The 57671-nt window shown below is 46.9% G+C and carries 40 protein-coding genes and 3 pseudogenes; 17 read left to right on the forward strand and 26 right to left on the reverse strand.

Features of this window, described 5'->3' with window-relative positions:
* Positions 1–207 (forward strand): hypothetical protein (locus QUA56_RS15745; protein WP_333359138.1); only part of this gene is annotated, 207 nt, incomplete at its 5' end.
* Between the two features lie 255 nt (positions 208–462).
* On the opposite strand, the gene QUA56_RS15750 is transcribed toward QUA56_RS15745, so the two are convergent.
* The 3 genes from QUA56_RS15750 to lysA form a co-directional block, all read right to left on the reverse strand.
* Positions 463–1209: an isoprenyl transferase gene (locus QUA56_RS15750; protein ID WP_333359140.1), complete on the reverse strand. Its 747-nt coding sequence runs from the start codon at positions 1207–1209 to the stop codon at positions 463–465.
* 20 nt (positions 1210–1229) lie between these two features.
* On the reverse strand, positions 1230–2123 hold the full coding sequence (gene cdaA / locus QUA56_RS15755; RefSeq protein ID WP_333359142.1) for a diadenylate cyclase CdaA: 894 nt from the start codon (positions 2121–2123) through the stop codon (positions 1230–1232).
* Between the two features lie 201 nt (positions 2124–2324).
* The gene (gene lysA / locus QUA56_RS15760) at positions 2325–3758 is read right to left on the reverse strand and encodes a diaminopimelate decarboxylase (RefSeq protein WP_333359144.1); all 1434 of its coding nucleotides are present in this window, start codon (positions 3756–3758) and stop codon (positions 2325–2327) included.
* A 184-nt stretch (positions 3759–3942) separates the two neighbouring features.
* Here lysA and rimI point away from each other — a divergent pair, with 184 nt between their 5' ends.
* Positions 3943–4617 carry a ribosomal protein S18-alanine N-acetyltransferase gene (rimI, locus tag QUA56_RS15765; RefSeq protein ID WP_333359146.1) on the forward strand — a complete coding sequence of 225 codons (675 nt, stop codon included), beginning with the start codon at positions 3943–3945 and terminating at the stop codon, positions 4615–4617.
* A gap of 70 nt (positions 4618–4687) precedes the next feature.
* Here rimI and QUA56_RS15770 read toward each other — a convergent pair whose 3' ends face one another.
* From QUA56_RS15770 to QUA56_RS15780, 3 genes are all read right to left on the reverse strand, one after another.
* Positions 4688–6166 (reverse strand): mechanosensitive ion channel family protein, encoded by a 1479-nt coding sequence (locus QUA56_RS15770; protein ID WP_333359148.1) that lies wholly within the window; start codon positions 6164–6166, stop codon positions 4688–4690.
* Complete coding sequence (locus tag QUA56_RS15775) at positions 6159–8309, reverse strand: adenylate/guanylate cyclase domain-containing protein (protein ID WP_333359150.1); 2151 nt, start codon at positions 8307–8309, stop codon at positions 6159–6161. Before QUA56_RS15775 ends, QUA56_RS15770 begins: the two co-directional genes overlap by 8 nt.
* 311 nt (positions 8310–8620) lie before the next feature.
* Positions 8621–9421 carry a hypothetical protein gene (locus tag QUA56_RS15780; RefSeq protein WP_333359152.1) on the reverse strand — a complete coding sequence of 267 codons (801 nt, stop codon included), beginning with the start codon at positions 9419–9421 and terminating at the stop codon, positions 8621–8623.
* A gap of 14 nt (positions 9422–9435) precedes the next feature.
* Here QUA56_RS15780 and QUA56_RS15785 point away from each other — a divergent pair, with 14 nt between their 5' ends.
* Positions 9436–9588, forward strand: a complete 153-nt coding sequence (locus QUA56_RS15785) for a hypothetical protein (protein WP_333359154.1) — start codon at positions 9436–9438, stop codon at positions 9586–9588.
* A 310-nt stretch (positions 9589–9898) separates the two neighbouring features.
* Here the strand turns inward: QUA56_RS15785 and QUA56_RS15790 are convergent, their stop codons facing one another.
* From QUA56_RS15790 to QUA56_RS15810, 5 genes are all read right to left on the reverse strand, one after another.
* Positions 9899–11818, reverse strand: coding sequence for a globin domain-containing protein (locus QUA56_RS15790; RefSeq protein ID WP_333359156.1), 1920 nt, complete (start codon positions 11816–11818; stop codon positions 9899–9901).
* A 133-nt stretch (positions 11819–11951) separates the two neighbouring features.
* On the reverse strand, positions 11952–12380 hold the full coding sequence (locus QUA56_RS15795; RefSeq protein WP_333359158.1) for a hypothetical protein: 429 nt from the start codon (positions 12378–12380) through the stop codon (positions 11952–11954).
* A gap of 304 nt (positions 12381–12684) precedes the next feature.
* Positions 12685–12885 (reverse strand): hypothetical protein, encoded by a 201-nt coding sequence (locus QUA56_RS15800; protein ID WP_333359160.1) that lies wholly within the window; start codon positions 12883–12885, stop codon positions 12685–12687.
* Positions 12886–13186: 301 nt separating this feature from the next.
* The gene (locus QUA56_RS15805; protein ID WP_333359162.1) at positions 13187–15160 is read right to left on the reverse strand and encodes a CASTOR/POLLUX-related putative ion channel; all 1974 of its coding nucleotides are present in this window, start codon (positions 15158–15160) and stop codon (positions 13187–13189) included.
* Between the two features lie 823 nt (positions 15161–15983).
* A complete protein-coding gene (locus QUA56_RS15810; RefSeq protein ID WP_333359164.1) occupies positions 15984–17606 on the reverse strand; it encodes a mechanosensitive ion channel family protein in 1623 nt (540 codons plus the stop codon).
* Between the two features lie 230 nt (positions 17607–17836).
* On the opposite strand from QUA56_RS15810, the gene QUA56_RS15815 reads away from it, so the two are divergent.
* Together QUA56_RS15815 and QUA56_RS15820 are read left to right on the forward strand one after the other, a co-directional pair.
* Positions 17837–18784: a DMT family transporter gene (locus QUA56_RS15815; protein ID WP_333359167.1), complete on the forward strand. Its 948-nt coding sequence runs from the start codon at positions 17837–17839 to the stop codon at positions 18782–18784.
* A gap of 225 nt (positions 18785–19009) precedes the next feature.
* Positions 19010–19975 carry a DMT family transporter gene (locus QUA56_RS15820; protein WP_333359169.1) on the forward strand — a complete coding sequence of 322 codons (966 nt, stop codon included), beginning with the start codon at positions 19010–19012 and terminating at the stop codon, positions 19973–19975.
* Positions 19976–20003: 28 nt separating this feature from the next.
* Here QUA56_RS15820 and QUA56_RS15825 read toward each other — a convergent pair whose 3' ends face one another.
* The 5 genes from QUA56_RS15825 to QUA56_RS15845 form a co-directional block, all read right to left on the reverse strand.
* Positions 20004–22406, reverse strand: coding sequence for an EF-hand domain-containing protein (locus QUA56_RS15825; protein ID WP_445242915.1), 2403 nt, complete (start codon positions 22404–22406; stop codon positions 20004–20006).
* Positions 22407–22834: 428 nt separating this feature from the next.
* Complete coding sequence (locus QUA56_RS15830) at positions 22835–23380, reverse strand: 5'-nucleotidase C-terminal domain-containing protein (protein WP_333359170.1); 546 nt, start codon at positions 23378–23380, stop codon at positions 22835–22837.
* A gap of 591 nt (positions 23381–23971) precedes the next feature.
* Positions 23972–26089, reverse strand: coding sequence for a mechanosensitive ion channel domain-containing protein (locus tag QUA56_RS15835; protein ID WP_333359173.1), 2118 nt, complete (start codon positions 26087–26089; stop codon positions 23972–23974).
* A 182-nt stretch (positions 26090–26271) separates the two neighbouring features.
* A complete protein-coding gene (locus QUA56_RS15840) occupies positions 26272–28356 on the reverse strand; it encodes a histidine phosphatase family protein (RefSeq protein WP_333359175.1) in 2085 nt (694 codons plus the stop codon).
* A gap of 875 nt (positions 28357–29231) precedes the next feature.
* A complete protein-coding gene (locus tag QUA56_RS15845) occupies positions 29232–30317 on the reverse strand; it encodes an RNA-guided endonuclease TnpB family protein (protein ID WP_333359177.1) in 1086 nt (361 codons plus the stop codon).
* A 160-nt stretch (positions 30318–30477) separates the two neighbouring features.
* On the opposite strand from QUA56_RS15845, the gene QUA56_RS15850 reads away from it, so the two are divergent.
* A complete protein-coding gene (locus QUA56_RS15850) occupies positions 30478–30663 on the forward strand; it encodes a hypothetical protein (RefSeq protein ID WP_333359179.1) in 186 nt (61 codons plus the stop codon).
* Between the two features lie 3 nt (positions 30664–30666).
* Here the strand turns inward: QUA56_RS15850 and QUA56_RS15855 are convergent, their stop codons facing one another.
* Positions 30667–31638: an AraC family transcriptional regulator gene (locus tag QUA56_RS15855; RefSeq protein ID WP_333359181.1), complete on the reverse strand. Its 972-nt coding sequence runs from the start codon at positions 31636–31638 to the stop codon at positions 30667–30669.
* A 288-nt stretch (positions 31639–31926) separates the two neighbouring features.
* On the opposite strand from QUA56_RS15855, the gene QUA56_RS15860 reads away from it, so the two are divergent.
* The 11 genes from QUA56_RS15860 (at position 31927) to QUA56_RS15910 (ending at position 44246) form a co-directional block, all read left to right on the forward strand.
* On the forward strand, positions 31927–32058 hold the full coding sequence (locus tag QUA56_RS15860; protein WP_333359183.1) for a hypothetical protein: 132 nt from the start codon (positions 31927–31929) through the stop codon (positions 32056–32058).
* A 283-nt stretch (positions 32059–32341) separates the two neighbouring features.
* Complete coding sequence (locus QUA56_RS15865; protein ID WP_333359185.1) at positions 32342–33157, forward strand: macrolide 2'-phosphotransferase; 816 nt, start codon at positions 32342–32344, stop codon at positions 33155–33157.
* A gap of 162 nt (positions 33158–33319) precedes the next feature.
* Positions 33320–34165: a 2Fe-2S iron-sulfur cluster-binding protein gene (locus QUA56_RS15870; protein ID WP_333359187.1), complete on the forward strand. Its 846-nt coding sequence runs from the start codon at positions 33320–33322 to the stop codon at positions 34163–34165.
* Positions 34152–35144: a xanthine dehydrogenase family protein subunit M gene (locus tag QUA56_RS15875; RefSeq protein ID WP_333359189.1), complete on the forward strand. Its 993-nt coding sequence runs from the start codon at positions 34152–34154 to the stop codon at positions 35142–35144. Before QUA56_RS15870 ends, QUA56_RS15875 begins: the two co-directional genes overlap by 14 nt.
* Before the next feature lie 20 nt (positions 35145–35164).
* Positions 35165–37372, forward strand: coding sequence for a xanthine dehydrogenase family protein molybdopterin-binding subunit (locus QUA56_RS15880; protein ID WP_333359191.1), 2208 nt, complete (start codon positions 35165–35167; stop codon positions 37370–37372).
* 52 nt (positions 37373–37424) lie between these two features.
* Positions 37425–38621 carry an XdhC family protein gene (locus tag QUA56_RS15885; protein ID WP_333359193.1) on the forward strand — a complete coding sequence of 399 codons (1197 nt, stop codon included), beginning with the start codon at positions 37425–37427 and terminating at the stop codon, positions 38619–38621.
* A complete protein-coding gene (locus QUA56_RS15890; protein ID WP_333359195.1) occupies positions 38581–39132 on the forward strand; it encodes a nucleotidyltransferase family protein in 552 nt (183 codons plus the stop codon). Before QUA56_RS15885 ends, QUA56_RS15890 begins: the two co-directional genes overlap by 41 nt.
* A 758-nt stretch (positions 39133–39890) precedes the next feature.
* Positions 39891–40415, forward strand: coding sequence for a cyclophilin-like fold protein (locus QUA56_RS15895; protein ID WP_333359197.1), 525 nt, complete (start codon positions 39891–39893; stop codon positions 40413–40415).
* Positions 40416–40486: 71 nt separating this feature from the next.
* The gene (locus tag QUA56_RS15900) at positions 40487–41263 is read left to right on the forward strand and encodes an SDR family oxidoreductase (protein ID WP_333359199.1); all 777 of its coding nucleotides are present in this window, start codon (positions 40487–40489) and stop codon (positions 41261–41263) included.
* A 149-nt stretch (positions 41264–41412) separates the two neighbouring features.
* Positions 41413–42468 (forward strand): NAD(P)-dependent alcohol dehydrogenase, encoded by a 1056-nt coding sequence (locus QUA56_RS15905; protein ID WP_333359201.1) that lies wholly within the window; start codon positions 41413–41415, stop codon positions 42466–42468.
* 509 nt (positions 42469–42977) lie between these two features.
* The gene (locus QUA56_RS15910; RefSeq protein ID WP_333359203.1) at positions 42978–44246 is read left to right on the forward strand and encodes a transposase; all 1269 of its coding nucleotides are present in this window, start codon (positions 42978–42980) and stop codon (positions 44244–44246) included.
* A 190-nt stretch (positions 44247–44436) separates the two neighbouring features.
* Here QUA56_RS15910 and QUA56_RS15915 read toward each other — a convergent pair.
* The 9 genes and pseudogenes from QUA56_RS15915 to QUA56_RS15955 all read right to left on the reverse strand — a co-directional run bounded on the left by QUA56_RS15915 (position 44437) and on the right by QUA56_RS15955 (position 57435).
* A pseudogene (locus QUA56_RS15915) lies at positions 44437–45471 on the reverse strand (IS701 family transposase).
* A 370-nt stretch (positions 45472–45841) separates the two neighbouring features.
* A pseudogene (locus QUA56_RS15920) lies at positions 45842–46331 on the reverse strand (IS1 family transposase); the annotation flags it as partial.
* A gap of 79 nt (positions 46332–46410) precedes the next feature.
* Complete coding sequence (locus QUA56_RS15925; RefSeq protein ID WP_333359205.1) at positions 46411–49242, reverse strand: PAS domain S-box protein; 2832 nt, start codon at positions 49240–49242, stop codon at positions 46411–46413.
* Positions 49243–49283: 41 nt separating this feature from the next.
* Entirely contained in the window at positions 49284–50288 is a 1005-nt protein-coding gene (locus QUA56_RS15930) for a BMP family protein (RefSeq protein WP_333359207.1), read from the reverse strand.
* Positions 50289–50621: 333 nt separating this feature from the next.
* Entirely contained in the window at positions 50622–52796 is a 2175-nt protein-coding gene (locus QUA56_RS15935; RefSeq protein WP_333359209.1) for a glutamine synthetase III, read from the reverse strand.
* A gap of 898 nt (positions 52797–53694) precedes the next feature.
* Complete coding sequence (locus QUA56_RS15940; RefSeq protein WP_333359211.1) at positions 53695–54945, reverse strand: alpha/beta hydrolase; 1251 nt, start codon at positions 54943–54945, stop codon at positions 53695–53697.
* Between the two features lie 358 nt (positions 54946–55303).
* Positions 55304–55622: pseudogene (locus QUA56_RS15945) on the reverse strand (ISAs1 family transposase); the annotation flags it as partial.
* Positions 55623–55832: 210 nt separating this feature from the next.
* Complete coding sequence (locus tag QUA56_RS15950) at positions 55833–55973, reverse strand: hypothetical protein (protein ID WP_333359265.1); 141 nt, start codon at positions 55971–55973, stop codon at positions 55833–55835.
* A 460-nt stretch (positions 55974–56433) separates the two neighbouring features.
* Entirely contained in the window at positions 56434–57435 is a 1002-nt protein-coding gene (locus tag QUA56_RS15955; protein ID WP_333359213.1) for an aldo/keto reductase, read from the reverse strand.
* Positions 57436–57671: the final 236 nt, after the last annotated feature.

Genomic DNA, 57671 nt, shown 5'->3' on the forward strand with positions numbered 1-57671 from the left:
AGGAGCGGAATGATGGGAAACTATCACGTTCCGTTTTGGAGAGCAGTGGAGGAGGCGACTCCTTCACTGACTTTAATTATCCTAAGAAAAGCAATCCCAAATGCGTTTAGCAATGGGATAGAGAGCTGCGTAGTTCAGCCGAGGCGGGTCAATCCGCTCAAAGTAAAAGTGAAAGGGGAGGGACTTGACGCCTCCCACGTCATGTAAGTAATGACTATACTTTTGCCAGCTATGAGATTTTAGATTGGGAATTAAGGTGAGAATCAAGAGGATCGAGCGTGCAAGCATATACACGGGAGTGCGAGCGTCCCGCTCGGTGTATTGTTCTGTGCGTCCCGCTCGCAGGTCGTAAAAACCCTTTTTACTTTCATGGAGATGCTCCCTCAGAATCGATACGTACTTGTTAGAAACTGAAACATCAACCCCAAAAATCTAAAATCCAAAATCCAAAATCCAAAATCGTTACACTTTGCCAAATCGGCGGCTGCGCTTCTGATAATCAGACAAAGCGCGGTGAAACTCCGATCGATCAAAATCCGGCCACAGCGTCTCAGTAATGTAAATTTCCGAATAAGCCATTTGCCATAGCAGAAAATTGCTCAACCGCATTTCCCCGCTCGTCCGGATCAGCAAATCCGGGTCACAAACATCAGCAGTATATAAATAACGTTTAAATAAAACCTCATCAATCTCATCTGGCTGCAACTTGCCCTCCTGCACCTGAGTGGCGATCGCCCGACAAGCTTGCACGATCTCCTGACGCCCCCCGTAATTCGTCGCCACCGTAAACAGAATCCCCTGATTTTTCTGAGTTGCCACCACAGAACGCTCGATTTCCCCCTGCAAAGACTTCGGCAAAGCCTGCAAATTCCCCATAAATTGAATTTGCACGTCCTCGTCCACCATCTCCCGCAATTCTTGCCGCAACTTTCCCTCGAACAGACTCATCAAAAAATCCACCTCCCCAGCCGGCCGCCCCCAATTCTCCGTCGAAAAAGCATAGGCTGTTAAAGCTGGAATCCCCCAATCTTTGCAGCAGCGCAGCAGTTCCTTCAAAGTGCTAGCTCCTCGGCGGTGCCCGGCAATCCGCGGCAACCCCTTATTCTTAGCCCAGCGCCCGTTCCCGTCCATAATCACTGCTATGTGCTTAGGCAGTAGTTCTTGTTGCAGATCCTTCGGCAACTTTTCCAAGCAAATTCCTTGACTCATGGTTTCTCCCGATTACCCGACTAACGGCGCAGTATCCGTTTTAACAGCGTCACTCCCTTCAATCCTATCTGGCGTCCGAGATTGCCGATCGGAATTGGAGCCACAGCTCTTTCTCCCTCCGACGGAAACAGCTTTGCTTCCAGCAATTCCTTAAGTTTGCTGCTAGTCAAAGGTCGATTTAAAGTTCCCATCTGCGCCAGAGAAATAGAACCCGTTTCCTCGGATACCACCACGCACACGCAAGCTTGCACCCGTTCCGTAATCCCCATCGCCGCCCGGTGACGGGTTCCCAACTGCCGCGACGCGCTGCGATCGGACAAAGGCAAAATTACCCCCGCCGACACGATCCGCGAACCTCGAATCAAAACAGCTCCGTCGTGCAGCAAAGTTTGCGGCTGAAAGATAGTCTGCAACAATTCCTTAGAAACTTCAGCATTTAGCTTTAATCCCGGCACCGAAAAATCTCGATCGTCGATCGGAGAATCTGTTTCTACAATTAGTAAAGCGCCCGTGCGGTTTTGTGAAAGTTCTTTTACAGCGTCCACAATTTCATCTATTACGCTGTCGGGTTCGGGATTTGGTCGGCGATCTCGTCCAAATAATTGCCGAATTTCCCCCCGACCCAATTGTTCCAGAAATCGGCGAAACTCCGACTGCAATATTACCGCCATTGCCACAGCCGAACCCGTCACCAAGCTGTTGAGGGCAACGTGCAACAGCCTCAATCCAGCCCAGTTGCTCACCGCCGCCGCCAGCATTAAAATGATAAATCCCCGTACCATCCACAGCGTTCTGCGCTCCCCGACAATGACGAGCACCAAATACGCAAGGGCAAAAACCAGTCCAATATCGATCCCTTGAATCAATAAGGACTGAACGAGGCTCAAGTCATAGCCAGATTGTTGATTGTTCATGGTTCATCGAACGCTACCGCCTGTGAACCGCGAACCGTGATGCACTCGAACCCGTGAACCATGAACAGTTGTTATAAGGAATATGCTGAAAATCCCCGTGTTTTTAGACCGGGGAGTGTCAATCCAATCGCGTGACTGAACAAGGCAAAAGTTAAAAGTGGAAAAGCAATCATCACTAAGTAAACATGGATTGTCTTTCTTTTAACTTTTAACTTTTAACTTTTGAGCTCCGAGTCGTTCAGGAAGGCGGTCAAGCCTCAGCAAATCCTGGTAAGTTTCCCGCTGTATAATCGTGTTAACTTCCCCATTTCTCACCAAAACCGCTGCCGGTCTGGGTACTCGGTTGTAGTTAGAAGCCATGCTGTAATTGTATGCCCCTGTAGCTGTAACGACGAGGACATCTCCGGCATGACACTTTGGCAACTTAGCATCTTTTATCAGAATATCGCCTGATTCGCAGTGTTTGCCAGCAACTGTCACTGTTTCCGTTAAGGGAGCAGACATTTTACCGGCTGCGAGGACTCGATAAACTGATTGATAGGTAATAGGACGCGGATTGTCGGACATCCCTCCATCTACAGCTAAATACGTCCGCATTCCCGGAATGACTTTTTGAGAGCCAACGGTATAAGCAGTGACGCAGGCTGTACCGACGAGCGATCGACCCGGTTCGCAAAGCAATTTTGGTAATGGCAATTGCTGCCGCTCGCAAGCTGCTACCACTGCGGAGCAAATTGTACGAGCCCAATCTTCAATGCTGGGAGGATCGTCCGCTTCAGTATAGCGAATGCCCAACCCGCCGCCAATATTAATTTCTGTCGCTGGCAAACCATAACTAAGTGCTTTTGTCAATGCCTGAACTATGACTTCGGCTAAATCGTCATGGGGTTGCAGTTCAAAAATCTGAGAGCCGATGTGAGCGTGCACTCCTACGCAAAATAAGGACGGCTGTTGGCTGATGAAAGTAAATACTCGATCGAGCGAGTTGGGATCGAAGCCAAATTTACTGTCGATTTGACCCGTCTGAATGTACTCGTGGGTGTGACACTCAATTCCAGGAGTAAACCGCACCATAACTCGTGTCGGCCCACCTGTGAGGCTGCTGACACCCAATTCTCCCAACTCTGCTAAAGTCTCTAAATCCCGCCAATTGTCGGCTACGGTAATGCAGCCGCTTTCGACAGCTAGCTGGAGTTCCTCGCGGGACTTGTTGTTACCGTGGAAGTAAATTTTGTCGGGATTCACACCAGCTTTTAGTGCTGTGTGGATTTCTCCGGCGGATACGACATCTATGCCTAAACCTTCCGAAGCTGCGATCGCGCAAACTGCCAAACAACTCCAAGCTTTAGAAGCATAGAGCACTTGAGATGCGCCCGGATAGTAACGCCCGAAAGCATCCCGGTACTGGACGCAAGCCGCCCGCAGCGTTTCTTCGTCTAAAATGTACAACGGCGAGCCAAATTGCTCCACCAAGGCTGTCACCTCGCAGCCTCCGATTTCCAACCGATCGCTGCTGTTAACACTGGCTGTCAGCGGTAACAGTTCTTGATTTGGCGATCGATTTTGCAGGGCTTGTTGAGACTCAGACAGATACTTAAGTCCCGATTCCACCCCGAAAGATTGAGTTGATACCATCGCGCAATAACTATCCTAGGTTATTAGTCAGCAGTCATTAATCAGCAGTCATTAATCAGCAGTCATTAATCAGCAGTCATTGGTCGTTGGCAGTAGACTAATGTCTGGAGACTTTTGAATTATGACTCAGGACTAGCAACAAACAGCTAATCTTACTGTGTTTTCCAGTGTACAATTTACAGCCGTGCGTTTTCTACAAATTAAACATCTCGCCGCCGAACACCTCAACAGTGCAGTCGAACTCGATCGGCTCTGTTTTGGCGGACTGTGGACGATCGAAGGCTACAGACGCGAGTTAGACAGTCCTAACAGTGATTTACTGGGTTTGTGGGCATCGGAAACCGAGGTCGGCAAATCAGAAATATTCGACAGCGAATTCGAGTCGATCGAACCCAACACCATTTTCAACTCAAAACCGCTCAGTGTTGAGAGTTCCTCGCCAGTACCTCTCAACTCAATTACCCCAACTCTCATCGGTTTGGGTTGTCTGTGGGCAATTTTAGAAGAAGCTCACATTACAATTTTGGCAATTCAGCCTCGCTTTCAAGGTCAGGGTTTAGGACAAGCTCTGCTTTGGGCTTTACTAAAAAAGGCTCACTACAGACAATTAGAACGGGCAACCTTAGAAGTGCGGGAATCTAATTTAGCCGCCGTGTCTCTGTACAAAAAATTTGGTTTTAAAGAGGCAGGACGGCGGAAACGTTACTACGAAGATACCGGAGAAGATGCTCTGGTAATGTGGCGCAGCGGTCTGGAAAAACCAGAATTTCAGCAATATTTGGCGGTTGAGAAAGTGCAGATGCGCGATCGGCTGCATCAGAAAAACTGGCATTTGGCGATCGATAGTTTTGAGTTTTGAATGTAATTTATTGCGCGTTTAAGTTGTATTGACGAATAATTTTACTCCATATCAATTTAGTTCAAAATCCTCATAGCGAATCAACCTCAGCTTTTGACGAAACATCTGCCTGCCGGGCCATACTTACCGCTTTGCTTCGCGCTTCGATAATTTGACCGATCTCGCGCCCCAAGCTTGGTTGACGTTCAATCATCGTATTTACAGCATCTGAGTAAATAACAAGAACTTGCAAATCGTCAGCGGCGACAACCGATACCGGACTCGGTTCCCCACTAAACAGTGCCATCTCGCCAAAAAACTCACCGCTCAAGATAGTCATTACCTCCAACTCCATGCCAAACTTGTTTGTGACTGTGACCTTAGCCTGACCCGCAATGATAATGTACAAAGCATTACCAGGCTCGCCCTGCCGGATGACTTTCTCACCCGCACCAAATTTCTGCAAAATAGTTCCCTTAGTTAAGTCATCTAAATTTTTCGCCTCTCTAGCTAAAGGCATAAATCCGGGAATTGAGTGCAGGCTTTGGGCTAACTTACTTGAAGCGCTATCTGCCTTATCAGCAGCTTCCACAGCATACTCGTATCGGTAGCGATATAGCGTCAGGTTGTTTCGCTGCGCTGCGTACCACACTCGTGTCATAAATCGATCGAGTATCTGCTCCACATCCTCAAAGTTTTCGATAAAAAACTCCACCTCATAGATAATTGCAGTCTCATCATAGGATGTGGTTTTGCTCCCTGGTTCTGGTTCCGCTAATATCCCCTGTGTAGCCAAAGCTGTACTTTGTAGTACCTGCTTCACGAGGTTAGGGGGGCTATCGTAGGAAAAGCCAATATTGATACGTTGGTTGTAAATGCGTTCTGGTTGGCTGTAATTATGGATGATTTCTTTTCCAATGAACTGATGGGGAACGATAATCACCTCGCGCTGGAGAGTTAGCAGGCGAACAGAGCGCCAATTGATATCAACTACCTGACCTTCAAGTTCTCCAATTCGCAACCAATCACCCACACTGAAGGGGCGTTCCAGAAGCAGCGCAATGCCAGACATGATACTGCCCAATGTGTCCTGAAGCGCCAAACCAATCACGATCGAGCTAACGCCCAATCCGGTAGCAAGACCCGCCAAATCTGCACCCCACACCACCGCCAGTACGATCGCGCTTCCTACAAGCACCAAAAACAACCTAGAAAGATCGACCAGCAGTTTGGGCATCCGTCCCCGCCATGTATTTGCCTCAGCTTCTTCAAATAAAATCACATTAAACAGCGAAAGAGAGGCGTAGATAACAGATATCCAGAACAGCGTTTCGACGAGCTTTGGAAAATTACCGTTAACGTCAAGCTTCAGGACATTCCTGATTAAAACCATCAGTATTAAGACGGGCAGGACGAGGTTTTTCACAACCCGCAACGTAGCTGCCAGGGGTCTACCGCGCCTTTGTAGATGATAGATAACCTCTCCTAGTAAAACGACTAGGAGTGGGAACCCTAATCCTACAATTACCGCCCAGGTGTACCAGTCGTTTGAAAAGCTTAAATTACTCATAGACCTCTTCCTCTCGACGAAGACTTACTGATTGTTGGGAACTTTTGATTTGCCAAGCCACTAGCTTTTCTTTTCCAGGTTCTTGAATTTCACCAACCCGCTCAAAATCGTAGAGATCGTGCAGGCGATCGCAGATGTTTTGAGAAACTAAGATTGCTCCTACAGGACAAGCAGATTTCATCCTATTGGCAATATTAACGGTATCGCCCCAAACGTCGTAGAGCAATTTATTTTTGCCAATCACGCCGGCAACCACATCTCCTGAATTGATGCCGAGCCGCAGGTCTAGATGCAAGCCTTTTTCATAATTAAATCGGCGGACAAATGACAGCATTTCCAAAGCAAAATCTACCGTGCGTTTGTCATGATCCAGACGCGGCACACTAAGCCCGCATACAGCCATGTAACCGTCACCAATAGTTTTAATCTTCTCCAAACCGTATTTATCTGTCATTTCATCGAACCCAGTTACCAGTTCATTGAGCAGGGCAACAACTTCTTGAGGGGACATTGATTGAGAAAGCTTGGTGAATCGATGGAGGTCGGAAAACAAGACCGAGACATTAGAAATCTGATCGGCAATTTCTCTATCGCCCCGTTTAAGGCGTTTGGCTATTGCCACACTAAATATACTTAAGACTAATGATTCATTTTCGCGATTTTTCTGTTCGATTAGTTGAGTTTCGGCGCGAATGCTGTCTATCGTTTTGTTAAATGATTCAGCTAACTCTCCAAATTCATCTTGCGAACCAGATTTGACAACGGCATCAATTTCTCCAGCCCCCACCTCGTGAGCGCTTTTGATTAAAGTATTGATGGGTCTGACAAAGATTGCACTCAGCCACATGGCAACAAGCGTGATTAGCGTGATGATTAAAGTAGCCCCAATCAAAACTGTTTTTTCAAACGAGTGAATTGAGGCATAGGCTTCAGAAACATCTATCTCCGCCAAGATAACCCACCTCAATCCATCAATCTCTAGTGGAGCATAAGAACTCAAAACCGGAATATTACGATAATCTTTGATAACCTGCGTTCCCTGTTTTCCAAACAACGCTTCCTTCACTGCTTTTGTTTGCACTTCCTGTAGGAGGATTGTAGTATTAAATTCTTGGATTTTCTTGATGGTCTTTTCATCAGTACCGATCGAGCGTAGAGTTTTTGCATGACCTTCTAGGTCTTCAATCTGGAAACGAGACGCAGAGCGCATTAGATAATCCGACCCAACCAGATAAGTTTCTCCTGAATCGCCCAGACCATTTTGTTTCCAATTTTTGTTACCAGTCATCACATTGTTAATTTTGTCAACGGGAAGCTGGAACGCCAAAATACCAATGAATTGGGAACCGTTAAAGATTGGGGCAGCGATAAAAGCCGCAGGGGCACCGTAGGAAGGGGTGTAGGGCTTAAAATCTACTATTTTTACATAGCCCGTTCCCTTAGCGTTTCGTGCCGCGGCGATCGCGGATGCTAGGTTACTCTCGTTGTAGGGGCCGTTGGTTAAGTTTGTGGTAAAGTCGGCTTCTTTAAAAACCGTGTAGACAACAGTTCCTTCGGGATCGATCAAAAACATATCGTAGTAACCGTATTTTTCAACTATATTGCGAAAAATAGGGTGGTAGCGGGCGTGAATGCGGCTGTAAGCGCTGGCATCGCCTGGATTGTCAAGGAGAAGTTTCTTGCCAACGGGGTTGGGGTTAGCAGCGATGTAGTGGTACTGCAAGTAACGGGCCGCGGCTGTTTTTGGCGTGTAGGATGCGAGAACGGGCGAACCCTCGTTAGTTCGCGTTAGTTTGGGTATAAATTGTGTCTGGTAGTAGGTATCAATTTTTTTGTCAAAATCCGCTGGTACTGTTGATTCTTCAAGTTGGCGGTAAGCTGTATTGAACTCCTGCATGGCGCCGACGACTGTTAGGTCTTCGCTTAAAGTCTCGCTATGGTGGTAAAGGTTTTCAAAATAATCTTGGATTTGATAAGTCTTGGCAGCCCGAAGGCTGGTTAATTGGCTGAAGACTTTTTCGGTCAGAATAGATTTTCCGCTGCTAGAGCATATATACGTGCTCGCAAGCATAGCGCAAAGGCTGACTACCAGCAACATGACTATGAGTTTTGTCTTGATACTTAATTGCTTCAGTAATTGCATAGGATGTTTTTTGATATTCTTTGCCTTATTTTTTTCATGTCTCAGAAATTAAAGAATAATCTCTCACCATTGGTAAGAGCGCATTTCAGTCAGCAAAAGCTTTTATACTGACTGATTCCTAATTCTATCAGTATAAAAGCACAACATAAAAATATTAGCAAAAAATTGGCATCTCTTCCTGGTATTTCGGGAAGGAAAGCAAGTTTTTTTATGAACTAAAAATTAACAATTTCTGGAATTGGACGACAATTTCTGCTGTGTCTAGCTTTTCTTGACTGGTGTAATAATTCCTTAAAAAAACAATCAATTCCTTAAAGTATTTGAGGCTCATTATCCTTCAATAGCTCCTCACGCAGTTGATGGTACGACTTCTCTATAGATGATAAATCAATATCCGCACTAGATTTTCCGTTGTACTCAAAAGGATTGTCAAGATCGTAGACGAGGAACAACAAATACATGAATGACGTAAATAGAAAACCTGAAACAATAAAATTGGTATTAAAATCGTCGGTACGGGTTATTAACAAAGCACTGCTTGAGGCAATTATCAGAAGATGCAGCAATCCATAGGCGGCTGCCAGAAAGTCGGTATCACGAATCCTTTCAATTCGAGCAATCAGAAGACGGATCTTTCCCTGTTCACCTTGAAGGCGACTTATCGAAGGAATTTCGCAAAACTTTGAGAATTCACCCAGTAATTGATTGAGGTTGGTAACGGCATTCTCCACTCTGATGAATGGCTGACCCTGTTTCAAACAGAGTAGGACTGATTTGAGGATCTCAGCTAACCCTTCTGTAAGTGGGGTTGGATCGTAGTCGGGCTTACGGGCTGCAATGAACAAATTAGTATCTTGAATCGTTTCAACTGCATTCACAATCTGGCTTGGCATATCTTCACTGGTACGGTAATCATTCAGCGTCCCGTTCAGCATAAACGCCAAGATGAACGTTACCGCCGCCAACAGAGAACCTACCTGACTATCGAACTTACCAAATTCCCACTGCATCTGATGAGCGATCCATTTGGCCAAGCAAAATAGTGCTGTTAGGGGAAGAACTTTGAGTAAGATTGACCACTTTGACAGATCGGTAAATTTTCTGAGATTCATTACGTTTATCCTTGATGAAAGATGTGTTTTTGGCGATGAACGGGTGCGATCGCTTACCTCTGCCAATTTTAGTATTAATGGAGAAGCCGATCGCGCTACCATTTAGATTAAATCCAGAGAGGGTCGTCCTACGCCAACATGATGGAGGAACTCAACGGCGATTGTAGAGTCACAGCTAGAGCCACCGTTGCTCATCGCTAGAAGTTTTCCGGCATTTTTGTACACCGCGATTGAGACGCTGGAACTATGGTTGCGATCTAACGCTTCAGAAACTTTTTCGGTAATCATCCCTAGTGTAGAGGATATTAAGAGCGAGGTTGCTATCTATTTTTGGTCGCGAGCAGCTTCAATGAAATGATTCAACGTCAACCCTCCCGCGCGATCGCATTTCAGTAAGCCAAAGCTTTTATACTAAAGAGGTCGTCACCCTTTTAGTAGAATAGCAGACAAAAATGTCATCAAAAAACTGACATCAATTTATTGATTCTTGACCCGATCTTCCCGAGACTTATACTTCGAGCCATCAGGCATAATAGCGCCGTCAAGCAAAGCACCGCTCAGGTCAGAACTGCTAACTTTAGCACCTTTTAGATTGGCACCATTGAGGTAGGCACTATTCAAATTAGCACCACTCAAACTAGCATTCTTCAAATTGACGCCGCTCATATTTGCGTTACTTAAGTCCGCACAAATTAAATTAGCGTCACTGAGGTTGGCATTACTGAGATTAACCTGACTCAAGCGAGCAAAACCTAGGTTGGCATGGCTGAGATTAGCACCCCCAAGTTTAGCTTGACTGAGGTTAGCATTATCAAGGTTAGCATGGCTCAAATTTGCATTACTGAGATCGGTATTACTCAAATTGGCTGCACTCAGATTGGCATGAGAGAGATTAATAGCTATTAACTCTGCATCAGTAGAATCCAAACCTCTGAGAGAAACACCATCTTCATTCAAATCTTGAAGTGCCAGAATTCTTGCATAGCTAACTTTTACGCCGTTTGCTGCATCGATCGTACTCCAAGCTTGGTAGTGAAATTGCTTGCGGCGATCGGGAGCTTCCTTAATGAATAAAACTAAAGCAACGACAAGACTGAGAGCATCAGCACTCTCCAAAATCTCTGCCAGCAGAGAATTTTCCGCCGCGTTTACATAAATTATGATGAACAAAACGGCTGAAACGCTAGCCACTAACCAGGCGGGTTGTGTCCAAAAATTATCAATGAATTTTCCTAAAATTCCTTTGAGAACTTCACCCAATCGCCGAACGAATGATTGACCCTGAAATTGCTGATAACTATCAGTTATTTTCGAGAGCATTTTTTGGATAATTTCACCATCCAACTGAATTGGTACTAAAGGCTTTTTCTGTTCCTCGGTTGGTAGCGCGATCGGCTTAGGTTCGTTGAGTAATTGTGTCTTTGATTCTTTTGGCTGATTGTGGGTGACATCTTTTTCATGTGGGACAACCTTTGGTGTAGAAACTGCACCTGCGCCTTTTAACATCAAAGCAGTAATTCTTCTGTAGGCATCTGTCCACGCCAGCTTTACTTCGGGAGTCCAATCTTGCTGGAGAGACTGCTCAAAAGCCATCAGCAGTGCGTCTCCAACTGGACCGTAATACTTGGGAATTACCCCATAGCCGATGTGTCTGCCTCCCAAGGCATTGAGCACTGGCCCTAAAGCCTCGGGAGAGCGGAGATTTTCTACTACCAATACCAAAGCATTTATGAGCTTTTTCTGTTGTTTTTCAATAGCGATATTGGCAAACAGCGGTTTAAACTCTGGGTGAGCGGCGAAGAGGTTTTCGTAGAATCTAGCGGCAAATTCATCAGCACGAGGTTTAATTTTCTCAAAACTGCTTTCCAGTATATCTACGGCGAATTTTGGCTCTTTTTCTGGAATTGATTCTAGTTGGTGATTAGCTGGTACAGTCACCGATTTTTCTGTAATTATCTCTGTTTCTAATTTAACTTTTGCAGGTGAAGAAACTACACCTGCGCCTTTTAACATCAAATCAGTAATTGCTCTGTAGGCATCTGTCCACGCCAGCTTTACTTCGGGAGTCCAATCTTGCTGGAGAGACTGCTCAAAAGCACTCAGTAGTGCTTCTCCAACTGGACTGTAGTATTTAGGAATTACTCCATAACCGATGTGTCTGCCTCCCAAGGCATTTAGAACAGGCTCCAAAGCTTCTGGAGAGCGGATATTTTCTACTACTAAAACCAGAGCCTTAATCAGCTTTTTCTGTTGCTTTGCCATATCAGTTGTAGCAAACAGCGGTTTCAACTCTGGGTGAGTTGTAAACAATTTTTCGTAGAAGCTAGCGGCAAATTCATCAGCACGAGGTTTTATTTTCTCGAAACTTTGCTCTAAAAGTTCAACATTTAAAGACATATTTTTCTTTCTCTCTTGAAAGTTGACGATCCCTTGTCTAAAGACAGAGTTTTTTAACTATCCGGCTGTGATGAATGCTTTTGATAGAGTGTTTGGAACCTGACAGTTTCTTGGCTGACGCCAGGGCGAGATATTACAAATTCAAATTTTCCAACTCTTGCCACAGGGTAGTCATAAACTCCTCTGCATCGTTGATGCCCATTTCTCCTAAAGCTTTCCACTCTTCACTGCTGTAATCTAAATCGAGTCCCATCACATCTTGAGTCCAATAGGGCAAATTAGATGGGTTTTCCATTAGCTCACAGGTGATTTTTAAGATTTCTGTTCCCGTCATCTTTTTTCTAGCCTTGGTTGCCAAGCAAAAGGAGAGCAATTTCGCCAAATTACTCTCTGGTGGAATGGATATTAGAAATGCCATATTTTGTGCTAGTACAAACTTGTCTAACTTCATGGGATATTTTCCTTTTCCTAGTTTTAAGGTACTCACATACAGCATATTCCATGTATATGCGGTACGCACAATCTTGATATCGCCCGTGTCAGGTGCGTCGCCACCTGTCAATCTGCAAGTTTTATCAAATTAGAAGCAGCGACGCACCCTACTGATTAACACCACATAATATAGCTGCTACTGTACTTCATGAACCTGAATATGCTGTAAGTATTTTTTAATGTCGTTCATCATTGCCCCAACTTGCCAAAGCATATTACGGGTCGTTGACTAAATTTCCCCATAACCTACGACCTTCCCAAAACCCTTCGCAAGCGGTATTAAGCTGTCGCGCATTTAAATTGCACGTACTCGGCGGGCGGGACGCCCAACCCCTACTCCCCACTCATTGTTTGATTGTTTTTTGACATACAAGTTAAATGCCGCAACAGCTTATGTCACCATCTTCTTCTGCTGTTGAACAAAGAATTTTAATGGCGTCGGGCAGTTGTATTAGCCAACTCAGATAGCTACCAGCGATGATGTGCCGATAGGGAACAATAGCGTCATGAATACTGCGGTAAGCCCAGTTAGCAAACAGTATTGCTTCTTCGTTGACTTCATCCGAATGCAACATCGAAATTGATACTCTTGCTTCATAGCGTTAACACGTGTTCCCAAGGTTCGACGTAATAAGCTGTTGAACATTTAAAACAGATTGTATGGTGCCGGGCGTCCGAAGTGTTTCCCGTTTAAGCGGAGCGTGTTGGCGGATGACGAACCCGGAACAGCCAAGTTAGTGGTTTAAATGCACAACAGCTTATACTCAACTAGACCTTTCCTAAATTATGCAATAATTTAGATTAACTCGATCGACCCGCTCTCAGGCAAAGTTGATCGATCCGTATTCTTGCAACTATTGTCAATCTACAGTGCCATCAAGTTTCATCCTCAGCTAAAGTAATCAGTCCATCATCTAAACTGAGATTTAACTGCTTATCCAAACTCGGTATTAAATCAATACCAAAGTTTTGATTTTTATCCTGGGCTATGGCGCTAATTCTTACGCCAATACACAATTCATTACGGTTTTGTGCAGCTAATACACAATCAGCGAAAGTCAGCTTGCTAATCTGTTCTTTGGGAAAGTAAAGCGATATTGGCTTGACATACAGTTCGCTACCTTCCGGTGAGAACAAATCACGATATATTGACATTATATCTGGCTCTTGGGATACCTGGGCTAAAATTTTCGACACAAATTGATCGGTGAGGAGAAAGTCTTTTACACCTGCTTTGATTACCAGGTCAGTGTCTTGGGAGTCAATTATTTCTGCAATCAATTCTGTAGTTACTTGGTTTCCTGTGCTGTTTTTATATTCTCTGAAAATTTGCCGGATTTCTAACAAAACCGTGAGGGTTTTAGCATCTATTTCCTCGGCGTTTTCACCTCGACCTGCCAAAATTGAGATACTGTTAAATTCATAAGGTTTTAAAGTTCCCAATTGCTCAACTGACTCCAAATTTACCTGGATAATATTCATCTTGATATCTGGGTATTCTTTGGCAATACTGTCAAATTCTGCTTGCACCTCCTTGGTTAAATCTTGTGTTGCCAAGTTAACCTGTGAACCTGCCACCAAGTATTTAGCATATTCTTTAATAGTAATTGGGGTTTTATTGTTCCAACCAATCACAAGGTGTTTTTCAGGTTTGCGTTCTAAAGATTTGCTGCGGTAAGCATAACCTTTAATTAATGGTTGCACTACAGGTTCGGGAAAAAACCGGATAGTTGAGTCATCTTCTGCCAGAATTATAATTTCATCTGACTCAGCTAGTTTGTAATTTGTGCTGGCTTTGATTGTCAAGGTGCCATCTGCATGACGCACACCTATTGGTATACCAGTTGAGAAATGAAATGGTAATTCGCCGAAAGTTACACTCTGCCAGCCTTGTTCGGGGCGATAGAAATAGAATTCGTTTCCTTCAAAACCCACTAAGTTTAAATATACTGCTGCTAGTCCTACACTCCGGGATGTTTGAACTAAAATTCGAGCTAAAATATCCGCTTCATTCAGAGTAATTATGGCTCCAGGAGCAATGTTTTCAGCGAGGCGACGATATTGTTCTAAGTGTAATTCTACGACAATTACTGGCAAGGAGTCTTCCTGATTAGCTGCCATCACTGCCAGGATAGCTTTGACTACCCGTGCATCAGATAAAGTTTTAAACTCTTCGGAATCTGAGGCTTTGGCATCATTCAAAATTATCACTGATTTAGCAACTTTGATTCCCACCTTATCTAGATCGCTTAAATTTGTGATTGAGCCATTGCGAGTCACCAATCGTGTCTTTTGGGTTTTGCCTACATTATCCCGAAGAAAATCATCCATTTCCTCTTTTTGTTTTTTAGACAGAAAAACAATTACTGCGTCATCTTCCGATTCATTAGCAACTACTAATTCTTGAATAATGTCTACAATTCTATCTGTAAACCCCAAAATTAAAGTATGGTTTTCTTCTACTACTATACTTTTTCCTTTACGCAGGGACTGAAGTTTTGATTCAAATTCTTGAGTGATGAAAGCAACTAGACTAGAGAATAGTACCAAGCCGATAAAAATTGTGAATACACCCACAACCTTAGTTGCAAAATTGGCATTATCTCCTGTGTCTCTTAGGCCTATTAGCTGAACAAATACGTCCCAAGGAAAATCGGAGTTATCTTCTATACCTTGATTTGGAAACCACCATTCTGCCAGGTAACGTGCAATTGTCATCACAACAAAAGCACCAAAAAATGCTAACAGTAATGCCAGAAAGACTGAAAACCCTCCCTTCGACATAAAGTTGTCGAACTTATACTCTAGGCGCTTTTGCCGAGAAACTTGATTTTGAGAGAATTTTTTCATTTTGCTTGTCAAATTTATCACTGATCTTTTGTTGATTTATCAACTTATGTTTTGGGTTTATGTTCGTCGAATTTTACCATACTTATAAAAATTAAGTAATTAAGATATGGCTGAGTCTGGGAACGAGAAACGAGTAAATGGAACCAGTCAGGGGTCTGATTTCAAATCCGGTTGATCGGCCACACAATGAAGTGGCAGGGGATATGGGGCATGGGGCATGAGGTATCAGGGAAGTGAGTGCAATAAGCCGGATTTGATATGACCCCTGATTCGCTAATATCATCTTACAAGGGAAGGGGAGTGTTGAAAATGCGGCCAGAGGTCTATTTAAATTCACATCTTGCACCAATCTCGCTTAACAGGCTTTCGGGCCTGTTCCACAAAAGATGAATTTTCTTGTGGGGCGGGCAGGAGATCCCGCCTTTGAAAGGCTGATTGACAATCATGCAAGATGTCAGTTTAAACCGATTGTGTCAGGTGAGGGAAAGAATGTGATATTTATGCAAATTCCACAAATACGGTGCTGCGGGCAAACTCCTCATCCTCCGGCGAAAAGTATGGAGTTCGCGATCGACCAGCGCGGGGTCAAAACGGTATGTCTCCTGGGAACGAGCAATCGATGAAGAGACGGTGTTGTTTAACTTCCAGAAGAAGAGACTGTTGGCGAATTTGCAGGGGGTGTTACCCCTGACATTTAGAACGAAGCATTTGCGTTCGCTATGGGCAGTCAACAGCTATACGGTCAATTAGAAATTTAACCCCTCACCCATAAAATTAGGGGTGAGGGGTTAAGCCCCTTGTTAATTGACCAACAGTCTCACAATCAATTAGACAAATATGACTGACGCAAATGCCAGACGATCTCACGCCGCATTTCGCTCAGAATCCGCTGTCCCCGTTCACAATGTTCCAACTTGATGTCATCGACATAGAACCGCACCAGCGTGTCTCGCGTGTAATCTCCTTTCAGGTCATCGATCCAGATTTTGGGGTCTTGCCATTCATTGCGCGAACTCTTGAAGTTTTCTCGCAACCATTCGCGAAAGCGTTCTACCAGATCGTCTAATCGCGTGTCTAACCCTTTGGGATTACTGATTGCCCAGAACAGCTTGTTGACTTTGATCTTCAACAACTCAATCTTCTGTTCCCACTCTTGCTTCAACGCTTGCTGGTCTTCTTGAAATAGGTCAGGGTCTTTCAACCAGTACTGATACCAACGGCGTATCAGCCCAATCAACGTACTATCGGATACTGTTCCCGTAGCTTCACCCATCGAGCGTCTGCGACGGTCATGTCGATCGGACTTTTTTGATTCCAGTCCAATCTTTTGACAAAGTTCTATATAGTATGCTTGCACTGTTCGCCGCTCCTCTACATCTAATCCGCCCTTTTCTAATTGGGAGATGAGATCGGCTAGGTGCGCCAAACCCTTTTCAATCTCAGCTAGTACAGTATTCACCTTAGACTCAGCTAACAAGCGTTGCCGTCCCGCCTCTCGCTTCTGTTGCGATTTTACCCCGGGTAAAGAGTAGCCATAAAACTGGTCAACTAATTCTAACTTCTTGTCTATTTCGCCCATAGTATCGGGGTGCGCCAGCACGACTCTTTCAATCATGGAGATGGCTAGAGCCGGGGCAACATCTGCTTTGATGGGAATGGAGATCGTGTAGTAGTAATGATTGGTCGGACGGCTGAGGTTAATAATTTCCTGCCCTTCAAACGCGCCATTGGGGATGTAAATCTGTGAGTGCGTGTCAATGAGATACAGTTCGGTTAATCGCAGCCCAATGTGTTTGATCACGCCTCTTCTACCGTTGGCTAGCTCAATCACATCCCCAAAGCGAAACGGTGTATCGATGAGCAAGACTAACCCACTGAAGAAGTTTGCCAGAATGTCTTTTAGGGCAAAGCCCAAGATAAAACTGATTCCTCCGATGGCAACTAACACACCTTGGATGTCAACACCGAATGCCTGGAGAAACAGCAGTCCACCCACCAAGTAAACAATTACAGGGAGAACATTTTGTAGGATGGGAGTCAGAACATCATCCCACATTGCCTCCGATCGTGCGGCATACTGGCTAAAAGCATAAGTCACAACCTCGGTGAGCAATTGAACCGCCCAAAAGGCGGCGACAAGGACAAGAAAAGCGGTCAAGCCTCGTTGGAACCAAGTAATGTAAATTGTAGGAGCGACAAATAGCGCCTGCAATGCCAGCTTGAAACCGATCGCGAACACAATGAGTGTCAGCGGCGTTTGTGAGACGTTGAGTGCAACTAACGCCAGGTCGGAGGTAAATTGACGGAAAACCCTCCGCAAAATACCAAACAGTAGGTAGAGAACAATAACGACTACACCAAGAATGCCGAAGTTAAATAAAAATGCACTCCATCCTGGAGCAGAAAAAATGGCTAACAGAAACGTAGAACTGCTGATCGTCGTCATTTGGAAACCGGCTCCATAGATCCGTAAAGTATGTAAAAAATGGTGCTTGACATAGTATTAGATAGGTGTTAATTAATGAAAGGGACGATCTTTCAAAAAGAGAACTATAAAAAAACTAAAACAAGCATTTAGCTCCGGGATTTGCTAGAGAAGACTTCTCGATCGCCGCGAAGCACAGTTGCTTCAGGGCAAATCATAATTTTTTCTGTTTTATATTTGTTTCACCCCTGATGAATGAATCCAATAAAACGACGATGGCGATCGCCTCATTATTTGTCGGTGTAGTCGCCATATCTTTTGGCTCTATCTTCATTAGATGGAGTGAAGCTGAACTCAGCCCCAATGCTACAATATTTAATCGCTTTTGGCTAGGTAGTGTCGTCTTCGGGCTGTGGCAAGGATACAAGGCGATACGTCAGAGACTTTCTGGTGACAAACCCGTTCAACAGCATTCATACACCAGTCAGGAGCTTTTGCTATTGCTGGGTGCTGGGACTTTTTTTGCTGCCACCTTAGCCTTTGTCGCTTGGTCGCTGACTCAAACCAGCGTCGCTATCTCGACAATCCTACATAATCTCACCCCCATATTTACCAGCTTAGGAGCGTGGTTGTTATTCGGTCAAGGCTTTAACCGCCAATTTCTCATTGGGATGGTCGTTGCCATTGGGGGAGCGATCGCCATTGAAATCGAGCAGATACAACAAATCGCCACTGGTGAGGTCACAGGAGGCATAGCTGCGATCGTCTCTGCGGTTTTTATGGGTGCATACCTGCTGGTGGTAGAACAACTGAGAACCAAATTTGACCCGATCACAATTCAGTTGTGGGTTTGTGCGATCGCGACCCTATCCATCTTGCCCATGCTTGTGTTCGCTGGAGATCGGATTTTTCCTTCTTCAGTGAATGGGTGGCTGTTCGTCATTTTTCTCGCCCTCGTCTGCCAAGTTTTAGGTCAGGGACTTTTAACATATAGCGTTGCTGGCTTGTCCTCAGTGGTTGTCTCTTTAGTACATTTGTTAGAGCCTGTATTTAGCAGCATTTTGGCTTGGGCAATATTTTGGGAAAAATTAAGTGTCTCGAATTGGGTAGGTTTTGCCCTAGTTCTCATCGGTCTATACATAGCCGTATCTAGCCAAGCTGCTGTTCATCTCCCACAAAATCGCCTAGAGAGCGGGTAGTCATTCGATTTTAGATTTTGGATTTTGGATTTTGGATTGACCCCACGGATCGAGTCGGGGGCTTGAGGATTTTAGATTTTGGATTGATTCCACGGTTCGATCGCGTGGCGGGTACCATGAAGAAATTCTCGGTCACCATTACTGTTTGTTTCAACGGTAAGCAAGTGAAAAAGACTTGGCTCAAAAAATCAGCACAACTTGATGTCAACACAATTGCTAAAAAGTATGACAGCCAAACTGGAATTAGCACAGCAACCGTCGTCGAGAACACCAGCTTGGATCGCAACTGCTTCATTATTTGCCAGCCTGATCCCCCTATCTTTAGCACCAATCCTCGTCAAATTGTGCGAACGAGAAATAGGTTCAAATGCCGTAGCATTCCATCGCGGCTGGATCGCTGCCATCGTCTTTGGGTTGTTGAGCGGACTTGAGGCTTTGGACCGCCAAAAATCCGATCGCCAACCCGTAGAACAGAAGCCTTTTACGATACGAGAATTGGGGCTATTGGTAGCATTGGGAACTTTTGGAGCGACCTACTTCCTCCTGTGGTCTTTGTCGCTGACTCAAACCAACGTTGCCAACGTTACGTTATTTTGTGGTTTGAACCCGCTGTTTGTCGGTTTGGGGGGGTGGTTGTTATTAGGTCGGCGCTACAATAGCAGATTCATCATTGGCATGGTTTTGGCACTGGCGGGAGCGATCGTTATGGGATTGGATGACGTGCAGTTCGCCACTAACCAAGTACAAGGTAATGCCCTCGCCTTGCTATCGGGGATTTGTTTTGCTGCGTATTTGATACTGCTAGAACTGCTGCGAGAACGATTTACCACGGCAACCTTATTGCTGTGGCGCTGCGCCTTCACGACTGTGTTTGCGTTTCCCGTCCTCGCCCTCGCCGAAGAAACATTGTTTCCCCATTCCTGGATGGGGTGGTTTTTCGTAATTTTGCAAGCCATCTTGTGCCAAGTGTTGGGTCAAGGACTTTTGGCTTACAGCCTCAGCAGGCTGTCGTCAGGGTTCGTCGCCGTCACGCTGCTTTTCGAGCCAGTCCTTGCCTCAATCTTCGCTTGGGTAATTTTCTCTGAACGCTTGGGTTTCTTTGACTTGATGGCGTTTGTCGTGATTTTATCCGGTATCTATGTAGCTCAATCGAGTCAATCTGCCGTTAAAGAAACCCCCGAAGTAGCGTAATTGATGCGTGAGAGCAGGTGGATGATATTTATGCAAGTTCCACAAATACGGTGCTGCGGGCAAACTCTTCCTCCTCCGGCGAAAAGTATGGAGCTTTATCGACCAGCGCGGGGTCAAAACGGTATGTCTCCTGAAGGAATTTGCCGCTGATGACAGCCGACTCCAAATCCTTGATGTATTCTTCGGCGATCGTGCAAGCCTCCTTAATGCCTTCCTCATCGCTATGGTCTAACAGCTTCTGCAATGTTGCTCTCACCCCAGCCAAGCGTGAAGCTGGCTTGAGAATACCGTAGAGGCGGAATATCCGATCGACTGATATGCTCAGATGCTTTAGTGCTTTGCTCCGTGCCAGTTCCGAGTCCAGACTCGGCCAGTAGCGGGTAGTGTAGAAAGCTTTCTCATCTTTGTGATACCACTCCTCGGAACGAGCAATCGATGAAGAGACGGTGTTGTGTAGCTTCCAGAAGAATAAGCGCAGCGAGGAGCCATCGACAACTGTAGACAGCTTGGCATCCAGCAACACCTCTAAGCTGTTGAGCTGAGGATCGCGTCCGAGCAAAATGTACTCCATCGGATACATATCCACCTCTTTGTTCTGCACCACGTACATATTGAGGTGGTGGCGGCAGTAGGGACAGGGGTACATGGTGGCAAATCGTGTAAAGAAGTCCTTAAAGACTGCCGCCACCAAAGCTTTCTGCTGTTCGGGTGGCTTGGTATCCACGATCTCCGCAGTGGTGTGGAAGAAGCGCCACACCGCAGGACCAATGTAATAGGGGAAGCTGACGCGCATTTGGGAGTCTTTCACGTCACTGCGCCCCAAATACACATCAATGAATGACACATACTGCGAGAGCGCCCCTGACTCGCGCCCAAACTCTTGGCGTTCGCGCCGTTTCTGCACCCCGTTGAGGTAGTAGTGTGTCAGACGCCATGCCTGCTTGAGGGCCAGCTTCTGTTTTGGGGTGCATTTGTGAAAGTTTTCTGCCACATCTGCCCCATAGCGGCTAAATTCCCCAACTGCTTTGGTGTCTTCGTACCACCGATCCAAAGCAGCTTCATCAGGCACCGTGTTGCTTTGGATGTCTGCGGCGGTGCTGACACTGAAAGCAGCAAGCAGCTTTGGCATGAAATCTTCATACCAATAAACTACTGGCATCATGGCACCATTTATTTCTTCTGAGGCATCGGAGATGATAACGCGGTTCCACTTGTTGAGGTAATCTTTTGGGTCTCCCAGCGATTGTGGGGGCGGTGGGGCCAGCTCTTCATTCAGCTCAATCTGCCTCAAGCGGTTGAGTTCGTTGATTGCAAGTACGCCCTCTGCGATGTCCCGGAAGCTGAAACGCTTCTTCTTCATTGTTATGGCGAATTCTACGCCCGCGGCAAACTTCTCCTTGACGGAGATCGATTTACGGCGTGCCTCCCGCATCGCTTTTTCCTCTGCCAACATCTCTGGCGTTTTTTCGATCGCCTTCCAGTTTTTGATACGGTCTTCTAGTCGGGCGTACTCATTCTCTAGAGATTCGACTGCTGCATCCAGCACTCTGTTGCAAGCTTTTTCCACTACACCTAACCCCTTGTACAGCTCGATCGCCTTCTGGACAAACTGCACGAAGTCGGTGATTCTGTATGGCAGGTTTCTGACGCGCAGGTGAGTTTCGTGGTTGGCGGAGAAACTCTCGCGGAAACAGCGGTAAGCTGCTCCTTGGATCAAGCGGAACAGACCGATCTGCATTTGCAGGCGCGAGGTACCGGACTCCTTTTCTTGTTGCGGGTGTTGCGCCAGCAGTTCTTGAAGCCTCGCCACCTCTGGATCTGCGTCGCTGGGTGCTGCTTGCGGAATGAACTCGGCGATCGCCGGATCGGGATCGGTGGCAGATGGATCTGCTGTGGCAGGTGCCGTCTCCTGTGCGGTTGTCTGAGAGGATTTGGTGAAGGTAATGGGCGAATCTTTGTAGCCAGTTGTTAATTCTGACTCGTCGGGTACCAGCTTCATGAACTCTTCAAAGTCAATTGAGCCACCGCCATCGCGATCGACCTCATCGATCATTTCTTTGAGTTCTCGATCCGTCACCCCAAACTGGCTCATGACGCTGTGCATCTCGTTCGCAGTGATACGACCGCTACCGTCTTCATCAAACACGCTGAATGCTAGTTTGAGACGGCTTTTGCGATCGCCTTGGTTGGACACCATCAGCGTTTTGAATTCCTCAAAATCGATACTGCCCGACAAGTCAACGTCCACCTCTTTAATCGTGTCGCGCAGCTCCGTGTCGCTGGGACTTTGCCCCAGCGATCGCATTACCTGCCCCAGTTCCTCTACTGAGACGGCACCGTTGCCGTCTTCATCAAACGCTTTGAACGCTTCCCACAGCTTCTCCACTTCCTCTTCACTGAAGGTCGCTTTTTCCAACTTCACAGGTGTCATATAGATATTCCTTAATGATGTATTATTTGCGAAATGCTATGTTTCAGAATAATACAGAAGGGGAAATTCCGTACATGAATCTGTAAAATTGGCGCGCAACCGCAGCATCCCGACGATCGCAAATATATCGGGTGAAACGGAAATTCCGGGTATAAAAACCCTCGTCCGCATAGGCGGGTTTAGTCTGCGTACATGAGAATTCCATTCACTCTTTTTACTGCATTGGGATACGGGATCTGCTGCCGCGATCGCTTCTACTTGTAGATCGATCTGCCTGCGATCTGGCTGTTCAGATTTTGATGATGGCTAAAGTATTCTTCAAGGACATTGTGGAAGGATGTTGAAACTACCTTTGCGTTGTCTACTTTTGTCAATTCCTCAGTTGTTATGTCTAGACTCTGCAGTGAATTTTTGTAATTAAATTCCTCTCAACAGATAGTGTATTTAGCATCGACTTGTACGGGCTGTCCATTAATGCTCAAAGATGCAAGCTGATTTTCGGAATCACTGTAAACTGCCTGAATACCTTTGCTGACCTGAAAACAACAACTATCCTCAGACATTCTGTTTTCCAGTCTCATAATATATGCGAATATCTGGGTGAGCTGTACGCCGGTCACTTTAAGTTTATAAAGTACACCGTCGTAAGGAAGAACTATTTTAAGGTCGCTCAATGTAACTAGAGGCCCTAATTTTGTGCCGCGGATTGAAGCACTTCCGATCGGAACCACGTCAATGTTATCGAGTTGGGCAACAATATCAGCAATTAAGTTACCCAAATCAGTTTCTTCTTCACGCTTAGGATGGGTCAGTTGACGTGCTAATCGTCCAATTAGTCGATTATATTTGCGATCGACCTCTTCTTGGAAAGTCGCAATCAGCTTTTCGATTTCTGGATCTGGCTGAGCCAGATTATTATCTACAGGCAGGAGTTGCCACTTCCATTCAACAATGCTGTTAGTATCGTCATCCACTACAATATCGAAACGTCCTATTTGGTCTTTAGCAACTCCGGCTTGTGCGATCGCTCCGTGTATGTGCCAGTTGGGGAGTGCGGAATATGGGGTTTAAGGCGTAATCTTCAGACTTGCCCAATTCCACTCAAATTACAGATAAGCTGTTGTGCATTTAAACCACTAACTTGGCTGTTCCGGGTGCGTCAGAGGCGACCACTTACGCTTAAACGGGAAACACTTCGGACGCCCGGCACCATACAATCTGTTTTAAATGTTCAACAGCGCTTCATCGGAATTAATATTACCCACAGTCAGGACACGGCGAGTGCCTAAGTCCCTACAATTAATCGCGGTAGGGACTTAGGCACTCGCCGTGTCCTCGGTATCGTTCCGATGCCATCGGAAACAATATAATTTGTGATTGCGAGGGTCACTCCGTGAAGCGAAGCAATCGCCACCATCTGAGATTGCTTCACTTCGTTAGCAATGACAAGTGATTAGCCGAACATGATATAAGTTAGGTTGCACTTAGGCTCAACCCAAATCTCTGGCTCGGTCATCTTTTCTGGCTCATTAAACCAAAGAGTCCGTCAGGATCGATCGCATTCATCAGATTGTAGGGCTTTCCGAAACCGAGCCTACCCCCCGATGCACAGAGGTTTCCGAAACGAAATCCAGAATGTTGCCATTACTATTATCTGGTTGTGATACATCCATACTTTTGGGGATAGCAGCAAGTTGGATACCCTCTTTGTGGAACCGTTGCCGAATCATCCGGATCACGTCTGAATGGACTGTCCAAAAATCATCTTTGTTCACCCACCCATCGGCCTTCAGACTGATGTAATAGTCCTCAATGCTCCACACTTGCGTGCTGGGGGCTGGAGCTGCTAAAACTTTGGGATGCGATTTGAGAATTTCTACGAGCAATTGCTCCACTTTACCCAAGTCTTCGTCAAAGCCAATCCGCAAGGAGTGTGTAAATTTGCGAGTTTGAGCGTGACTCAGGTTTTCGATAGTGTCGCCCCAAACCGTGTTGTTGGGAACGTTAAACATCTGACCGTCAAGGCCTTTGATTTTCGTGTTAGCTAAAGTGATGGACTCTACCCATCCCCAAAGTTCGCCGAGTTTGATTTCGTCACCGACATCAAAGGGCTTGTAGGCCATAATCATCAAGCCGCTGGCTATGTTACCCAGGTTGCTTTGCAGGGCGAAGGCCAAAATGAAACTCAAACCCCCAACCAGAGCTAAAACTGGACCGAGGCTGACTTCCAGGGCTGTCAGAGCCACTAGAAACCCGACTACAACTCCGCCGCGCTTGACGAGCATCACGATAAATTGGCGCATGATTCTCGATGTGCCGCCGAATACCTGCATCAGTCGGTAGAGGATCCCGCCGAGGATTTGAGAGACAATGACGGAGACAATCACAATCCCGACGAACTTCCCTGTATTGCCCACCCAGCGCAGGCCACCTTCTTCAGCTTTTGCCCAAGCCAGAAGCCGCACGCCCAAACCTTGGGTATCTTTGGTATCTACGTCGATACTCATAACTGCTTGAGTGTACTGGCGGTAGGGCTTAGGATCGCCACCTTTTTTCTCCAGTTCTTCTAAGATGGCGTTAAAGCGATCGTCGATCGCCGTTAGCTGCGACTGGAGTTCGGTAACAGTGACTACGAGTTGGTTCTTTGCAGCAGAATCCGCATCGGTACTCTTTTGCAAATTTTCGGTCGTTGTTTTGAGTTCCTGTTGTTTTTGTTGGAGGTTCTGTTGGTTGTTGACGACTCCCGGCTCCCCAGCAACTTTCTCTTCCCCGTTGTTTTTAATTTCGGTGTTTGCAACGGCGGCTGTGGCGTTGTCTCGCTCCTGGGAGGATTGGTCTGTTGCAGTACCCCCAATATCTTTGAGCTGTTGTTTGAGGGCTTCGTGTGCTTTTTCGACCTGCTGGGTGGCTTGCTCGTATTCCGGTGAATCGGGCTTTGCACCTTTTTGAGCTTCTTGGGCGGACTCGAACGCTTTGATGGCTGCTTCTAGTTTTTCGATCGTTTTGGTCGCCTCGGAATAAGCTAGAGATCCAGCAACGGCTTTATCTCGATCGACCTTTACTTTATCGAGAGTTTGTTTGGCTGTTTCTAGGTCGCCCGTTTTTTTAGCTTTTTCCAGCGTCTTATTGGATGTCTCGTCTTGTTTTAATTCGGCTTTGGTTGTTTTCGATTTCTCGACTGCTGACTGAGCTTTTTTGAGGCTTTCTTTGGCTTCTTCTACCTTTTTCGTTCCTTCTAGATATTGCGGCGAACCAGGGGCAGCACCTTTTTGAGCTTGCTCCGCTGCTTCGAGGGCTTTTTTGGCTTTTTCTAGGGCATCAGTGCCTTCTTGTTGTTGGCTGATGGCTTGATTCTGGCGCTTGATGGTAACTTCAGCTTCGCTGATTTCGCGGGCTTTTTGTTGGAGTACAAGCATCCACGCTGCTGTCTCGTCTCGGAGTTCTTCGAGAGTGAGCGGCTTCAGGAGGAGTTTGAGTTCATCGACGGGAATATTAATATCTTTGGTCGTTGTTGCTGCTTTGGGGTCTGCTGGTTTCTCTGGTTGAACTTGTTCCACCTTTGGAGTGTTGGCATCTTTAGCTGGCTCTTGTTCTTGCTCCTGCGATCGCACCGGAGTCGTCCATACGACGCCAACACAAACGACTGCTGTCAGGATAATTGCTCGAATTTTATAACGTGACATTTGTTACATGCTCCCGATTTTGATATCTAACAAGTTCATTACAGAACTAGGTTTTTTAATAGAAAATTGGACGGACTGTGGAGAGACTAAATCTGTAAATTGCTCCTTTCTTGAACTTGGAGCTGACATAATTTTTGGGATTTTTGTCAGATATATTAGTATCAACTCTGGGCGATCGCCAATTACGATCCAACAGGGGATGCAGTAGCAGAGACGACGTTCAGGTTAGCAACCAACCCATAGGTTGATATGTAGTCTTCTAACTCTGCTAAATCAACACTGCCATTGCCATCGCTGTCAAGAATGTTGAACAGATAATCAGTGACGTAGCTTCTGACTTCTTCAGAGCTGCGTTCGCCTGTCGTCATATTTTCGATTAACCCTAACAACTCCGTAATTTCGGATCGATCGAGCGACTTACTTCCATCCGTATCCAATTGGAGGAACAGCTTTTTAACATCTTCTGTTGCCACTCTCGAAGAACGCAGTGTTTCTCTGAGTATATCATTGCTGAATGAAGTCATAAACAGAACCTGCTCGACGAGTGGGATGCAGAAAAAGCCCAGCGCGGCCCAAAAAATTGCATATTTTACGGCTTCTGGATTTGCAGTTGCACTAACTCCGATGAAAAGAGCCGCCCAAAGGAAAAAGTTTGGGTTCACAAGCAGGATATAAGCATCCCGAGCTTCTGCCTTACTTAGCTTGCCCTTTGTAAACACTGAGGTTAATGTAGCTGCTACGCGCATCGACACAAAGACCAAAGTTCCAATTGCCAGTTGTTGCAGACAAGCTAGCGATCGCGCTGTATCCGTTGAGGAAAATATATCGCTGAGGAATGTTGCCGGAGTAAACTGAAACCCGGTTGCCAAAGCCATTAATGCCACAGCCAGCACGCCGATAAATTTCCAGTTTTTACTGTGGTGGTTTGATTCTACAGGAGATTTGTCGCGCCAAAACTGGGCGATCGCACCCGGTATTGCCAGACCTAAAATTAAAATGACAGCGAAAAAGATCAGGCTGTCAATGTTAATGGGTAAATTGGCAACCTTCAATGTAGCCAGAAGCGCCAGTGGAGCAACGATTGATAGGGTTCTTGACAATAAAGCCGACGGATAAAGATTGCCGCCCCAAAGCACGGATAAAACTGGGGAAGTCAGGGCTGGTGGAACCATCCAAAACAGCACCCACAAAACTTTGTACAAATCGGCTTCGATCTGATACAAAAATCCAGAAAATATTAAGAATAGTCCAACTGCCCATCGCACTGCCATCCACCCGTAAACTAGATACTTCACAGTTGAAGTTACTTTGCGTTTACTCGCGGCAAAGTCAATGTCCAGGTAAGTATAAAACGTTGAGGCCGCAAGACACGCAACGATTATTGCTCGAAATAGGGCTGACGGAATCCCTCCTGCTGCGCCGCTGATTGCCCCTACCAAACTTCCCACCAAAAAGGCGGCGGCATAGATCAAAATCGCCCACATAATTGAAAGATCGTTGAGCTCTTTCCGCACCGAAGCGGCACCGCCCGATTCCTTGTCCCGAAACTTGACGAGATCCACACCGCTGAGAGCTTTGCCGTTGGGGAGTTTTAGGTGTTTATAAGCTGTCGGCGGTAGACCGCTTAAATAAAGTGCTAGAGGCTCCAATACATATTGGTGGCACACTACTAGAACTGTTTCTCCGCGTTCCAAGTGCGGTACAACTTTGTCTTCGTAGAAACGGGCAGCGCGAGCGTAAACTTGGGCAATCTTTTCGCCAGCCGGAGGTGCTTCGTTGTGCGAGTGCAACATTTCCTCGAAGCCTTCGTAGCCCAGGGCTAGACGCAGCAGATTTAGGTTGCGCCCCGCAAAAATGCCAAAGGATTTTTCGCTAATTCGATGGTCTATCTCAACAGGAGTATCGGGCGACTTTACGGCCTGACTTTCAGCAAGGGCGATTTCACAGGTTTGCCTAGCGCGTCTCATGTGGGAGACATATACTGCGTCAAACTTTGTACCTTTTTTCTTCAGGTCAACACCTGCACGGCGTGCCTGCAACCTGCCAAATCCTGTCAGGTCAACATCCAGAACTCCGGCAAAAATGTTGCGTTCGTTACTGGTACTTTCACCGTGCCGAATAAAATAGACACGTCCTAGCTCTTCTGCATTGAATTCTTTTGGTGAATCGGCAGAAGTAGCTGTGGTTACATTATGGGATTTACCTGCAACTTCGATCGATCCATTTTGGGTACTTTCTACCTGGTCATCTAAGTTTCTAGTGTTCATGATTTACTTTCACTAAGCCTTAAACTGGATTTAGATTTTTTTCTAACGTTAAAGTTTGAGACTTTCAAATCAGACGAGTTAACGGCCAAAAGCACTCTAGCACGAAACCACGGTAATAGACCGTGCTGAGCATCATAATTTGCACGGTCTTCGATCGTGCTTTTTGTCCAGCAAAATTTCTGGTAAAATCACCCGAAGTAAAAACAATCCAAGTAGTCCACTTTCTCGCGGTTTACGAGAAAAGGGAGAGCTATCCTAAAGATTGAATTTACTCCGGTTGGTATCAAAGCTCTTGATGATTGCAATAGTGCGGGCTGTTTTGAAGTCCTAGTCTGAAAGCTGTGATTTTCGGTTGAGCGATCGCGCGGCCACCCTCCTAGCGATCGCCCTGCAACCCTTCTTCTACGGTGGGTTATCAAAAACTGTCGGCAGTGTTGCGATTAGCGATTTTCTGAAAGCCCATCCCCGCGTGCGATTTAATACTATATCTTTTCTCCTATTCGCCAAACTTATATTTGATAGAAAGCTTGTAAAAATTCGTCAAAAAAAAGTGTCTATACTCAAAGTATTACGCAGATTTTTTGGGTTTAAAACAGCAAAATATGACTTGAACGCGCCAAATCCGAGGACTCATAAACAAGATTTAGATTCTCTTGTGAGTTTAAAGTTTGAGAGATTTAAGTCTGATCGGTTAACGACAAAAAGCACTCTGCTACGAAAGCACTTTCTTTGACCGTGCTGATTATAGTCTGACCTTAACCGTTACATAAAACTTACCCAAAGCTACCCAATTTTGTACAAAATTGGACTTTAGAGCTTACTTCCTGTTTCATTCTGGCAGTGTCGGCACTCACCAGTCCGCAGGCTAACCCCGCCTAACTGACGGTTTTTGACAAATTAATCGCCGCGTTGAGATCGCGGTCAATAAAAATGCCACAATGATTGCACTCAAACATTCGTTCGGAAAGAGAGAGTGTTTCTTTTTTGCTTTGGCAATTAGAACAGGTCTTGCTTGATGGGAACCAACGGTCAACAACTACCAACTTTGAACCGTACAATTGGCATTTGTAGGTTAACTGACGGCGAAATTCAAAGAATCCCATATCAGCAACAGATGCAGCCAGTTTGTGATTCTTCATCATGCCGGACACGTTGAGGTCTTCGATCGCTACTGTGCCGTGGTTTTTGGCAAGTAGTGCCGTCAGCTTGTGCAACGTATCCGAGCGTATGTTGGCTATCTTTCTATGCAGTCTAGCTATTTTGACTTGCTCCTTTTTCCAGTTGATTGAACCGATGGTTTTATGGCGGCTCAGCCACTGCATTCTTGATAGTTGGGCTGCATATTTCTTGTAGGACTTAGCACCAGTAATTACCTCACCCGTTGAGAGGGTAGCCAATGCTTTAACGCCGAGATCGACTCCTACAACGCAAGTCCTGCCTGACTTTCGCTCTTCTACCTTAAAGCGAAAGCTGATAAACCACCTATCCGCTTGCCGGGATATCGTGCAAGATTTAGTCGGGACTTGCGACAGTCTTTCATAGGTTTTAAGAACACCAATCACCGGAACTTGGATTTTGTTGTTACCCAAGACTTTAACCGTACCTTCCAGCGTGAAAGAATCTCGTCGTCCTTTCTTTTTAAACTTCGGCACTCCCGCTGTCTTTTTGAAACACCGCTTCCATGCCTCTCGCAATGCCATTAATGCCTGTTGTGGTGTAGATTTACTGCACTCGTAATACCAAGCATTCTCCGACTTCACCATAGCTACTAACAATTTGTGCAAGTCAATAGCTGTGGGAAATTTGAGCTTTTCCTCTGGATGAGCTTTGTTATGGTCGAGAATGTTTTTGGTCAGCCACAAACCCCAATTCCAAGCGTGACGCGCCACTCCGCAATGCTTGGCTAGCAGTACGCGCTGTCGGGCATTCAGTTTTAATTCGGTTTTGAATCCGAGTAACATGGCAGTCCTTTAATCCATTCTCGCGTAGGCTTGTGACATATTCCAACCTTGACGGTCGGCGTAGGCTTGAAGTTTGTCCAATTCACGGGCGATCGCTCCGCAAGGCTTTAAACCATCTATTTCTCTTGCGTGGCATACACTTTTTGTGAAATGCGGTCTTATGGTAGTCGATATTAGACCACATTTGGGTACTGAAAACCGTACAGAAGCAGAACTTGCTTTGAAAAAGCTACCCACAATTGAGCAACAATGGGTAGGTTTGTCTAAGAATCAAGTTACAGTTTCTCACCCTCGGAGTGTAGCAATACTAACTGATGCAGGAGCGATCGCGCGACTGACAATATAAAGTCTACGAAACCCTAACAGCTTCTCGCAGCCGCTCCACATCGCGCATCGGTGGTGCACCAAAGAACCGCTTGTACTCGCGGTTGAAGTGCGAGGCATCGTCGTAACCCACGCGGTAGGCAGCACTGCTAGCGTCAAGGTTTTCCCCCAGCATCAGACGGCGAGCCTCCTGGAGCCGCAGTTGCTTCTGGAACTGCAAGGGACTCATTGCAGTGACAGACTTGAAGTGATGGTGAAAGCCTGAAACACTCATTCCCAGTTCTCGTGCGATGCTTTCAATCCGAAGCGGCTCGTTAAAGTCTTTACGAAGTCGATCGACGGCTCTAGCAATTTGGTGGGTAGAGCCACCCAGAACTGCAATATGACATAGCCGACTACTTTGCTCTCCCATCAGGAGTCGGTAAATGATTTCCCGCTTAATCAGTGGTGCGAGAACATGAGCTTCACCAGGGGAATCTATAAGCCTGACGAGCCGCACCACAGCGTCCAACAGATTTGCATCCAACGGACTTACGTCAATCGCTTTCACATCAGCACGGCTGCGCGATGAGGGCTGCCCTGCCTCGACCATGACTGAGCCAACGAGGTTGGGGTCGAGATCGAGGCGAAGGCTAAGGTACGGTAGCGCCTTTGACGCTTCCAGAATTTGGCTGACAATTGGCAGTTCGACCGTAGCCAGCAGATAATTCATCGGGTCGTACTGATAGCGATCGCAGCCCAGAAGCACTTCTTTGCTGCCCTGGGCGATCGCACAAAAGGCAGGGATAGAGACACTGTGAACGCATTCCGAAGGTGAGGAGGAGCGGTAGAAGTGCAATCCCTTCAGCGGCTCGATCGTCCCATCATGACGGATCGCCTGTGCAATCCGCTCAGTCAGTTCGTCTCTGTGGGCTTGCGCTCTGTCTGCCTCGCGAAGAGCCTGCGGGTCGTTCATTAAATCGCGATCGGACGTTTCACTCGTTTTTGCAGCGTTCATTTCTAAGTTTGCAGGATTGTACAACAATTTTAGACTATCGTTCTATTGCTTGCCCTTGAGAATCCTTTAGAATGAAGCTAAAGCAATGAAAAACCATTTCGGCTTATTATAAGCATTCTGGATTTTTATACAAGAGTAAACTCAGTTTTGATTGGGCAAGAGATTCCCCTACTGACCACCAAAAGGGCATCAAGGCGAACCTTGCTTCTTAAACAATTCATCCCTATTGATAGAGCAGGCGCTAAGTGCTCGATCTCTACAATTGGGGTAGCCAAAGGAATTCAGACGATGGACATCAAACGAAGTGGCGCACAGCCTTCTGCCAAGGAACCAGCCGAGTATTTTACCGGCACTGTCCGGGGCGATCGGTCGCAAAAGGGTCTGTTTGCTGCTTACACTGAATCGACAGGACGAAAATGAAACTGCTCACCGCAACGGTCATATCGCTTTCTCTGCTCGCTTAATGTCGCCCTTGATTCCACATTCTAGCCCTTTGGTGTAGTGCGGCTATATTATATTGATGTTACGTTGGGTTAATTTGAGGTGAACGCCTGATATAGATGTTAGCCAATGCTCGTGAAGGAGCGAATTTAAAATGACTAAATCTGTTAGTGAAGACTACCAAATCAGGACAATACTTAGCATCGCCGACAAAAATGGCTTCATTTTGGACGCAGACAACTTAAATATTAACAAATCCGGAATGGACTTCATAACTACGTTTGCTACTGCCAAAGAGGATAATACCAAATGGGTATTGCGATTTCCCAGAAGACTTGATGTTCTCGAGCGTATGTATTATGAAAGAGAAGTTCTTGAACTGGTTAAAAGCCAAGTCGATGTGAGCGTTCCCGTCTGGAAAATTGTTTCGGATGAACTGGTTGCCTATCCGCTATTAAAGGGAACTCCTGCCGGGACTATAGATCCAGATATCGGCAATTATGTATGGTACATCGATCCGAAGTCCCCGCCTGCTGTATATATTTATTCGGTAGCAAAAACACTGGCGCAACTTCACAGAACACACATTGAGGTAGTGAAACAATTCAGTATCCGAGTTCAAACAGTCGATCGAGTGCGGCAATCTATGGCAGAGAATATGGAGAAGACCAGAGAACTGCTTGGTGTTTCTGATACGCGCTGGACACGTTGGCAGGACTGGATTGCCAATGATGCCTTGTGGCCTGGGCATTCGGCTTTGATTCACGGAGACTTTCACCCCGGTCATACGCTTGTGGACAAAGACGGAAATTTGATGGGACTAATCGATTGGACAGAAGCCGCAGTCAGCGATCCTGCCAAGGATTTCGTCTGTTTCTATGCCACCTTCGGCGACCAAGTTCTCCAGGATGCGATCGAGCATTACCAAACTGCTGGTGGGATCGTATGGTCTTATATGAAGGAACACATCATAGAACTCTGGAATGCTAGTCCCGTGGAATACGCCTTATTCGCCTTGCTAACTGGAAAGGAAGAACATATAGCTGGGGCTCGAGCCTCTTTAGCTTGGAGTGGATGATATTGGTTCAATACGGGTGGCCGCCGAGATACCTGCAAATAGGGACACGTTGTAAATAAATATTGCAGAGAAGCGCCTTCGGTGGGTGCAGACCGTTAGAAGAGTCGGCGCGAAAAACAAACAGTTTTCCAGGGGTTGTTTGAGAATTTTGCAAGGAGCATCATGGACGATAATCAAGAACGGAAAGATTTCAATTCAACCGATAGCGATTCGCAGCTCAGCGCGGACGAAGAAACACTGCTCGACCAACTCGGTATTTCCGGCGCTGCTCGCCGCAAATTCTTGGGGCAAAGTATGGCTGCTGCACTCGGCACCTTCGCCTTCCACCTGCTGGCTAAAGAGGAGTCCTTTGCCACGCTCGCGGCTGCGCCCGACGCCGTGTTCGCCCCGACCCCAGGGGTTGAAAACGCCGTTAAGGTTCTTTTGAAAATCAACGGCTCGACTCAACGCCTGGAAGTGGATTCGCGCACGACGCTGCTCGACACCCTGCGCGAAAGACTTGGATTGACCGGCACCAAGAAAGGATGCGATCAGGGACAGTGTGGCGCTTGTACGGCGATCGTGGACGGGCGCCGCGTGCTTTCGTGTCTGACACTTGCCGCCAGTTGCGAGGGGAAAGAGGTGACGACGATCGAAGGGCTAGCTGACGGCGACAATCTTCATCCGATGCAGGCGGCGTTCATCAAACACGACGGCTTCCAGTGCGGCTACTGCACGCCGGGGCAGATATGTTCGGCGGTGGCGCTTCTGCAGGAAGCGAAAAACGGCGACGCGAGTCACGTCACGAACAATGTGCGGACGATCGCCCAAAATTTAAAACTCTCTGATGAAGAAATCAGAGAACGCATGAGCGGCAACATTTGCCGTTGCGGCGCGTATCCGGGAATTGTTGCGGCAATCAGAGAAGTTCAGTCCGGGCGCGAAACAGCCCAGACTTGGCATTTCGCGACCGATGAAGAAATTGCCGTTGCATTGAATCAGGAGGGCAAAGCCGATGAAATCGTTTAAATATTCAAGCGCAACCGATGCGGCAAGCGCCGTTGGCACCGTTTCCGCTAATCAAACGGCAAAGTTTCTGGCAGGCGGGACAAATCTGGTTGATTTGATGAAAGAATACGTCGAGCGTCCCAGCGAACTTGTTGACATCTCACGTTTAGATTTGGCGGAGATTCGATCGACCTCGAACGGAATTTCGATCGGCGCGTTAGCCAAAAATACCGATACGGCTAACCATGCGCTCGTCCGGCAAAATTATCCGCTGCTGTCAATGGCGATTTTAGCCGGTGCCTCCGCGCAGCTTCGCAATATGGCGACCAACGGGGGAAATTTGATGCAGCGCACTCGTTGCCAGTATTTTTACGACATCGCTATGCCGTGCAACAAACGCGATCCCGGCAGCGGATGCGGAGCGCTTCAGGGGCTTAATCGCATTCATGCCATTTTTGGCTACAGCGACAAATGCGTGGCGACTTATCCGGGCGATATGGCGAATGCGCTTTATGCGCTTGATGCAGTCGTGAGGATTCGCGGCACGAACGGGCAAGAACGCACCATCCCGATCGAGGATTTTCATCGCTTGCCGGGTGACACGCCGGAAAAAGATCACAATCTTCAGCATGGGGAATTGATCGTCGCGATCGAAATGCCGAAGAATAACTTCGCCAACCAGTCTTATTACCTAAAAGTTCGCGATCGCGCTTCATATGCTTTTGCACTGCTTGCCGTGGCTGCTGCATTAGAAACAAGCGGCAACACCATCAAACAGGCACGTGTTGTTTTGGGCGGTGTCGCGCATAAACCTTGGCGTTCACCTGAAGCGGAAAGAGTTCTGATCGGAAAACCTGCGACGGAAGAAACTTTTCAGGCTGCTGCCGAAGCGGCTCTCAAAGATGCGAAACCGCTCGAACATAACGGTTATAAAGTCGAACTCGGAAAACGCGCCATTGTTCTTGCTTTGCAGCGAGCGATGACGGGCGATGCGGCGTAAACATAGGAGGTTGAAAAGCAATGGCAAGATACATCGGAAAAGAAATGAGCCGCGTCGATGGCGTGGCGAAGGTGACGGGCAAGGCGAAATACGCCGCAGAATTTAAGGTTCCCAATCTCGCTTACGGTTTTATCGTCACGAGCAGTATAGCTAAAGGCGCAATCAAAACAATCGACACGAGTGAGGCTGAAAGCGCTCCGGGCGCGATCCGCGTTTTCACGCACCTGAACACACCGAAATTCGGACCGAAGGCTTCTACGCCGACCACCGCCACCGAAGAGCCGGACAAATCGTTCCGTGCGCTCCAGTCGGACAGAATCTACTTCAATATGCAGCCCATAGCGCTCGTCGTCGCCGAGACCTACGAACAGGCGCGATACGCAGCACGCCTCGTCAAAGTCACATATAACGCTGAGCAGCACGTAACCGACACTGAGGCGGCGCGAACGAGTGCGCGTGTACCCTCGCAGAGACAGCCGGAGAAGCCCCGCGGCAATCCCGATCGAGCGATGCGGAATGCACCGGTGAAAATAGAAGCCGAGTACCGCATTCCCATCCATCATCACAACCCGATGGAGCCGCACGGTGCCATCGCCTTTTGGGAGGGAGATACACTCTCGATCTTCGACAAGACTCAGAACATCTTTGGCTTGCGGACGCATCTGGCTTCGAGCTTCGGCATCGCACAGGAGAACGTGAGCGTCGTCTCGCCCTTCGTCGGCGGAGCGTTCGGCTCGTCGCTCAAACCGAATTACTATCCCGCGCTGACGGTGATGGCGGCGCGTGAACTCAAGCGCCCGGTCAAAGTCGTTTACACGCGAACACAGATGTACACCGGTCACGGCTACCGCCCCGACACGATCCAAAAGATTGCGCTCGGTGCCGAGCGATCGGGAAAACTGACGGCGATGATTCACGATGTCGTGCATAACACTTCCTCTCTAGAGGAGTTCATGGACGACACTACTGCTTTTACCCGTCAGGTCTACGCCTGCCCGAATCTCTTTGCGCCGACCAAAATTACCAACACCGATCTTTCGACACCGACATGGATGCGCGCCCCCGGTGCCGTCAGCGGTATGTTCGCGCTCGAATGTGCGATGGACGAACTGGCTTACGCGCTCAAGATCGACCCGCTTGAACTGCGTCTCATCAACTACGCTGAAACCGACCCTGAAAGCGGGAAACCGTGGTCGAGCAAGGCTTTGCGCGAGTGCTACCGGCTCGGTGCGGAGAAATTTGGCTGGAAGAACCGAAATCCAGAACCGCGCTCAATGCGCGACGGCCAATGGCTGGTCGGCTGGGGAATGGCGACCGGCGTCTGGGGTGCTATGCAGATGCCCGCCACCGCCAGAATTACTTTTCGCGCGGACGGCACGGCGCAGGTTGCCAGCGCGACCAGCGACATTGGTCCCGGTACTTACACGGTGATGACCATGATCGCCGCCGAGTTTCTGGGATTAAAAGCTGACCAGGTAAAGTTTGAACTCGGCGACTCGAAGCTGCCGCGGGCACCATCGCAAGGCGGCTCCTGGACGACGGCGAGCGTCGGCTCCGCCATTCACGGCGCTGCCCTAGCCATCGGCGAGAAGCTGCTCGCGCTGGCGAACCGGGACGCGAACTCTCCGCTGAAGGCTGCGATCGCCTCCGATGTTGAGATGCTCGACGGCAGGCTGCGGCTTAAAAGTGATTCATCGCGTTTCGTCAGCATCGCTGATGTTATGAAGCGCAATAATCTCACTGAGATCGTAGAGACGTTTGAGTCGAAGCCCTCGAAGGAGCGTGAGAAGTATGCGTCGCTGGTGCACGGCGCGCAGTTCATCGAAGTAAAGGTTCATCCGGATACGGCAGTCGTCCGCGTCACGCGCACGATCGAAGTTTCGGCGTGCGGTAAAATCATGAACCCAATGGCTTCGCACAGCCAGGAGATCGGTGCCATCATCATGGGCATCGGGATGGCATTACAGGAGGCGACCGAAATCGACCACCGCTTCGGCCGCATTATGAACCCTAACCTCCAGCATTATCACGTGCCCGTCAACGCCGACGTTCACGAGATCGAGACGATATTCGTCGAGGAAAATGACACCGTTGTCAACCCGCTAGGTGTCAAGGGAATGGGGGAGTTGGGGCTGGTCGGCATTCCGGCGGCGATCGCCAACGCTGTCTTCCATGCCACGGGCAAGCGCATCAGGGAGTTGCCGATTACGCCGGACAAGCTGCTGTGAGTGATGTTTTCTCAGCTTTTCCTTCAGGACACTACTGACAAATTAATTTAAAATGAGCAGTGAAATTCAATCCATTCTCAATGCCTTTGAGCAAAGTCAACGTCAGGGCAAAGCGGCGTTTCTGGCAACGGTAGTCGGCACTCAAGGCTCAACTTATCGTCGTCCCGGTGCGCGACTCTTGATGACTGATGATGGAGAAACCGTCGGCTTGGTGAGTGGTGGCTGTCTGGAACGCGATCTGTTTGAACACACTCAACAACGGATGCCAGATCGTCAAGCCAAGATTGTGACCTACGATCGCACGGCGACTGAAGATATTTTGTGGGGCTTTGGACTCGGTTGTACTGGCACCGTGCAAGTCCTGGTTGAACGGTTGCATCCACCGCACGATCCGCTCACGTTTTTCGCTCAGTGCTGGCGCGATCGCGTCCCTGGAGTCCTGGTTAGTATCATTCACGCTGAAGGCAGTGCCACCCAGTTAGGCGCTTGTTTGACCCTAACCTCGGATTCAATTGGCGTGCTAGGCGAAACGGAACCAGATTTAATCGAGGCAATGATCCCTGATGCTCAAGTCGTTTTACAAAATCAACAATCTGTAGTGAAGCAATACGAGCTTGCAACCCAACGAGTTACAGTCTGGCTCGAATTAATTCAACCGCCGATTCCCTTGATGATTTTTGGTGCAGGTCAGGATGCCGTTCCGATCGCTCAGTTTGCCAAAGCGTTAGGTTGGCACGTAACCGTTGTAGACTGTCGCGCCAATCAACTGAGTCACGAGCGATTTGCCATGAGCGATCGCACAATCCTCGCCCGACGAGAAACGCTCAATCGTCTCGACATTCAGCCTGGAACAGTCGCCGCGATCGTCACCCACAACTACTACGACGATCTGGAGAGTCTCAGAGTCCTACTCCCCTCTTCTGTTCGCTACATCGGCTTACTCGGATCAAAACAGCGAACCGAACGGTTGCTACAGGAACTGCAACAAGAAACAACCTACACCGATGGACAACTGGCAAAACTCTATGCTCCAGTTGGGCTAGATATTGGCGCTGAGACCCCAGACGCGATCGCGCTGGCGATTGTGGCAGAAATCCAAGCCGTCTTGAGCGATCGTCCAGGCATCTCTCTAAAATATCGCAACGCCTCGATTCATGAAACCTACCCAGATCGGCTTACTTCTCCTCGCGGCTGGAGCTTCGCAGCGGATGGGAACACCCAAACAGTTACTGCCCATTCAAGGACGTAGCTTGCTGCGACATCTAGCAGAAATTAGTATTGCGTCACTGTGCAATCCTGTCATTGTGGTATTAGGCGCATCTATACATCAAACTCGTGCCGAAGTTGAAGATTTACCGCTGCAAATTATTGAAAATCAGCATTGGCAAGCAGGAATGGGAACATCGATCGGTACCGGTTTAGCCGCGTTATTAGAACAAGAACCCGCATTAAATGCTGTGTTGATTCTGGTTTGTGACCAGCCCTTTGTTTCGACAGCACTGATCGATCGGCTAGTAGTAGCCTACCAGTCCGCGCACCATCAGATTGTAGCAACGAGCTATTTAGAAACGGTTGGCGTTCCCGCATTATTTGGCGATCGCTATTTCTCCCAACTCTTGAGGCTCAATTCAGATGTCGGAGCAAGACAAATCATTCAACAACATCTGCACCAAACTCACACCATTGCTTTTCCAAAAGGCGCGATCGATTTAGACACCCCAGAGCAGTACCAAGCATTCCTCACTGGTGCGCTTACATAGGTTTAGTTTTAGTAACGGAAAATTTTTGGTCGTTAGTGAGGCTCTGAACCTAACTATAGCTGTTCTCAAATAAGTGAGGTACGTAGTTGGGCTTTAGCCCTCTTAATTGTGCTTATAGCCTTTCTCAAAAAGGTGAGGTACGAATTTTGACCTGGAAAGCTTGACAATACAGGGTTTCTGTATACCTCATTTATCTGAGAACCGCTATATGTAGAGCTAAGTGAGGTAAGCACCGCCATCAACTCCGATTACCAATTAATACTCATACCTCATCTACCTGAGAAAGGCTAAGCTGTTCGGCATTTAAAGGAGGATAGTAGGGTGCGGAGCGTCAATAAGCGTTTCCCATGTATAGTAAGTGTTCGCGAATGACGCACCTTACCTGGAGCGTTAATGGTTTAAATGCTCCACAGCTTATACCTCATTTACACTGCTTCGTTAGTCGCCACTCAGAAGCCTAAAACGACCTAAACCCGTTGGTTGAGTTTTGAACTGTCCCGCTCAACCAGTTCGTCTCTGTAGGCTTGTGCTCTGTATGCCTTGCGCTGTGCCTAGGGGCGTTCGTGAAAGCGATCGCACGTTTCACTCGTTTTAGCAGCGTTTATATCTAAGTTTGCAGGATTGTACAACTATCCTGGACGATCGTTCTATGGCTTGCCCGTCAGGATGCCTAAGATAAAGCTAAGGCAAGGAAAAACGGTTTCGACTTCTTGCAGGCATTCTGGATTTTTATGCAAGCAAAAACAAGGAATATATTAATGCTTGTGAAATGGTTTCCCCTCAAGGGGAAAAGCTGCCAAAAGAGAATGCTGATTTTGCTCCTCGCCCTAGAGCTGTCCCTGAGTGCCTCAGCCTGCCGTGCCGACAACAGGATGCCGACCAGTGCCTCGTCGCAGACACCGACTGAAGTATCGATCCAACCGGCCAACAGTATGAAGATCGACATCAAAGTCAGAGACCAAGTAATTACAGCCACGTTAATTGACAGCAAAACGACTCAGGATTTTGTTGCCCTATTGCCCTTAACCCTGACGTTAGAAGATTACGCGAGCACCGAAAAAATCAGCAATCTGCCAAAAAGATTATCGACAGAAGATGCACCCCCAGGCAGCGATCCGTCTGTTGGCGATCTTGCGTATTACGCTCCCTGGGGAAATTTGGCGATCTATTATCGAGATTTTGGCTACTCCAACGGACTCGCGATCCTCGGAAAAATAGACGGTGGCATCGAGGTATTGAATGTGCCTGGTTCTGTAGATGTGACAATCGAGCGAATTCAGTAGCAACGTCAAAGGAGATAGAAATCAAACTGCTTGCGACAAAGACTTCCCGAATCAGCAGTAAGGAGTAAAAGATGACAACGAACGAGAATGGAAGCTACAGAGGAAAGGTTGCGTTTGTAACCGGAGCAGCGAGCGGCATCGGTCGAGCTACGGCGCTGGCGTTTGCCCGTGAGGGCGCTAACGTGGTGGGTGCTGATGTTTCAGAACAGGGCAATCAAGAAACGGCTCGTCTGATCGAAGAGCAAGGCGGACGGGCGATCGCCGTCAAGTGCGATGTGAGGCGATCTGAGGACGTGAAGGCGGCTCTGGACAAGACCGTTGAGGCTTTCGGGCGGCTGGACTTCGCCTTCAACAACGCGGGCATTGAGCCGAGGAAGGCGGCTCCGACTGCGGAGTACGAGGAGGAGGAGTGGAACCGGATTATCGACATCAACCTCCGCGGCGTTTTCCTGTGCATGAAGCACGAGATCCCGCTGATTCTCAAGCAGGGACGCGGCGCGATCGTCAACACGTCCTCGGGCGCGGGAATCATCGGCATCAAGGGCAGCCCCGCGTACACTGCCGCGAAACATGGCGTGATCGGACTGACCAAGGCGGCTGCCCTCGACTACGCCGCGCAGAACATCCGCGTCAACGCCGTCTGTCCCGGCTACATCGACACCCCGATGATGGGTCGCTTCACCGGCGGCACGGACGAAGGGCGTGCGAAGGTGATCGCGGAGGAGCCAGTCGGACGGATGGGCAAGCCGGAGGAGATCGCTGCGGCAGTTCTCTGGCTGTGCTCGGATGCGGCTGCCTTCGTCGTTGGGCACGCCCTGGTCATTGACGGCGGCCAAACGGTGCAGTGATGTTCGCCGCCAACCCGATCGAACCCTAAACGCACGACAATAAAGCATTGTCGCCGCCACCTTCACCGCCAACGGCGATGACTCATATGGAACAGGTTAGCGACGAACAATACCAGGCATCAAACGTAAACCAATAGAGGCATCAATTTATGTACAACACGAAAGCTTATTCCGCAGCTAGTGCAACATCACCGCTGGCCTCCGACACGATCGCACGGCGCGACCTAACCGAACACGACGTACAGATCGAAATCCTCTTCTGTGGCATCTGCCATTCTGACCTCCACATGGTGCGAAACGAGTGGGGCGGCGGCACGGTCTACCCGATCGTTCCCGGTCATGAGATGGTGGGACGTATTACCCAGGTTGGCTCGGCAGTGACGAAGTACAAGCCTGGTGATCTGGCAGGAGTCGGCTGCATGGTTGATTCTGATGGAACTTGTCCCCAGTGCAAAGCTAACCTTGAGCAGTTCTGCCCTTCCCTGACCCTCACCTACAACTCCCCAGACAAGCACAAGACTGCTCCAGTCACCTATGGTGGCTATTCCGATAGCATCGTCGTCGATGAACGCTTCGTTCTGCGAGTTCCCACCAACCTCGATCTTGCTGGAGTCGCGCCGCTCCTCTGCGCCGGGATCACAACCTATTCGCCCCTGCGCCACTGGGGAGTCACCAAGGGCAAGAAGGTCGGCGTGGTCGGTCTTGGCGGTCTGGGCCACATGGGCGTGAAGTTCGCCCGTGCGTTCGGTGCCCGCGTCGTCGTCTTCACCACCTCGCCCGACAAGACGGAAGACGCGCTCCGCCTCGGTGCCGATGAAGTTGTCGTATCCCGCAACACCGACGAAATGCAGAAACACACTGGCAGCTTCGATTTCATCCTCGATACCGTCTCCGCCAAACACGACATCAACGCCTATCTCAACCTGCTGGGCCTCGACGGCAACATCACCCTAGTCGGCGCACCTGAGAAGCCTCTGGATGTGTCGGCATTCAGCCTGATCATGGCCCGCCGCAGTCTCTCCGGCTCTAGCATCGGCGGCATCGCGGAAACCCAGGAGATGCTGGATTTTTGCGGCGAACATAACATCACTGCGGATGTCGAAGTCATCCCCATCCAAAAGGTCAACGAAGCCTACGAGCGACTGCTCAAGTCCGATGTGAAATACCGCTTCTGTATCGATATGGCATCCCTTAGATCTGAATAACCAAGGTGCAACCTCGAAGGAGTAACAATGCAGACGCGCAAACTGGGCAACAGCAATTTAGAAGTCTCGGCGATCGGGCTGGGCTGCATGGGAATGAGCTTTTCCTATGGTCTGCCCAAAGACATACAGGAGATGACTGCTCTTCTGGGGGCTGCGGTCGATCGCGGAATTACATTCTTTCGAGGTCTACGGCCCGTTCACCAACGAAGAGCTTGTGGGCGAAGCCCTGGCTCCCTTCTGCTTTGAACGTTTTCAGCCAGCTTGATTAGTTTAATGTGCAACAGGTCTATTGTGTTCGATTGATGCGCTTCGTTCCTCAGCCCATTTGCGCGAGCCGCCACAGGGTAATGGCCACTTCAGGTGTCCAGCTTGGGTTGGAGGAATGCGCTTGCAGGCAGGTGTATTGTAAAACTTCGTTGAGTTTATAAGCAATTATAAACAATAATGGTATCATATCGCTATGAGTGTTTAACAAGAAATACGCACAGCCCAAAGAACGGAAGTCTCAAATGCAGCTAACAGAGAGGCACATCATTAAATCCACGGAACACCGTTTCGCCCAAATAGACGAACTAGCTTTCAAGTCCAAAAACCTCTACAATGCCGCCAATTACGTTATTCGTCAGAGTTTTATTTATGGGTGGGGCTATGTTAATTACAACGAAACAAACCGCTTGATGAAGTCTCATGAAGCCTACAAGGCTTTGCCTGCCAAAGTAAGTCAGCAAATCTTAATGGTTTTAGACAAGAACTGGAAATCGTTTTTTGAAGCCGTTAAAGCTTACAAAGTTGATTCTTCAAAATTCACGGGTCGCCCAAAACTGCCGAAGTACAAAGATAAAGTTAAAGGGCGAAACCTTCTCGTCTACACGATTCAAGCAATTAGCAGCAAACAGTTGAAGAAAGGAATCATTAAACTTTCGGGTACAGAACTTTTAATTAAAACCCAAGTCAATCCCGACCAGGTTTGCCAAATTAGACTGGTTCCGAAATGTGATTCCTATGTAGTCGAGGTAATTTATGATAAACCAGAGCCAACCTGTAGCAACACTAACTTTGTAGCTAGTATTGATTTAGGACTAGATAATTTAGTGGCGTTAACTTCAAATCAACCGGGATTTATCCCTTTGTTGATTAACGGGCGACCATTGAAATCGATTAACCAGTTTTACAACAAGCGGAAAGCACGATTGCAATCCCAGTTCAAAGGGAATCGCAAAACTTCGCCCCGCATTCAGCGCTTAACTCGCTGTCGCAATCAAAAAATTGATAATTACTTACATCATGCTAGCAGTCTAATTATTAACCTTTTGCTGACCAAGCAGATTGGGACGCTAGTAATTGGCAAGAACGCGCAGTGGAAAACAGAAATCGAGTTAGGGAAGCAAACCAATCAAAACTTTGTTAGTATTCCTCACTCTCGATTAATTGAAATGTTGGAGTACAAAGCTCGGTTGGCGGGAATCACAGTAATTGTGCAGGAAGAATCCTACACATCCCGATCCAGTTTTTTAGGTTTAGACCCAATTCCTGTTTATGGAAAAACCGAAAAAGAGCCTGTGTTTACTGGTAAGCGGATTAAGCGGGGTTTGTACAAAACATCGACTGGTCAGCTAATTAATTCCGATGTGAATGCAGCGTACAATATCCTCAGAAAAGCAATCCCAAATGCGTTCAGCAATGGGATAGGGAGCTGCGTAGTTCAGCCGAGGCGGGTCGATCCGCTCAAATTGAAAGGGAAGGGGGAGGGACTTAACGCCTCCCATGTCATGCAATAAATGACTATACTTTTACCAGCTATTGCTTTCCTTGGTAAGTCACGCTGTCTTGCACCTGATACGTCCGGTTATTTTGCCAATCCGGCGATGTCAGATTTGGCGGCGGGGTTGTCCAGCCTTCCCCATCCGATTCACCGTGGATCAGTGTGGAATAACTCTTTAGGACTTACGCATTGACAAAAAGCATTATCTATGTACTCTCGGCCATAGCATCACTCTGAAGGTTCGCAAAAATATGCTCACGTATAACTAAAGTGAACATATTTCTTTGTACTTGATACCAATTACCAATTATCTTTTCAGACCGCATCAACTCCAATTTTACAAATGCTTGAAGTGAACAAAATATATGAGTTTTGATTGCATTGGTATTTCTCACCATGAAACGACAAATTCCACAAACTTGTTTGATTGCTCTGTGAAAGTTTTCAATGCCCCAATGAGTATCATGAATCGTCACAAATTGACTTCTAGTTGTTTCTCCGAGTTCTTCCGAGTTTGGTAAATATAAAATATAGTGTCTAGAGTCATCTTTTTTGAACACTTTCCTAAACAATTTTATAAATCCAAATTCTTTCAAATGAGTGATTGTTCCTTCATCTGAAACCTCCACAATCTCTACTGCACAATACTTTTGAGGTTCACTGGAGACAGTTCTATTCTTTTTAACTGCGAATAAAAAACCCAATTTCTGGTTTCTGAGAAATTTTAAATTTTCTACTCCTGAATACCAACTATCACCCGTCACTATTTTGGGTTTCACCCCCCAATTCATGATTTCCGTCATCATTTCTCTAAAATATTGATTTTTTGTTTTGCCCTCTTCTCGATCATATATTCTCTAATTGATCGGGACTGAATTACCATTGATGTCACTATAATACAGGGTGATCAAGTTTAAGCCTATCATCGTTTTATGGTATTTGCCAGACCAAAAACGACCGATTAGTTTTATGATTTTGGGGTCGCTATAAGGTTTTTCTATTACTGTATCATCAATACTCAGTATTCCTCCTTCTAAGGTGATAATATTCTGAGCTGTCTCGAATAAATCTTTCGGTTCAGATCTTTCTCTTAATAAAAATCGATTGATAGAATCATGCGAAACATCTCCCAATATTTCTGCTAACCTATTACACCCCCCAAACTTTGGTTCTAAGAGCAAAAATAAAATATACTTTTCGGCGTTGCATTGTGCTGTCGAGGGTTTGGTAGTTTTTCTCATTGTCAAATACCTGGAAAGTAGACCACTCATATTTATCAATGCACTATTTTGTGATTTTGTCAATGCGTAAGTCCTACTCTTGATGAATTCCCAATTGTAGTACCGTCCCTGTTTGTCCCTGCCGGTATCCCAGTTGATGGAGAAGGTCATCAGCCCCTTGATGGGCTGACCGGCATCATTCAGACGAGCGAAGACGCTGTAGACCACATTGGCGTCAACCACATAGCCAGTGGCGGCGGCATCCTGGTTGCTGGGCAGTCCGATGGTGAGTTTGTCCGCTGGTATCCAGATGCAACCACGGGTGCCATGAACCAAGCTGTCGGTCAGATAGTAGAGAAAGTCGGCGTTGCTGAATCAAGGTATGATAAACTTATAGTGCGATCGCAGACAAGCGAGAATGATTTATTTGATTTTGATACGGAATTGGAACATCTGCAAATTTTAGAAGCGTGAATTAGTAATTGAATTGAATATGTTAGCAACTTGTTGTCTAATTTAGAATAACAAAGACTTTTTCGTTTTAGGCGAGCTATTAGGATGCCTTAATCTTGTATTTTCACCCTCAACTCTTGTCATATAGGTTTTGCGGTCGGCTCCGATCTTCATCGGGAATAAACTTAGGGTAAACTTTCCACCCATCTGTCACATAAAAATGGCATCTCCATTTATTAACAATGCCCCATAGTGGTTCAAAAGTTTTTGCACGCTTGGTCGCCTAAAACCCATCCTAGAATACCTGGTTTAAAATGGTCTACTGCTGTCCACAACTAGGTGCAAGTTTTTTTTGAGCCGACAAATGTTTCTAATTCATCTAATTCTCCCACTTGTGGAGTTGTTTCTGGGCGATCAAAATCTGGCAGAGGATTAACACCACATAATTAAGGCTGCTACTGTACTTCATGAACCTGGAATATGCTGTATAGAGGAATGCGATCGCAGTTATTTACCAACAAGTGCTACAGCACCGCTTTGTAACACAGGAATTTCAATGCGGAACTCTGCTCCTTGATGGGGTTGAGAAAAGCACTGGAGGAAGCCACCGTGCTTTTCAACTACAATTTGATAGCTGATGGATAGCCCTAATCCAGTTCCTTTACCAGTTGGTTTTGTGGTGAAAAAGGGATTGAACACCTGTTGTCTAACAGTTTCCGTCATTCCAGGTCCATTGTCTTGAATTTGAATCACCGCGTTTTTACAATGACGGGGCTGAGTTTCGTTTGTGACTAGCTTAGTCCGAATAGTGATGCGACTCGGATGCTTTTGGATGTCTTTTGGAGAACGCTGATTGTCGTATTTTTCTAAAGCATCGATCGCATTTGCCAGAATATTCATAAAGACTTGGTTCAACTGTCCGGCATAGCACTCTACCAGCGGTAAATCGCCGTAGTCTTTAACAATTTCAATAGCAGGATGAGCCGGATTTGCCTTCAGTCGATTTTGCAAAATCATCAATGTGCTGTCAATTCCCTGGTGGATATCAACTGGCTTCATTTCTGCCTCATCCAGCCGCGAGAAGTTTCGCAGCGACAGGACAATTTGACGAATGCGATCGGCTCCTACCTTCATTGAACTCAGCATTTTGGGCAAATCTTCACTAATGAAGTCCAGTTCTACCTCTTCAATTTTTTCCTGAATTTGGGTATTAGTTGGATAGGTTTGCTGGTAAAGCTGAATCAACTTTAGTAAATTTTGCGTGTAGTCGGCAGTATGGCTCAGGTTGCCATAGATAAAGTTGACTGGATTATTAATTTCGTGAGCAACACCAGCAACCAGTTGCCCCAAACCTGACATTTTCTCTGCCTGAATAAGCTGTGCCTGAGTTTGCTGTAAGGTTTTGAGTGCAATCTCAGCTTCCTCTTTTGCTTGCCTTAAAGCAGCTTCGGCTTGCTTGCGCTCAGTAATATCCAGTGCCAAAGATGCAACTCCAACAATATTTCCACCATCCCCTACTAAAGGCGTATTGAACCATTCGCAAATAATGATTTTGCCGTTTCTCGTAATATTTTCGTTGACAGTGTAGTTTCCTTGGCCCTGCATCAACAACTCGTTCATAACTCGATCGACCATCTTTCTGGCAGACGCAGGCACAATTAATTCTGCGGGATGGTGTCCGATCGCCTCTGTAGCCGTGTAACCAAAAATCAGCTCTGCCGCTGGATTCCAGGTAGTGACTTTAAAGTTTAAATCCCATTCCACAACTGCCAGTGAAGTTTTGCGGAAAATAAAAGATAGTCGCTGTTCCGAGGCTTTGAGTTCTTCTTCTGCCTGTTTCCGTTGAGTAATGTCAATCCCTGTTTTGATGATGTACTCAATTTCACCCCGATTATCCACTAAAGCAGTATCTGACCAGGCAATCAGTCTGAGTTGTTCATCTTTGCTCATCCAAGTGCTTTCATACTGCTGGGGAAATTTACCAGCTTTTAAAGACTCAAAACCAGTTTTGGCTTGTCCAGCTAAGTCTGAGTTCTGGAACAAGTCCCAAATGTAGCGTCCCTTCACTTCACGAAAGGAGTAATGAGTCATTTGTTCGCAAGCTCGATTAAAGCGAACGATTTGTCCCTGCGGGTCGAGCACAACCACCAGGGCACCTGCAATTTCAAGAATGGCTGAAACAAAATTCCGTTCCAATTCAACTGCTTTAATCAGCTCCTCTAATTGGGTTGCCATGTTGTTAAATGCGATCGCCAATGTCCCCAATTCGTTTTGGCTGTGGATGTTGACCCGCGTCTCTAATTGCCCCGCACTGAGTTCAGTAGCTGCCGCGGTTAAGCGCTGTAGCGGCACCACAATTTGCCGAATAAATAGAAAGCCAATGCCAACAGCGACGATCGTCACCACCGCCAATGAGCCTCCCATAACTGAGAGCATTTGGTAAACGGGAGCATACGCCTCAGCCGTTGGCAGTTCTACAACCACATTCCAATTCAAGCTCCGAATTAAGGTACTGGCTCCCATTACTTCTACCTGTTTTAGACCCCGATAAACATTAAGGCGCTTAGTATCTTCGGATGCTTTCAAAAATTTAAAGAAAGGGCGCTGAGAAATATCTTGAAATTCAAAAGTTTCTGGCTTACTACCCTTTTGAGCAATGAGAAGATCGCGCTCATCGACTACATAGATATAACCAGTTTTGCCAACCTGCGTTTGGGAAACAACAAACCAGAGGAAGTTGAGATTTACCTGTGCTAATAGCACCCCATCCACCTCATCTCGCTGATTCCGAATCGGAACCGCCAGAATGGTAGTTGGTTGGTGAGTTTTAGGATTAATTTCTACAGAACTGACATAATCTTCCTGTTGTTTGAAAGCACGAATAAACAGTGGCGAATTGGCTGGATTTTCTAACTTGAGCAGTTCGTAGGGTGCAACTGATGCGATAACTTGTCCCTTCCGGTTCAAAATGGCAACTGCTTCATAAGCATCATTATGACGAGTCAACCCTTCCAACAAGCTCTGCTGCACTTGAGGTTGAAAGTTGGTGAGTCCTTTGACCCTAGCTAAATAGCTCAGTTTTTGTTTCAAGTCATCTAGATAATTATCAATCTGCCCTGCTGCTGTCTGACTGCGCTCTTGTTGGAGCGATCGCGATTGCCGGATCTGCGCCTGAAAGCTGAGGTAGATCAGCCAGCCACCAGCGGGCAGCAAGCTCAGGAGAACCAAAAATATCAAACCGTAGCGGAGCTGATTTGCAATAGATAAGAAGCGTTGCCAGGGATGAGAACGGGAGCTTTTGGCAATCGGCAGAACGCGATCGTTGCGTTGATTGTTCATCGGACTTAGGACAAATAACGGTAAATCAATTCATCGGCACACTAAGGAGAAACATTAATTTTGCCAGTCGTCACAGATTCTCGAACGGTCTTGAAAGTTTCCTCTTCCTGAGACGTGAGAGTACCACGGAAAGGGGCAAAGTCGTAGATATTTTCCTTGAGCCCAAACTTGTAAAGTTTTCCTTCCCAGCGACCTTCCTGGGTTAACACTGCCGCATTTAGCACCAGATGGGGAATGTCCTGCAGAACGCTAGTTAGGACTTTGCCGGGAGCCAGTTCGTACTGATCCTTTGTCCAACCAATCGCAAAGACTCCTGGCTTTTGCGTAACGGCTTTTAGCGCGGCTAACCCTGCCTCATCCGCGTTGATTGCCAAAATATCTACTCCAGAGGCAACCATATCCGTTGCGACTTTGGTAGCTTTGTGCGTATCGCTCCAAGTGTTGAGAAAAGCCGTCGAGGCTTGAACAGAGGGATTCGTTGCCTTCACTCCCCGCTTAAACAAAGCTTCTTCTTCTTGATAAACCGGATAAGGTGCACCCACAATATAGCCAACTTTATGGCTTTTGGTCTTCATGGCAGCCAAAGCACCTGTGAGGTACCCCACCTCACCCGATCGAAAGGCAACAGCCCCCAAATTTCTGTTATTCCCTGGATACGTTGTAACCAGGGCAAACTTCGTTCGCGGAAATTCTTTAGCGACCTTTTCGGCAGCTTTGGCATAGGCACCACTGGCTGCAATTACCAGGTCATAGCCTGACTGGGCATATTTGCGAATGGCAGCTTCACTATGTTCGCCGTCAATACTGCCAGTAAAGTCTACCTGAGCATTAAATTTATCTTTGATGAGATTCAATCCTTCAAAGCAAGCTTGATCCCAACTGTTGTTATCTTTAGGTCCTGTGGTGACCAACGCCACTCTAAAGGTGCTAGAGGTACTTGCTTCAGGGGAAGAGTCTATCTTCGGAGTCGATCGACTGCAACCGATCGCAAAAAATAGAGCTAGAGCCGCTAGAGTCATTTGTTTGAAAAGAGATTGAATTTGCATAATAGCTTTTCGCAGCAAGATTACTTTTTCTACTATGATAAATTTGTTGAACGGTATCTCAACAATCTTTAAAACTCTTACTCTCGTTCGTATTTAGGATCGCGAATTAAATAACTTACAATTTTAATTGTTATGGTGGGATGGGCGTCCCGCCCGTCCAAAAAAGGGCGGGCTAAGAGTGCCCACCCCACTTTCCTTGTGTAAGTTATTTAATTTTCATTCCTTAATGCGTTTTACAGATTCAGCGTAACACTCATTTAACCTCAAAAAAAAGTAAGGACACGGCACTGCCGTGTCCCTACAAATATCACCGGAAATTAACCAGATTTACGATTACTTAACAAACAGCATTTCTTGATAAGTAGGCAGCGGCCACAAATCATCAGCCACTTCACCTTCCAGAGCATCCGCATACTGGCGAACCTCATCCATCAAAGGACGAATTGTTTGCGAAGCATACTGCATATGGTCTTCTGTCGAAGCAAAATCGTGCTTGCTTAAAGCATCGCTCAATTTGCTCGCAGTATCCATCATGGATTTAAGCAGCACCGCTACTTTTTCGGCACTTTCCTTGGACAGTTCAATCCCAATCTCTTTCAACTTAGAAATCGTGCCGGAAACTTCAGCTAAATACCTCACCGCTGCCGGGTAAATAATGGTTTTTGCCATGCTTGTTACCAGTTTGGCTTCGACTTCAATTGCCAGCAAATACTGCTCTGCATAAACGTCATAACGGCTTTCCAATTCAACGGGAGTCAGAACACCTGTCTTTTCAAACAAGTCTTCAATGTATCCTTCCTTCAACACGGGCAAAGCATCTGCCGTAGTCCGCAAGTTAGCTAAACCCCGTTCCTCAACGGCCATTTTGTGCCATTCTTCCGAATAGCCGTTGCCGCCAAATACAACCGCACCGTGCTGATCCATCACTTCTTTCAGAATTGTTTGGATGGCAGCATTGAGTTCAGTTCCGTTAGCCAAGTCGCTTTCTAATTTGTTAGCAATCCAGTCCAAAGAATCTGCAAGAACTGTATTCATCGCCACCAGCGGGCCGGAAACAGACTGACCGGAACCTACTGCACGGAATTCAAATCGGTTTCCAGTAAAGGCAAAGGGCGAAGTCCGGTTTCTGTCCCCAGCATCCTTCATGAAAGTAGGCAGTGTTTCTACACCTAAGTTCATAATTCCCCGATCTTGAGAGTCCTTAATTTCTCCCCGGCTAATTTGCCCGAAGATATCTTCTAATTGCGAACCCAAATAAACAGAGATAATCGCTGGCGGAGCCTCATTTGCACCCAATCGGTGGTCGTTGCTGGCAGTCGCAACTACGGCGCGCAACAGCGACCCGTATTTGTGAACTCCGCGAATCACAGCGCCGCAGAACACTAGAAATTGTATGTTCGAGTGCGGTGTATCGCCTGGGTCTAATAAATTTCCTTGGGTGGCATTGCCGACCGACCAGTTGACGTGTTTGCCAGAACCGTTAATGCCGGCGAAAGGCTTCTCGTGCAGCAAACACATAAAACCGTGTTTCTTCGCAGTGTTGCGGAGAATTGTCATGGTTAATTGTTGGTGGTCGCTGGCGACGTTTGCAGCTTCAAAAAATGGTGCAATTTCAAATTGACCGGGAGCTACTTCGTTGTGGCGAGTTTTGGCAGGAATGCCCAGGCGGTACATTCTTTCTTCTACTTCCTGCATGAAAACTTGAACGCGCTCTGGAATTGCTCCAAAATAGTGGTCGTCAAATTGCTGACCTTTGGCAGGAGGTTTACCGAAAAGGGTGCGACCTGCTAACAGTAAATCGGGGCGGCCGTTGGCGAAATTGGAATCTATCAGGAAGTATTCTTGTTCGGCACCGCAACTGGAATTTACCGGGGCCACTTCGGTATTTCCTAACAGCTTTAACACTCTGGTTGCTGCTTTGTTCATGGCAGCAATGGAACGCAAAAGCGGCGTTTTCTTGTCTAAGGCTTCACCTGTCCAAGAGATGAAAACAGTGGGAATGCACAATGTCATGCCGTTGTCTGTTTCCATGACATAAGCAGGGCTGGTGACATCCCAGGCTGTATATCCGCGAGCCGCGGCGGTGGAGCGAATGCCGCCGTTGGGAAATGACGAGCCATCGGGTTCGCCTTGTACGAGAACTTTGCCGGCAAATTCTGAGATGACGGAGCCGTCGCCTTGGACTGAGATGAAACCGTCGTGTTTTTCGGCGGTGCTGTTGGTGAGCGGATAAAATACGTGGGCGTAGTACAGCGCTCCTTTGGAAATAGCCCAATCTTTCATGGCTACTGCAACTACATCAGCTACTGACTCGTCGAGTTTTTTGCCGGTTTGAACGGTATTTTTTACTGATTTGAAAATACTTTTGGGCAAACTTTCTTGCATTTTGCTCAGACTAAAAACGTCTGTTGCCCACATATCTTCTAGCCGCTTGGGAGGCCGGGCAGGCATCAGTTTGCGGTTGACGATTTGAGAAATTGCTTGAACGCGGGATTCGTTTCCACTCATGGTTATTTTTATGGGGATTTCGGGACAAGTAGTGGTGAAAAAATAGATGTTAGCAAAAGTCTAACGATTGACGAATATGTTGGATTTACTCAACATTTTTTGTCAAAGCTAACTTTAGGGAGAATGCATTTTTTGGCAGGCTCTAAAAGATTGGAGGAGCCAGACCCAATCACTTCGCCGTCCGCCGGGCGCGATCGTCCAGTGTGAGATGCGGTTGGATTTCGGTTATTAGCAAGAAAATAGATGGTAAGAGCCTGTACTAACTTGAGTCAACATCATAGATGTCTGCGTTGCACAGATTTAGTAACTAATCTTCACTCTGGTCAGCTCAAAAATTTTGTGCAAATCAATTCCGATGAATTCAAGTCAAAACTACTTATGGTTTTTAACGGTTCGACGATCGATAAATCGCAGTCTAGCAAACAACGCACTCGTTTAGGGGTTTTGGAGAATTATGGAGAGTACACAATCTACACTTGGAGAGTCTAAACAATCACTAACAAAATAAATGTATTGTAAGCTACATAATTTTATGTTTTTTCAGAAAGGTCGATCGCACCGATCGCACACAACCGCAGGATTTCAGTGTAACAGGAGGCTGGGCGCTGAAACTGAGGGCGATCGTACATTTACAGGACTTACGCAGGCACACTATATATAGTGTGGCAAGAAAAATATCTCGCTTTGACGTTGCTAAATTCGGGTATGAAATTTGTAGGGGCAATCCCCCCGCGGTTGCCCCACCGCTGACGGGGTAAGCTTTGATTCAGCAGCGTCGCACAACATTCTCGGCGCAGTAATGGGGATTTCTATGAAGTTTAAATGAAGAGACTTAGAGCAATAGTTCAGACAGTTTTAGACGCCGTTTATTGAGCATAAATGAGTAAGTTGATAATTTTTAGTTAACTCCTTGGTAATCGGAAGACTTCAGAGCATGAGCCAAAAAGCGTTCTGTGTAGTACAAAGCTAATTGATTGCTCGGGCCATTAAAAACTGCATCAAAGGCGTGTTCAGCCCAAGGAATTTCGAGCAAAATAGCCCGATCGCCCGTGGCTCGCAATCGTTCGTAGAGCGATCGACCAAACTTAGCCTGAACTATATGGTCGCGACCTGCATAAACCAGTAGAGAAGGGGGAAGATTCGGTTTAATATAATTTATGGGAGAAGCCCGACGGTAAAGCTCGTTAAGTTCGTCTGGCGTTCCTCCCAGAAAGGCACGCAAGACGGCTCGAACATTTATAGCATCAGGAAAAGGTGGGTCATTGTATCCCCGGATCAGGTCATTTGGCCCGTAATAGTTGACCACTGCTCGAACTGGAAGCACACTTGAATCATAAGCAGTTAGCATTGCTAAATGGGCACCTGCAGACCTTCCCATCAAAGCAATCCTATCGAGATCGATTTCCCAATCAGCAGCATGAGTTTTGATATAGGAAAGAGCGGCTTGTACGTCCTCAAGTTGAGCAGGAAATCGATACTTGGGAGCGTGGCGGTAATCAATTGCAACCACACAATAGCCTTGGGCGGCCATATAGCGGCTGAATTCCTCATTGTAATCGGGATTGCCTCTCTGCCAAGCTCCCCCGTAAAGCGTGATAATCGCCGGATATTTGCCAATTTCCACCGGCCGGTAAAGGTTTAGTTGCAGTGAAACTCCGTCAGGTTTTGCAAATCCAATAGCCCGATCGATCCTAACGTCTCTAATCGGAATTCCTCGGAACGCATCTGCGAGGATAAACGGTTGAGGGCGTAGCTGCGCGCGATCGGCTTGAGGAACGGCTGCTAAATAGTTTTCCCCCTGAACAGCTTGCATTTGGGTAGCTATCGCTGCATTGGCTGCTGGGAACTGAATCAGGGGTAGCAGGCCCAGGATGAGGGCGAACAGGTTACAAATCAGTAAAATAATGTAGACTTTGCCTTGATGCCGTCGGAGCAGGTTCAGCAGAAGGGCGATCGTATTGATACCGACCAACCAAGGACTGATTTCGGGTGCTCCCACCGCCAAAGGGTACAGGAACAGCGCGGGTGCTGGTACGATGACCCAGAGACTGAGAAATAGCGCGATCGTACTCAGGAACCAAGAAATAAATTGCGAGACTAAGAATGCTGCTAATAAGGGTAACTTTTTGCGGTTCTTCTTGTGAATCATCGGATTTTCGCAGCCTAATTTTTAATCAGTTTAAATTAATCTGGCGGTTTTTATTGGTAAGTCGATCGCCTCTGGCATTTTACCAAACCAGCAGCTTCATTGACTCCGACATCCTGAGTCGATCGAAAATGCTTTGCATTGTTCTATTTTCATCTTTGACGTTGTTCGCTGTTTGTGGGAATCTTAAGCTGAGCTTGTCCCGCTAAACTAGCTGTATGAGTTGTTAAGGATCGCGAATTAAATAACTTACAATTTTAATTGTTATGGTGGGATGGGCTCTTATAGCCCGTCCAAAAAGGGCGGGCTATAAGAGCCCATCCCACTTTCCTTGTGTAAGTTATTTAATTCTCATTCCTTATTTTTTATCAACCTTAACTTGTCCTAAAACTAATCTTTGACTGGTCGCCCAAGCACTGACCATATGAATGGCTTTTTTATCTCCTCTCCGAGCGTAAGAATGGCGAAGAGTTTTGCCATCAATTGCGATTACTTCTCCGGGATTGAAGCAACTAATAGATTGAATCCAACTCAAAAAATATTTCTGAAATTGCTCCGGTTTTCGCCGATAAAATACTCGCGCAATTGTGTCATGTGAAGGTATGCCATTCGGCAATTCTCAAATTTTCTTTAACCATTCGTATTGAGCGGCGCCCGTAACTTTCAAGATCCACCCATGTAAGTAACCGGACACAATTAATTACATCAAGCCTTTTGAAGAGGCAAGGTTTTTAGGCGGTATTTTGGGTAATTAATTGTGTCCTACTACTTATCAGCACCACAAATCACGGCACAAATTGAGAGGGTGATAGGGAGCATCTCAGTTTTGCATTTATAGTGCGAGCTTAAGAACTCGCGATTTGTAGAATACGCGAGTTCTTAAGCTCGCACTATAATAAAAAAATGCTTTTTGCAAAACTGAGATGCTCCCTGATAATATCAATTAATTGATGGCGTTTCGTTCGCTCAATTCTTGGATATTCTAAGTCGGAAAAATGGTCGGCAATGGTAATTTTAGGTTTGAGTTTCATACAGGTAAACTCTAATTATAGCCTTTCTTAAAAAGATGAGGTATGATTGACAGATTATATAACCACTTAAACGTATAGGGCTGAAGCCCAACTACGTACCTCATCTTTCTGAGAACGGCTATAAATGTTTTTTGGATACTCAAGAATTATGCTCCAATATATAGCAATCCTCGCATCAGTCGCCTCTCTCGATCGAGACAAGAATCCTTGCAGTGCGAGCCAGAAAGCTCGCGTATAATGCAAGCAAATGATTTAGGATTGCTATATCCGTTTTTGGGCGGGTCACTTGCAATACCGAATCATCAATACAAACAGGTACTTTTCTGTCAAATATCCTCATTGAACACCTCAAGCTACATAACAGTTGAACTAACCGGACGGAGATCGACTGTACACCTCAACAAATGATTTATTCTCCGTTCCGGCAAACGCGATTTGTTATGCGACGACTGTCACAAGCCTATTCAGTTTCACTGTCTAGCATCTTCATCTGGTGTTCGTCGTAGCGTGTTCCAGCGATCGCGGATGGAGAAATCACTGATTCAATGTGGCTCAAGTCTTCTGAGGATAAGTTCACCTGAACGGCTGCCAAAGATTCGGACAATTGAGTTCGTTTACGAGCACCAATTAATGGCACAATGTTTTTGCTTTTGGCAAGTACCCAAGCAATGGCAACTTGTGAAGGGCTAATTCCTTTCTCTGCTGCGATTTGCTTTAGTTGTTCAACTAAACGCTGGTTCTGAACCAAGTTTTCACCGCTGAAGCGGGGCAGGAAGGCACGGAAGTCACTTTGTGCAGTGGGGATGGAACCACTGAGCAATCCACGAGAGAGAACGCCATAGGCTGTCACCCCGATGCCAAGTTCTTCAAGCACAGGAAAGATTTCAGTTTCAGGGCCGCGGCTAATGAGGGAGTATTCGATCTGAAGGTCACTGATAGGGTGAACCGCATGAGCGCGGCGAATTGTGTCTGAACCGACTTCTGATAATCCGATATGGCGGACATAGCCAGCTTTTATTAGATCGGCGATCGCTCCGATCGTGTCCTCGATCGGAACATTGGGATCGAGGCGCGCCAGACGGTAGATGTCGATACAATCGACTCCAAGACGAGTCAGACTATAAGCTGCAAAGTTTTTTACAGATGAGGGTCGCCCATCTGTACCAATCCATCCGCCATCAGGAGAACGCAAAGCACCGAATTTGACAGATAGCATCGCTCGATCGCGGCGGTCTTTGAGCGCACGACCAATCAGCATCTCATTATGCCCGCATCCATAAAAGTCACCTGTATCCAATAACGTGACACCGCGATCGATCGCAGCATGGATGGTGGCAATGCTTTCATCATCGTCTGATGAACCATACATCCCAGACATCCCCATACATCCGAGAGCTAACGGGAAAATGGTTGGACCTGTGGAGCCAAGTTGACGAGGTTTGATGGCATTTTCAGCAGTCATTGTTTTTTTTGTTGAGTGTTTTGCGTTTACTATTAGGATGTCACGAAACTTTAGCAGGTTGCCCAACTAACACTTTCAATGTACTCTCCCAATAGATAATCTTGAGCAGTATAACGATTTAGCTAAACGGACGGAGATTAACTCTACATTTCCACAAATAACCTATTCTCTGTTCGACTGAATAGGTTATTTGTTATGCAGATTCTTTGAGGAAGCTGGTATCGAATTCTTCAAAA

The organism is Microcoleus sp. N3A4, assembly GCF_036701805.1.
GTDB lineage: Bacteria > Cyanobacteriota > Cyanobacteriia > Cyanobacteriales > Microcoleaceae > Microcoleus.

Excerpts from the sequence above, each read along its gene's own strand:
- QUA56_RS15775 (WP_333359150.1), bottom strand. The coding sequence starts at position 8,309 with ATGCAATTACTGAAGCAATTAAGTATCAAGACAAAACTCATAGTCATG.
- QUA56_RS15875 (WP_333359189.1), top strand. The coding sequence starts at position 34,152 with ATGAAATCGTTTAAATATTCAAGCGCAACCGATGCGGCAAGCGCCGTT.
- QUA56_RS15930 (WP_333359207.1), bottom strand. The coding sequence starts at position 50,288 with ATGCAAATTCAATCTCTTTTCAAACAAATGACTCTAGCGGCTCTAGCT.
- QUA56_RS15750 (WP_333359140.1), bottom strand. The coding sequence starts at position 1,209 with ATGAGTCAAGGAATTTGCTTGGAAAAGTTGCCGAAGGATCTGCAACAA.
- QUA56_RS15845 (WP_333359177.1), bottom strand. The coding sequence starts at position 30,317 with ATGTTACTCGGATTCAAAACCGAATTAAAACTGAATGCCCGACAGCGC.
- QUA56_RS15805 (WP_333359162.1), bottom strand. The coding sequence starts at position 15,160 with ATGAAAAAATTCTCTCAAAATCAAGTTTCTCGGCAAAAGCGCCTAGAG.
- QUA56_RS15825 (WP_445242915.1), bottom strand. The coding sequence starts at position 22,406 with ATGACACCTGTGAAGTTGGAAAAAGCGACCTTCAGTGAAGAGGAAGTG.
- QUA56_RS15955 (WP_333359213.1), bottom strand. The coding sequence starts at position 57,435 with ATGACTGCTGAAAATGCCATCAAACCTCGTCAACTTGGCTCCACAGGT.
- QUA56_RS15870 (WP_333359187.1), top strand. The coding sequence starts at position 33,320 with ATGGACGATAATCAAGAACGGAAAGATTTCAATTCAACCGATAGCGAT.
- QUA56_RS15810 (WP_333359164.1), bottom strand. The coding sequence starts at position 17,606 with ATGACGACGATCAGCAGTTCTACGTTTCTGTTAGCCATTTTTTCTGCT.
- QUA56_RS15800 (WP_333359160.1), bottom strand. The coding sequence starts at position 12,885 with ATGTTGCATTCGGATGAAGTCAACGAAGAAGCAATACTGTTTGCTAAC.
- QUA56_RS15910 (WP_333359203.1), top strand. The coding sequence starts at position 42,978 with ATGCAGCTAACAGAGAGGCACATCATTAAATCCACGGAACACCGTTTC.
- QUA56_RS15905 (WP_333359201.1), top strand. The coding sequence starts at position 41,413 with ATGTACAACACGAAAGCTTATTCCGCAGCTAGTGCAACATCACCGCTG.
- QUA56_RS15780 (WP_333359152.1), bottom strand. The coding sequence starts at position 9,421 with ATGAATCTCAGAAAATTTACCGATCTGTCAAAGTGGTCAATCTTACTC.
- QUA56_RS15770 (WP_333359148.1), bottom strand. The coding sequence starts at position 6,166 with ATGAGTAATTTAAGCTTTTCAAACGACTGGTACACCTGGGCGGTAATT.
- QUA56_RS15950 (WP_333359265.1), bottom strand. The coding sequence starts at position 55,973 with ATGAAACTCAAACCTAAAATTACCATTGCCGACCATTTTTCCGACTTA.
- QUA56_RS15925 (WP_333359205.1), bottom strand. The coding sequence starts at position 49,242 with ATGAACAATCAACGCAACGATCGCGTTCTGCCGATTGCCAAAAGCTCC.
- QUA56_RS15850 (WP_333359179.1), top strand. The coding sequence starts at position 30,478 with ATGGTAGTCGATATTAGACCACATTTGGGTACTGAAAACCGTACAGAA.
- QUA56_RS15940 (WP_333359211.1), bottom strand. The coding sequence starts at position 54,945 with ATGATTCACAAGAAGAACCGCAAAAAGTTACCCTTATTAGCAGCATTC.
- cdaA (WP_333359142.1), bottom strand. The coding sequence starts at position 2,123 with ATGAACAATCAACAATCTGGCTATGACTTGAGCCTCGTTCAGTCCTTA.
- QUA56_RS15790 (WP_333359156.1), bottom strand. The coding sequence starts at position 11,818 with ATGTCTTTAAATGTTGAACTTTTAGAGCAAAGTTTCGAGAAAATAAAA.
- QUA56_RS15865 (WP_333359185.1), top strand. The coding sequence starts at position 32,342 with ATGGACTTCATAACTACGTTTGCTACTGCCAAAGAGGATAATACCAAA.
- QUA56_RS15785 (WP_333359154.1), top strand. The coding sequence starts at position 9,436 with ATGAAAGATGTGTTTTTGGCGATGAACGGGTGCGATCGCTTACCTCTG.
- QUA56_RS15815 (WP_333359167.1), top strand. The coding sequence starts at position 17,837 with ATGAATGAATCCAATAAAACGACGATGGCGATCGCCTCATTATTTGTC.
- QUA56_RS15895 (WP_333359197.1), top strand. The coding sequence starts at position 39,891 with ATGCTTGTGAAATGGTTTCCCCTCAAGGGGAAAAGCTGCCAAAAGAGA.
- QUA56_RS15880 (WP_333359191.1), top strand. The coding sequence starts at position 35,165 with ATGGCAAGATACATCGGAAAAGAAATGAGCCGCGTCGATGGCGTGGCG.
- QUA56_RS15885 (WP_333359193.1), top strand. The coding sequence starts at position 37,425 with ATGAGCAGTGAAATTCAATCCATTCTCAATGCCTTTGAGCAAAGTCAA.
- QUA56_RS15900 (WP_333359199.1), top strand. The coding sequence starts at position 40,487 with ATGACAACGAACGAGAATGGAAGCTACAGAGGAAAGGTTGCGTTTGTA.
- QUA56_RS15835 (WP_333359173.1), bottom strand. The coding sequence starts at position 26,089 with ATGTCACGTTATAAAATTCGAGCAATTATCCTGACAGCAGTCGTTTGT.
- QUA56_RS15935 (WP_333359209.1), bottom strand. The coding sequence starts at position 52,796 with ATGAGTGGAAACGAATCCCGCGTTCAAGCAATTTCTCAAATCGTCAAC.
- QUA56_RS15860 (WP_333359183.1), top strand. The coding sequence starts at position 31,927 with ATGGACATCAAACGAAGTGGCGCACAGCCTTCTGCCAAGGAACCAGCC.
- lysA (WP_333359144.1), bottom strand. The coding sequence starts at position 3,758 with ATGGTATCAACTCAATCTTTCGGGGTGGAATCGGGACTTAAGTATCTG.
- QUA56_RS15855 (WP_333359181.1), bottom strand. The coding sequence starts at position 31,638 with ATGAACGCTGCAAAAACGAGTGAAACGTCCGATCGCGATTTAATGAAC.
- QUA56_RS15890 (WP_333359195.1), top strand. The coding sequence starts at position 38,581 with ATGGGAACACCCAAACAGTTACTGCCCATTCAAGGACGTAGCTTGCTG.
- QUA56_RS15840 (WP_333359175.1), bottom strand. The coding sequence starts at position 28,356 with ATGAACACTAGAAACTTAGATGACCAGGTAGAAAGTACCCAAAATGGA.
- QUA56_RS15820 (WP_333359169.1), top strand. The coding sequence starts at position 19,010 with ATGACAGCCAAACTGGAATTAGCACAGCAACCGTCGTCGAGAACACCA.